Origin of the sequence: Macrococcus capreoli (assembly GCF_025628935.1) — a bacterium.
Taxonomy (GTDB): Bacteria; Bacillota; Bacilli; order Staphylococcales; family Staphylococcaceae; genus Macrococcoides; species Macrococcoides capreoli.
In genome coordinates this window covers 1-41,173 of sequence record NZ_JAOTIS010000019.1, presented here as the reverse complement: position 1 = coordinate 41,173, position 41,173 = coordinate 1, and the positions used below count along the sequence as shown (strand labels likewise).

The window sequence follows — 41,173 nt, the reverse complement described above, 5'->3', positions numbered from 1 at the left end:
CATCTCAATTCAATTGTTATTATTTAATCGAAGAACCTACTTCTTCTTGCCATTTTTGTGGTAATTCTTTTAAAGCTGCATCCCATGCTTTTGAATCTTTTACTGGTGTTACATTTTTGTACATATCATCAGGTAATAATTTCTTTTTCGCTTCATCAGAAATTTTTGCATCTTTACGGATTGGACGTGCATAACCTTTAGCTAAGTTATCTTGTCCTTCATCAGAAAGAATGAATTCACGCGCTAAAGCTGCTGCATGTGGGTTTTTCGCATTTTTATTAATTACTGTTGCATAACCACTCATAACTGATTTGTCAGATGGAATCGTTACTTCGAAACGATTTTTATCAACTTGATCACGGTAGTTTAATGCGTTGAAATCCCATAATAACATCACTTGGTGTTCACCTTTTTCGATAGAAGCAATATCAGGATCTGTTGTAATTAAACGGCCTTCCTTCGCTAATTTCTTGAAGAAATCAATACCCGGTTGTAAATTCTTTTCGTCACCACCAAATGCATATGCTGCTGCTAATACTGCAAATTGTGCCTGGTTCGCTTTTTCTACGTCACCGATTGATACTTTAAAGTCACCATTTTTAATATCTTCCCAAGTTTTAGGGGCATTCTTTACTGCTTTCTTGTCAGTCATAAATGACATCGTACCTGTATAGCCGATAACCCATTTACCATCTTTATCTTTTGCCCAGTCTGGAATTTCATCAAAGTAAGACGTCTTGTAACCTAATACTAAGTCTTTCTCTACTGCTAATGGTCCAAATGCAACACCAACGTCACCGATATCGCCCGTAGCATTTTTCTTTTCACTTTCAAACTTTGCTAATTCTTCTGCTGAAGACATATCTGTATCTTTATGTTTAATACCGTATTTCTTATTAATATCTGCCCAAGTTTCTTTCCAGTTCGCCCAAGTATCTGGCATACCTAACGAGTTAACTTGTCCTTCTTTTTTCGCTGCTTTCGTTAAATCTTCAATCTTCATACTGCTTAAATCAGAAGTTTTGCTGCTTGTTTCGTTACTGTTGCCACATGCGCCAAGAAGAACCGTTGCTGCCATTGCAGGAATTAATAATTTTTTAAACACGTTAATTGCTCCTTTAAATTGATAAGATGTTTAATACTCTTTCAATATATCAGCAAATTGTAAATTTAACGTTAAACAAAAGTAAAACAAACATTAATTTATGTAAATCAAATGTAAAACAAAAATAACAACAAAAAAATGCCGTGTAATCGGCATTTTCTTTGCTTTACAAACATTTAATTGTTTGAACAAAAATATTATTATTTCTCTGCATCCACAATGATTTGATTGAATGATTTTGTATCCGCAATTTTAAACGCACGTACTTTGCCAGCTTTCGTTTGATCCGTCAGCAAATAACTTTGCGCACTTTGTTGCATCATCATCTTGGAAACTTCTGTTTCCTCTAAATCATATTCCGTGACAACGTCGTCAGTATACCCACCGCATGAAATAAAGGCTTTATCAAAGTAGCATTCCGATAAGAACTTTAACGTGACTGCACCTTTTACTGTGTTTTGTTGATAATAAGAATTGCCGGGTGCCATAATCAGCTCCCCTTCAACTCTTCCTGTTTCTAACGCTTCGTTAAATTTAAGCGCAAACGTAAGAGACGTTGTCACTACTTTCAATCCTTTAATACCATAAAGAAATTCAGGAATATGCACTGTCGTCGTTCCACCATCAACAACAATCATATCATTAGACTCGATTAATCGCGCTGCCTGTTGCGCAACACGACGCTTCTCATCTTCATGTAACGCAAGTTTACGATGGTAATACAGTTCTTTACTATTACTTTGAAATGGAATCGCCGCCCCGTGGATACGAGAAATGCGTTTCTCTTCCTCAAGCTCTGATAAATCACGACGAATGGTTTCTTTCGTAACTTTAAGTAATGCTGATAAATCATTGACCGATATTTTACCGGACTGTTCAACTAAATGAACAATTTTATTTAATCGATGATCTTTCAATCGATAACCTCCTATTCAACGACAACTGAATTAATATGATTACCTTCAATAGTAATTAATCGTCCCCCTCTACGCAAGTGTCCATACGTATTGAAACCTGTTACGCGGCCGTAGTTAAGTTGAATACCATGGTATAGTGCCTGGAAATCATTATCATGATCATGCCCACAATAAATCGCTTTAATCGACGTATCATTTAATAATAATTGGCTGAAGAGCCCTGTGTTTAATTTCGGACAGCAAATCGATTCATCTTGATGACCTTCTGCAAGACCAAGTGCTTTCGCATCCTCATATTCTGGAATTGGAATATGAATGAACAGTTGTCCGACACCGTTAAAGTCTTTGTCTGCTGCAATTAACCAGTCAATCTGTTCATGCGTAATATAATCGTATTCACCAACTTTTAATGCATCGTAATCACCGGTATCGATAAAGTATAAACGATGTTGCACATCATCTACGGTCATATCGACATAATAACTCATTCGCTCTCCATGCATAATAGACGCTGACATGTCAGTGAAATGCGATAAACTGCGAATGACATCATATAACTTACTACGAGCAAAGTCACTCTCACTATCGTGATTACCTAACGTTACACCAAAAGGAATATTGAAATTATTAATGAAACATAAGACATCTTGAAATACAGTAAAGCTATTCGGCGTTAAACTCCATATCACATCCCCTGTTATCGCAATGAAATCAGGTTCATGCGTATCGATTAATCGTTTGATTAATGCTTTCGTAACGTTATCAATATCGTTTGACTCTGGTAATAACGCGCCGAAATGTAAATCCGTAAGCTGTAAAATTTTATACATCATAAAAACCCTCTCTTTTTGTTTTATGTCTGAATTGTATAATTCAAACATTAAGCAAAAATAAAGAAGGTGTGTAGAGTTTGTAAAATCGAAAATGCACACAACATATCATTTATCAAAATATTGTCATAAACATTAGCCATTAATACATAATAATCATGATACAATGGCTCAATCGTAAATTGTATCAATTGAAGGAGCATGTAATATGAAGAGATATTTATATGAAATAGAAAAGCAGTTCCATTTCTCAAGCAGTCATGTACTGAATGGCCTTCCTGAAGGCCATCCATGTGGTAGATTACATGGGCATAATTATATTGCAGTATTTGTGTTAGGAGCAGATGTGCTGAATGATTACGGCTTTGTCGTGGATTATCGTGCATTAGATAGCATTAAACGCTATATAGACGACACTTTAGATCACCGCCATTTAAATGACGTCTTATCCTTTCAGCCAACCGCTGAGAATTTAGCACATTATTTATATACGACTGCAAAATACGATTTAGATATTAAAGAAATCATTGAAGTGAGAGTATCTGAAACGCCGAAAACGTGGGCATCTTACAGACCCAATCATTAAAAAAGACAGGATTGCTCCTGTCTTCTCAATTATATTTATAAGCTATCCCATGTAAAGATATAATCATCGAATTTCATAGCTTTTAAATCTTCACGCTTCACCAATACATTGGCTGTACCATCATCACCCCAGGCAATCTCCACACCATCTTCTTCGTCAGAATCAATTTGAAGTAATAACTGATCATAAACGCGAAGCTCCTCTTCAAATTCTCTTGGATCTTCTTGAGCAAAGTACGGATACCCACCTAATTGATGTGCTGGCTGTTCTGCAATTAACGTTTCAAACACTGCTTCCATTAGTTCATGATAACCATCATAAATTGATTCAATCTCAAATTCTGGATTTATCTTATTCCATAATGGAACAGCTATATCTTCAAAACGATAGTCAACTGGTGATAACAATTGTTCATTCAAATCAAATGTAACATCATACGCCCCTTTGACAGGTAAGTGTTCATCTTCATATTCAAACTGTTCAACATACGTTTGAATTTCGCTTAATGTTAAATTCGTCATCACATCATCGATATAAACTAATTTCGAATTCTCAGTATCCGTTAACGATTCAATACCCATGCCGTACCCTTCATCGTGACCACTTATCCAGAATTGTAATAATCCTTTATTTGTCGGGAATACTGTTTGTGTATCAGGTAATTCACTTAAATTAATTTGCGCTAGTAATACCATTGGTTGGTGCTTCGTATCAAACGGAATATCTTCTAATGATTTTAAGAATGGCACGCCACCGATTTTACTTTGTTCAAGGCGTTCATCCTTCATCACCGATAAGTTCATGCGTAAATATTGGGCTTTTGGAATATCACTTTCTTGTAATGCATCAATAAACTTTTGATAAGCTGCTTGCTCGTCTAACGGTAAATCGCTTAAGTCTTGCATATTTAACATATATGAAATCCCCTTCCTAATTTTTACTACATGTTTATTATAAAATAAGTGTATTAAATTTACTAATTCTACCTCATTAAATATGCAAAAAAGCTGAAAATAAATTCCCAAGGGATTCATTTTCAGCACTCAAATATTAATAAATATTCTTCCAAGAATCTAATCTATTTAAACTCGATTATCCTAATCAACTTACTTCTTCAACTTCTCATACACTTCTCTTAACGTAGTTACTTCCCCAACATTTCCCGGGAAAACGACATATGGAATGCCGACATATTTGGCTTCTTGTCCTGTTAACCAAACTGGAATTCCTTTATCAATTTGGCCTAACACAAGTGCTTTCTTAATTCCTAATCCAATGGTTGCTACATCACTTGAAGTAATACCACCTTTAGCAATTATAAACCTTGGCTGAATTGAAAGATTTGAAACAATATCTACTAAACTCTCTGATATGAGTTTAGACAGTCGTAAATTCTCAAACTTATCATCAGTTCGAATAACGTCACGTGTCGTATATATTACCACATCTTTCCCATTCACTATAAGTGATTCAATCTGCTCTTTTATACTTGAAATATACGTTTTTAATGTTGTCTCATTTGTAACTTCTTTAACATCAAATTCTATTTTCTCAATACCGCTTGCAAGTAATGCTTCTAACTGTGCAGTCGTCTTCTTCACATGAGATCCCACAACAATTAACCCACCATTATCATTGAAATCATATGCTGAAGGATCAATGATTGTCCCCGGTGTCGCACAGATCGATTTCACAAAATCCGCTGCAGTTCTAAATAAGAATTTTTTATTTGTTTGTTCCAGGTATTCAAGTAGTACTGCTGTAAAGTTGTTCATATCCGCTTCACATAAAGCATCAACAATTACAGATTTAAAGTTAACAACTTCATCCAGCTTATCAAACATCGCTTGTTTATCACCACTTCGGATTAAATGCAGATCAAATAGCAATACATCTTCTTTTTTTACTTCACCGTTACTCTTTTCTTCCACATATTCCTGCATCGTATGTGCATTGTAACCAAACGTTGTATCATTCGCAAATTCCGTTTCTGCAGCCGGTACAAACGTTTCGCCTTCTTTAATATAATGAACCCCTTCAAATGTATAACGGTTGCCATCGAAGAATGCTGGTGCATAGAATAATCCATCAAAGTGTGTTACAGATGCTTCGTTTAACGTTTTCGGTTCTAAATAAGAATGTCCTCTTAAAGTAGAATCTCCACGACTAATAATTAAATAATCTTTATTTAGTGCTTTCGATACTTTATCGATTGTTTGAATCAATTGCTTATGAAGCTTAACTGTATCTTCTTCATTTAGTGCGCGTGAATTTGTCAGGATATAGAACATATTATTTTCACTTTCAAAGCCATCACGAATAGATGCTTCGTCAAAGCTTGTAATTACATATAAATCTTTGACAGTTTGTGTCCCCGTCGGATCGTCATCAAGGACTATGACTTTCTGATTTAATTTCTTTAAATCTCTTTTGAATTCAAAGTCTGGCTGTTTATTAAAGAATGTCTGAATCATCTTTATCCCTCCAAGCCATTAATTCGTTCTATATATTTGATGATACCAGAATGGTCATTCATGCCATTACCTAGTGATACTTCTGATTTATACATTTCTTTCACCATACTAACTACAGGTAATGTAATGTTATTATTATCGCAAGTCGATACTACATTCTTTAAGTCTTTAACGTTGATATTCAATGTGCCACCCGGCTGATAATCTTCAGCAATCATTTTAGGGAATTTCGCTTCCATTACTGCTGAACCCGCTAAACCATAACGAATCGCTTCAAACATCGCTTCTAAATCAATATCAAACTTCTTACCTAGTACAACCGCTTCACTAAGCGCCACAATATTTGTATTAACAATAATTTGATTTGCTAATTTCACTAAACTACCTGACCCAATATCCCCAACGCGAATCACCGATTTACTCATCGGTGCGATTGTTTCTTTAATATAGTCAAAGTCTTCCTCGTGACATCCTACCATCACCGCAAGTTCACCCGTAATTGCTAACGGCTCCCCACCACTGACGGGTGCATCCGCAAACTTAGCACCTACTGAACTTACTCGTTCTCCTATATATTTTGAATCATCTGGTGTTAGTGAACTCATGTCGATAACAAAGTGGTTGTTATTTAAATGAGCTATTAGTGATGTTTCTCCGTCTGTTAATACTGATTTGACTATCGCTCCGTTAGGTAACATTGTAATAATCACTTCTGTATTTTCTGCTATTTCTTTCGGTGTAGCTGCTTTTGCACCAAGACTTACAAGTTCATTCACTGCCTCAACATTTAAATCACTTACAAATAGTTGATGTCCTGCACTCACCATATGTTTTGCCATCGGACGCCCCATGATACCTAAACCAATAAATCCAATATTCATCTATAACATCTCCTGATTAATTAATTTTTCACGCTTATACAAATAAATCAAGTAACATAATAAAGCAAATTCCACCAACAGATACGATTGTTGATAACACAGTATAAATACCTAAACCTTCTTTCAGATTTAAACCTAAAGATTCTTTGATGATCCAGAATCCTGCATCATTAACATGACTTGCAGTAGCACTTCCCGCACCTGTAGCTAATGCGACTAGCTCCAGGTTGACGCCAGTTGCACCATGTAACGATGGCAATACTAATCCTGCTGTCGTTAACATTGCAACTGTACCTGAACCTAATGAAATACGAAGTAACGCTGCTACCATCCAGGCTAAGAATACTGGAGACATTGTTGAGCCTTCGAATAATTTAGCAATATAATCGCCAACATGACCATCAATAATAACTTGTTTTAATGCACCGCCACCACCGATAACGAGCAATAACATCCCCATTGAGTTGACTGCATTTGTAATCGTAGCACCAAGTTGTTTCGTTTGAATCCCTTGTTTATAGCCCATTGTATATAACGCAAGTAACACTGAAAGTAGCATTGCCATACCAGAGTTCGTAAATAAACGAATCACGTTAATGAATAAATTATTGTCAAAGCCAATCTGTTTCTGTGAAATATCGACAGCTGCACCAATCATCATTAACATCACTGGGAATAATGCTGTAAAGATACTTATACCAAAGCTAGGTAGTCTTTCAAACTTAGGTTCCTCTTGTGAAGCAAATGAAGATAATTTAATTTGTTCCATCGTAAATGCTGAAGGAATATATTTCATCGCTAATTTCGGGAAGATGAAAGCTGCAATTAATACCGTTGGGAATGCAACGATAATACCATAGATTAATACTAAGCCAACATTCGCACCGTACTCAGCAGATACTGCAATCGGACCAGGATGTGGTGGTAAAAATGCATGTGTTGCACAAACTGCAGTTGCCATAGGAATAGCTAGTTTCACTAACGGCATTTTAATCTCTCTTGCAATACTAATCACAATCGGAATGATTAATACAATTGCCACTTCCATAAATAAAGCAATACCAATAATAAACGAAGCAATTAAAATTGCGATTTGAATTCTCTTTTCACCGAACTTTTCAATTAAAGTATGCGCGATTTGATGTGCACCACCAGCATCGGCGATTAACTTACCTAATATTGCACCTAAACCAAAGATTAAAGCGATGTGACCTAGTGTGCCACCCATCCCTGTTTCGATTGTGGCAACAATCTTATCTAATGGAATACCGAGTAACACAGCAACAACCGCTGACGTCATAATAAGTGAAATAAAAGTATTTAACTTAAATCCCATAATTAAAATTAATAATAAAATAATTCCTAAACCAATGATTAATAACGGCATAAAAATACCCCCTTATAAAATGTAAACGCTTTATGTAACCGGTTGCAATCATTGTATACCAAAAATATATTTTTGTATACAATAAAATTAAAGTAAGTATTATATAATGTTTGTAAGAGGTGAAACGATGATCAATAAAACAGATAACTCTCTTTATAACCAAATAAGAGATGATATATTAAACGGTGAATTAAGCCAAAATGAAAAAATGACCGAAGCAAAACTAGCAGCTAAATATAATGTGAGTAGAACGCCTATTCGAGAGGTATTAAGACAACTTGAATATGAATATTTGATTAAAGAAAACTACATTCATGTGCCTGGGAAAGAAGAAATTAGAGATTTATTTGAAATGAGAATATTAATCGAAGTTCATAGTATTAAGAAGGCGATTCTGTTATTCCAGCAAAGTGATATAGATGAATTAAAAGCATTAATACACATCGCGAGAAACGGTGATTTCGAGGCGACTATGGCAGCTAATCAGCAATTTCACGAGAAAATTGTAAGTGCGACGAAGAATCCATATTTAAAGTCTACATATGATCAATTACATGCTGTTATATATTTATTTAGAAAGACAGTCGTAGAAAAAGAACGTCATTCATTGTTAGATGAACATGACGAAATAGTAGATGCCATTGAAAAAAGAGATGAGCAGCGCGCGGAAACATTAATAAAAGAACATTTGGAGAAAGACCTGGAGTTCGGGCTATATTATTTGGGGTGAGGAAAACTACATTATTAAACAACAAAGAGAAATACATCATTGAATAATTTAAAGATAATATTATTTACCCTTAACGAATTAGTATCTAATTGGAAATTATCTATAATTTATATTATTTTCAAAAACTAGTTGAAGATGCGGTTTTCTTGATGTAAAATTAAAAATGTAACTTAATACAATAAATTTTACAACTTATAATTTGTAAAATGAACAAGGAGCTTATTATGAACATTCAAGAAAGACAGTTTATTGAAACAAAAGTCATGACTCAAAAGAAATCTACTGGGGTAGCATATTTATTATGGTTTTTCTTAGGTGGATTTGGTGCGCACCGTTTTTATTTCGGTAAAACAGCATCAGCAATTGGTTTAATTCTTTTAACATTTCTTGTATCATCTTGGACGTTTGGTATTCCGTCTTTAATCTGGCTTATCGTTGATGCATTCTTAATTCCAAATATGATTAAAGAACATGAAGAAAACATACGACGACAAGCAATTGCAGAAGTACAATTATCAAAAGCGCATTCTTCAAATAATTTAGTTCAAGAAGAAACAGCTCCTATTAATGTAGAACAACAAACGAATACTAACTCACACGAAGTTTAATTGTCCTAACAGCCGATTATTTAATTAATCGGTTGTTCTTTTATTTCAAATTGAGGAGAGTATAATGAACACACAACAAAATGAAATTATTCATTACTACAAACTTTTTTGGACACGTGCATTAGACATTAACGGAAGATCTTCCCGTCAAGAATTTTGGCATCCTTACTGGATTAACTTTGTTATATCAGCATTGTTGGGTATACTCTCTGCTGGTACATTGAGTGCATTGTTTGCTTTAGCTATTATAGTACCTTCTTTTACTGTAACTGTGCGTCGTTTACATGATACGAATCGAACAATGCTACTTGCTGTTATTTCTCAAATAAGTAGCACAATTGCTGTCATCGCTTCAGTAGTATTTGTATTAAGTATTTTAGCAGCAGCATCTGCTCAAAATACAACGTTCTTAGGTGCTAGTTTAATTGCCGGTTTATTTGGTACTGCAGTCGTTGGTATCATCTATATTTATACAATTTTCGTACTAGCGCAACCAGGCAACAAATATCCGAATAACTACGGTGATGGTGGTAGTTCAATTAAAGATTAAACGACATAAATAAAGCTTCGAAAATAATTACAATCTGTAATTTTTTCGAAGCTTTTTTATATTAGATATAACATTACTCCCTACCTTCACTTCGCCAACCGGTTCTCCCCACTTATTCGGGCCGTGTTGTGAATCCAGGCAGCCTAGCACAATGATACATATTAATATTATTGGCATGCCAACTGTCGTGAAAAACATACCGAACGAAACAAAAAAGGTCAAAAATAATATTCCAATCGCAATTAACACAAAATACCCACTCGCGCCGATATCATGTAATCGTCGAACAGATAGCGCGATGAACGGATACCATATCCAAATTGAAAAAATAAATCGAAGAAATAATAAGGCGTATATTAATGGCAATGTAGATCCTACTTGGCCGTCTTCAGGACCAAATAATGCGTAAAATCCCATAGTAAAGGCAATCATAAACGCACCGTAAAACAAGTACATCAAGATTTCTAATACAATATTCATAATAAATGCTGACCAATATTCTTTTTGATTTGATCGTCCTTTTAATGTAAAGGCATTCCCATAATATTCTTTAATCATATGAAATACACCAAATCGTCGTTTCATCCCCGTATTCTCCCCACAATCCCTATGTATTTTTAAAAATTCTACACTTCCTCTTCACGTTTCTAAGTTGTAATTTTATTTTAAATGAATACACTATTTAATTCAACAAATAACAAAAAAGCCCAAAACACTAATGATTGTGTTTTGAGCCCTTAATTTTATAATTCAATGCCATGCTCCATCTTATAAGCTTTAAATATTTTAGCAGCTGTCACTACATCTAATACCGCTGAGCCGACTGTTTTGAAGATCGTAATTTCTGTATCATTTGTTCTGCCTTTAATATCTCCGTTAATCAATTGACCAAGTTCTCCATTAATAGCGTCTTCCGTAATATATCCTTCTTCAAGCGGCTGAATAAAGTCTCCCGCTTCTCCTAACACACCGTCCATCGTATCAAATATTACAACATCAGCGCGTTTAATCATTTCACGTGGTATTTCACACATTTCTTTCGTATACGCGCCGACACCATTAATATGTGCACCTTGCTTTACAAATTGAGCATCAAATGTTGCGCGTTTACTTGTCGTAACAGTCGTAATAATATCAGCATCTGTCACGCATGCTTCACTTGTTTCAACGGCTCTTGCTTTCACACTATATTTATCAGTCATTTCATTCGCGAACGCTTGCGCTCGACTGAAATCAATATCAAAGATTCTCACTTCTTCAAGATCACGTACTGTAATCATCGCTTCAAATTGACTTTCTGCTTGTCCACCTGTACCAATCAATGCACCAATCTTTGCATCATGTCGTGCTAATAAATCCGTTGCAGCACCTTGTACCGCACCTGTTCTTAATTGTGTTAAGTAAGTCCCATCAATAATGCCATCGACAATACCTGTCTCTGGATTCATGACGATCATTGTTGCCGGTACACTCGGTAACCCTTTATTAATATTATCCGGATAAACTGACACAATCTTAATCCCTAGTGCACTTTCATCACCTTGCACATAGCCTGGCATAAAGAGTGCCTGTCCGTTACTTTCAGGTACATCAATATTCGTACGTAGTGGTACATTCGCAAGTCCTTTAGAATATTGTGCTAATGCTGCTTTATCTGCTTCGATTGCATCTTGCATCGTAAATATTTGTTTCACATCTTCTTTAGATAGATTTATCATATCAATCACCCTTTATGCCATTTTTGTTTTATTTCGATTTTTAAATTGTGATTCTAACATTGTATATGCGCTATAAAGTAGTACCACAATAACAACCCATTTCAACATATACGTATCAAGCGATTTCACTAAGAATACAGCTGATAATACACCTAACACACCAAATGTAGCAGCAAATAAAGTAATCTTTCTGCTGTAATGATGTAACTTAACAAATTCAACACTTCCTACCGGAACAGAGAATGTACAAGCACCCATCATAATTGGAAATGCTGCAACGGGATCCATACCCATCAGATAAACTGTGACCATTGTTAATGCATAAGACCCGATACCGATATTATTTAATGCACCGAAGACGAATAGTAAGAAGCCAGTCAGTATTAATTTAAATCCATATAACTCTGTTGCTGTACCATTAGATGTAATCCAATTCATTTGACCTGCAAAGATAAGAAACGCTGCAACGACTAAACCAAATCCTACAAATAATTTAATTGTTTCAGCTGGCAGTTTCACTACAAATCGTGGACCAATGTATGCCCCAATGACCTGACAAATGATACATACTAATAATGTTTTAATCCCCACATTAATTGAGCTAATATAACAAACCGCCATCACTGCTACAGGAATCACACATTGTGTATTTAATGTCCCAGGTAACTTCTTAATATCGACCCATTTCAATTTGTCGTACAATACTGTTCCGATAGCAAAGTCAGAAATACCAAATGTAGATAAGAAGAACATAATAAATGAAGTGAAAGGTAATGCTTTAGCATTAGCAGGTTCTTCTTTCATTGCCTGCATATTGGCTGCTACATCTTTTGCAAAGAAAAATAAAAAATACATGTTGACTAAGACAATTGCGACGATTAATGCTGTAACCATGATAATTCCTCCTGTTTTTGTGATTTCATTCACATAATATTTTAAAAATTTTTGCACCACTTAAATTCATCTATAATTTAGCATGATTTTGATGTATTGCCTATAGGTTTTCAGACGAAATTATGGCGTTTTTGTGAATTGATTCACAAAAATGAAAAATAAAAAAAAGTAGAAGCCATGCTAACATGCCTTCTACTTATCAGGTTATGTAGTTATAATGTTTAAAAAATAATAAACACGCTCTATCCACGTTCATTCACCACTAAAAACTCAACCTTCTCATTGGTGTGATTGTACCAGTAATGCGCTTTCGTCGCTTCATACATCAATGATTCACCTGGGTTTATTTCCACAATTTCATCATCAATCGTTAAAGTTAACGTCCCTTTCAACCCGTACACAAATTCAAAGCCACTATGTCTAACATGGTCAATCTTCGTCTTCCCCGGATCAATCATTACTTTAATCGGAACAAACGGCGTTTCTAATTCATTAGACAATCGTTCATACTGGAAGCCCTTATTCAGTTCAACGACTTTCTTACTTAATGACATCTGGTTATAGAAGAACTGGCTTGGATGCACTTCTAATGCATCTGCAATTAAACGAATACTCGCCATTGTTGCATCGCTTTTATTCGTTTCAAGCAATGAAAGAAATGGGATTGAAAGCTTTGTTTTATCAGAAACTTTTTGTAACGTCATCTTTTTACGCTTTCTGATTTCTCTAATGTTATCTCCAATCGACATGATCGTTCCTCCCGCTCAATACAACTATATTAATAGTGTACAACAAATAAAGTGGATATAGTGAAAATCATTATTAAAAAATATAATTGACAGAATATTCTTTTAATTAATATAATATTTTTAAGTGGTATTTAATTTTTTAATTACAAGGGGGAAAGGACATGGAAAAGAAACTAGAAAAAAAGGTCTTAAGTGCGAGTCTAATCGGCTCATCAATTGAATGGTTTGATTTCTTTCTGTATGCATCCGTCGCAAGTATTATCTTCAGCAAACAATACTTCGTGACTGATGATCCTACCATTTCAAATTTAATTGCTTATTTCGGACTCGCATTGTCATTCTTTATTCGACCTTTTGGCGGCATTTTCTTTGCGCATATCGGGGATAAAATGGGGAGAAAGAAAACGTTAGTCATGACATTATTATTAATGGGGCTCGCAACAGTCGCAATTGGCTTTATTCCAAATTACGAAACGATCGGTATTGCTGCACCACTCTTATTGCTATTATGCCGCTTGATTCAAGGTTTAGGCATTGGCGGTGAATGGGGCGGCGCATTATTATTAGCCACTGAATATGCACCTCCAGAAAAAAGAGGTTACTTTGGTAGTGTGCCTCAAATGGGTGTAACGATTGGCATGGTACTTGGTTCGTTAGCCTTTTACATGATGACTGCCGTGACGACAGATGCACAATTTAATAATTTCGGATGGAGAATTCCATTCATTCTGAGTGGTGTATTAGTGTTCTTCGGATTATGGATACGCCAAGGATTAGATGAAACGCCTGACTTTAAAGCGATTCAGGAAAGTGGTAAAGCACCGAAAGTACCTTTAATTCATACGTTGAAATATCATTGGAAAGAAGTATTGATTACGAGTGGCGCTAAATTTGTAGAAACAGCACCTTTCTATATCTTCGGAACATTTGTCGTCGGCTATGCAACTGAAAAATTAGGCTTAAAATTTGAAAGTATTATGTTAATTGTCATGGCTTCTGCAGTATTGACTACAATATTAATACCACAATACGGGAAGCTGAGTGACAAAGTTGGTCGAAAGAAATTATACTTAATAGGTGCATTCGCGATGCTGCTATACAGCTTTCCGTACTTCTGGTTACTTGAACAAAAGTCTACAATCGCAGTGTTCATCGCAACTGTGATTGGTTTAAGCGTTATCTGGTCACCGATTACTGCAGTGTTAGGTACAATGTTCTCTGAAGTATTTAATAAAGAAGTGCGTTATACTGGCGTAACTTTAGGGTATCAAATTGGTGCAGCATTAGCAGGTGGTACAGCGCCGATGATTGCAGAATATTTAATGGGGACATTTAACGGGTCATACGTTCCGGTAGCTGTTTATATTATCATCATTGCGATAATTTCAATTATTTCAGTATTATCCATTCAACATCAACAAGCGGAAGATTTAAAGCATACGACTGTTAATTAGGAGGTTCGTCATGAAGTATTATAGTGATCAGGATATTGAAGCATACTATACAATGCAGGATGCTATCGATGATGTAAAACGCGTATTAACTGATCTAGTGCAAGGCAGCATTATTAATAAAGAACGTACGGTAATAGCAATGCCTGATACTAAGGATACGATGCTGTATATGCCATGCGTGAATACCAACAGCAACTATTCAATATTAAAAACAATCTCGATATTTCCGAATAATCAGCAGCAACCCGTTTCACAAGGGATTACAATGTTAACTGAATTAGAAACAGGTAGACATATTGCATCGCTTGAAAGTAGTTATTTAACGCGACTCAGAACGGGTGCAATGAGCGCTATCGCGACAGATTATTTATCTCGTAAAAATGCAGCAACACTTGCCGTCATTGGAACTGGCGGCATGGCGTTTGAACAAGTGTTGGGTGTTCTAGCTGTGAGAGCAATTACGAAGATTTATCTTTATAATCGCACTGAAGATAAAGCATATCACTTTAAAGAACGTCTAGAGAAACAAGGCGTGGAATGTGATATCATCGTAGTTGATAGTGAAGCCATTGCTGTAAAAGATGCTGATATTATCAACTGTGCGACGCGATCTGAAGCAGCTGTATTTCGCTATCAGGATATTCAACCACACGTACATATTAACGGTGTAGGTTCTTATTTACCTGAAATGCGTGAGATTGATATCGAAGCCATTGAACATGCGAAAGTTATCGTTATGGATGATATTGAAGGCGCGCAACATGAAGCTGGAGAATTTATTCAAGCAGCGCAGGATGGCAAATTTTCATTTGCGCAAGCAGTCGCGTTGAAAGATATCGATAAAGTAGCTGATACGCGTGGCATTACCATATTCAAATCCGTCGGTGCAGCTTACTATGACCTGGCAGTAACCGTTGGTGCGTATAAGAAATTAACTTAATTTAAATGATAAAAACACCTAACGATATTGAATCAATTGTCGTTAGGTGTTTATCATTGAGGTTAGTATTAATCTTCTTTTCTAACACCTTTAAACGGCGTACCATCACTTTTAACATCCATGAATCTACCTGTTTTCGTATCACGTTTAACATATTGCCCAGTCTTTGGATTAAATACTTGTGATCTGTCTTTTACTTGCCCTTCTCTACCTTTACCCGCTTCTCCGTTTTTAGCCATGATGTAACCTCCAGATTTTTATTTATATATCATGAGGTAATTTTATCACTTCGGTTACAATTTTCCTATTAATATGGTGGTGGCAGGGGGAAATGATTGAAATATAATAAGTTTATGACTTAAGAGATTGAGAAAGTACTAACTATTCAACTAATTTCACTATCCCTAAATGTTCCTGAACGACTTCATAATCATCATATTTCGCCAATATCTTGTCTAAATCATTATCCTTTTCATCAATATAATCCTGTAATTGAATCATCACTACAATTATTGCAATTATTCTGCGATCACTCACGCCTTCTGGAATATTCGTTAATATTGATTTCATTTCATCATATAATTGATCTGGTGATTGTATCGTGTCCATCAATGCTTTCACATGACACAATATATACGTTTCAGTAATCTCATTACATGTCTTTGCAATAGTTAAAAATCTTCTCATCAACTTTAAACGCTGTGTTGCCTCAAAATAACGTAATACCGTTTCAGTGATATACAATAAATATTCATGTATTTTCATGAGATGTTGTTCCATATTGCCAAATTCTGAACGTCCTATAAGTGACAGCGTCGCAATTAATGCATCCATCATCCACTCATAATCTTTCTCCTGATAATGAATCTCTAACTGTGCCATCAATAAATGTTCGATATCTTTGAGCATTTCCTTCTTAGCAGTCTTACTTTCCAATTCATCTTCATAACGCGTTACAAGTGATTCCAGTTCATAAATATATTGCGTTGTTGATAGAGAAACCATATGATTAAATACTTTAAACTCCTCATATACTGCTGGATGTTTCTCGCATATTTGACGTACAAACGTTCTTAATTCTTTCGCTTTCATCGTTTTTATTATTTCATGAAGTTCATCCTTAGTGATATTATCCATTGGTCACCTCTAATTAATATATTAAATAAACGATAGTAAACATGATTCATATATCATTTTATCACTGCGCTTGACCATTTTTAAATCCCTTGTAATCTTTAAAAAAGATATTATTATCCTTACCTCCCCAGCTTCCTATACCTACACTTTTACATTTTATAATTTTTCCGATAATATTCTTGAAATATTCTAGTTAAACCATTATTATTAGCAATAAGGAAATAAACTATATGTTTGTAGACCCTACATTTTCGATGTAGGGTTAAGTTTTTTATAAGCCCACAGTCAACTAGATTGCGGGCTTATTTTATTCAGTAATTTGATACTATCTCTCACCTAATCTGCTAACATATGGTAAAACAACATTCATCCTAATTTAATACGCTAATATACAGAAAAAACCCAAAACGCATCAACTTAGTGTTTTGGGCTTGTAATTAAATATGTAAGTATCCTCGACTTCAGGGCGGCTACGATTATACGTAGCTTATGTTCACTACCGATAGATAGCTTGGTCACGCGGTCTGAAGAATTATGAGTGATACGGTTTTTATTATAACACGTAAAATTACATCATTCTACATTAAACTGTCTTTCAATAGTTTGCGTAGTTCATTAACATCAGTCTCATTTAAATTCACGCCATTACGGCTAACAATCTTACTTGATACATGATTCCCGAAACGAATCGCATCTGATAAATCATAGTCGATAGTTAATGCTGCTATCACACCACCGATATGACTATCTCCTGCACCAACCGTATCAACGACTTTAGCCTTTACACCTTCAATATAGTGAAACGCACCATCATAGAAACAAGCACCTTTATCACCAAGCGTCGTTATAACGATGTTATTCGTTCTTTTATGCATCTTTATAACCGCTGTTTCTAAATCCTGTTCATTTGTTAAAGCCTTAATTTCTTCTTCGTTGCAATGAATTATCGGATTTAGACCATATACCGCTTCTAATCTCTTACTATCAATCAAAGTCCCTCGAGGTCCCGGACAAAATATAACTGTACCATTAACATTATTCAATGTATTAATAATCAATGGACCATCACGTTCTTCGATCTCCAGACCACAAATATAAATATAATCAAAATCATCAATGTTTAAATGATTTAACCAATCCGGATTGAATGTATATTCTACCCCATGATGCGATATAAACGTACGCTCGCCAGATTGTTCTACAAAGCAGTAACAACAGCCATTTGCCTCTTCAACCATTATTTCAGGCGTCATTCCCTGTTTCAATAACTCAGACTTTACAAATTCACCATAAATTCCTGTACCAACAGGTGAAATAAAAGTATGTAGTAAATCCAAACGATGCAGAACATTCGCCACATTATACGCACAACCACCGACACTCATTAACTGTTCCTTAACATGAACATCCCCTGCCGTGGTTGGTAACTTATCAACATAAATCATAATATCACAAACTGTAGAGCCGATGATTAGGGATTTTTTCAAGATAGGCACCTCACTAAACTATTTTTATGAATTATCATAATATCCTTATTTGTTTTTATTGTGGAACCATAAATATTGATAACCTACAATATTTTTATTATACCAATCATCTTTTAGTTTTGGATATTCTTCGATTTCTGTATCACCCGTTCCTAATTCTTGAATTAAAGCTTCTAATATTTTATCTGCATCAAATCTTTCATTTATTAAATTATAATGTTCTATATCCAAATCAGTTAATCTCTCTTCATAACCTACAATACGAGGTAAGTACAAAGTAATCAAATCAAAAACATAGATAGAATTATGGTTTAATATATTGTTAATAAAACTTCTAAACTCCTCTTTTTCACCATACAAAGACCAAAACCTAAAATATATTGATAAATATTTCAAATTGAAAAGTTCGTCAATCGGCAACGGGATTAAATCGTTTTTAATTCGACCAGCTAATGTTCCACCTAATTCCTTTACTTCTGAATTTGTAAACGCATTTTTTTCTGGGTATTGAGCAGTTTCTTTTCTAAACCAATAAAAACTTTCAGCAATAAATTCTAAATTTTGGCCATCAGATATAAATTCTTTTGCTAATTCATATCGTTTGTTACTATCATTAATCTTTAAAAATAAATCTGAAGATAACATTGCAAATTCAGTAAAATCATTTCTTTCTAAAAAAGCAGTATTTTTATACTCTAAATCCATTATATTCTTTTCTAAAAAATTTAATAATCTTGGCACATTAGTTTCATCTAATAAATCTATTGATTTTCGTAATTTTGTGGCAAACGATAATTTATTTCTAGGTGTTATTATTTCCTTTATATAAATACCCAATACAATATCATCATTATTTCTACTTAGTAAATCAAAAAATTGATCTATATTATTATCACTTATTTCAGTATCCAATAAAGAATAGCTAAAGTATTTTTCGAAATAATCAGGATTACTAACTCTTTTATTAATTCTATTATTACTCAATATATTATTGTTATCATTTTTTAAATTAGGAAATAAATAATAAGTTAATTTTTTTAACTTTGTTATTTCAAAATCTTTTAAATGATTCATTTTTTGAGTTACGATAGCTTCGAATTGAGAATTTTTGTTTTCCAAATCCATTGAGTTAAAGTAATTTGAGTTATAGAAGAGAATTTTATTTGATATATATATATCATAAAGTTGTGGTACAAATACTTTCACCCCTTCAATTAAAAAGAAATCTGAATAATGCACTTCACCTTTAATGAATGATGCTACAAATTTAATATTATTAATATATCTCAATACTTGACGAGGAGAATCAATAAAATGCATCAAATATCTAGAAAAATTATATGTAAATTCATGCATTTCATTATCCGTTAAACCCAAAGATTCAACCTGGATAATTTTATTTAATTCAGTGTAACAAAATTGTAAAAGTTGTTCTTCTCTAATTTCTGGTATTTCAATTGGAAGATTAACAATCTTCTCTAAAAAGTTATTTCCATATATTTCATCACTCATATAATTTTGATTTAAAACTGAAGACACAATATTTTTATCCATAGCTAATAAAAAATGAATATTTTCAAAATCAGATACTAACTTTATTAAACGAAATAACGATAATATTTCATTTTTATCTAATCTATCTATATCATCAATTACTATTAATATCTTTTTTCTACTTAGTTTAAGATATTTTTGAAGATTAATTTTTAATACTTCCAAATTAGAAGCTTTAAAAAATACTTGTAGTCCCGAAACATATTTCTCAGCATTAAACATTTTTGATAAAGGTTTTATACTATTTTCAATTAATGATCCAATTTTTTCTCTTTTATTAATTATTGAAAAATCTAGATGCTCTCCTAAATCTATAAAAAAATTTCGGATTAAGATTTCTTCATCTGGGTATCGCCATGGATTAAATTTATATATGATTATACTCTCTTCATTTTCTAAATTTTTTTCAATAAAATTTAGAATAGTAGTTTTACCATAGCCCCATCTCCCATAAAGTCCAATAATTAAACAATCTTTTTCATTTCTTTTTTTTAACATGTCGGCAATTCTATTTGAAAAAACTTTTCTATTAAATAAATCTTTCTCTATTTCATCTAAAGGTTTATCTGCTGATATCGAAAAATTCATATTATATTTCCTCTTATATTATGACTTAGTGAATATTTAGAATTTTGGGTATTTTATCTAACTGCATTTTTAAACCGCTATTGACATCTAATATTTAATGATTATTAATAGGATACTTTTCAGCATTTAATTTCATTTTCATTTTTATTATTTCTTCAATATTAAAATCCATTTCTTCTGCTAACTGAATACCGTAAATAAATATATCAGCTAATTCTTCAGCAATATTTTGTCTATTTTTTATTACAGCTTCTTCACTTGATAACCATTGGAAATTTTCAAGTAATTCTGCCGCTTCAAGGTTCAAAGATAATGAAAGATCTTTAGGATTATGAAATTGATTCCAATTTCGCTCTTCTCTAAATTCATTAACTAAATCTATTATTTCTTGATTCATTTTTACCACATCCTTTTTTTCTATTATATAATAATTAATAAGTGACTTAGGAGGAAACTATATGATTATTTATGAAGCTACAAAAAAGGAATTTATCAATGATGTATATGAAGAAACACTAGTCAATAATATCATTAATAATTACAAAGCTAAAATAGGTAATATCAATGAACGAGAAGTACGATCATGGGATAATTCCATGCAATATATGTATCGTGTCATGCAAGATGAAGATATTCCTGACGATTCTGGAGTTGCTATTGAATTTAAGATCCCTTATACATCTAGACGTGTTGACTTCTTAATTAGTGGTAAAGACGAGACACATTCTAATGTTGTCGTTATAGAGTTAAAACAATGGAACACAGTAGAAAAAGTTGAAAAAGAAGGCATTGTTAAAACAAGGTTCCAACATGGTATTGCTGAAACAACCCACCCTTCTTATCAAGCATGGTCATACGCTTCTTTAATAGAAGACTATAATCAAACTGTACAAAACGAAAACATTAATATCATTCCTTCTGCCTATTTACATAATTATATTTCAAATACCGAACTTGGAGATCCTCTTTTAGATAAAAGTTATTCATTCTATGTCGAAAAAGCACCTATATTTACTAAAGGACAATCCGCTAAGCTTCGAGAATTTATTAAAAAATATATTAAATATGGTGATAATAAAGAAGGTATTTATAAAATTGAAAACGGAAAAATTAGACCTTCAAAATCTCTTCAGGATACTCTTCTTAGTATGTTACATGGTAACGAAGAATTTATTATGATAGATGAACAAAAGGTGATATATGAGACAGCACTTCAATTAGCAGAAAAAGCTTTAAGAACAAATACGCGTCAAACTCTTATTGTAAAAGGTGGCCCTGGGACTGGGAAATCTGTCCTTGCCATTAATTTATTAGTAGAATTAACCAGACGATCTATGGTTGCTCAATACGTTACTAAGAATTCAGCACCACGTAATGTATACTCTATTAAGTTAAAAAAAGATTTTAGAAAAAACCACATAGATAATTTATTTAAGAGTAGTGGAAGTTATATTAACACACCTGAAAAAGAATTCGATGCATTAATAGTAGATGAATCTCATCGTTTAAATGCAAAATCCGGTTTATATTCTAACCAAGGGGAAAATCAAATCAAAGAGATAATTCATTCTTCTAAATTTTCATTGTTCTTTATCGATGAACATCAAAAAGTAACTTTAAAAGATGTAGGATCTATAGAAGAAATAAAAAAATATACAGATTCACTCGAAAGTAAAGTAACTGAAATGGAACTACAATCGCAATTTAGGTGTAATGGTTCTGACGGTTATTTAGCGTGGCTTGATGACTTGTTAGGCATAAGAGAAACGGCTAATAAAGATGGCTTTGAAGGTTTTGACTACAAAATAAAGGTTTTTGATAACCCTCAAAAATTATATGAATCCATTCAACTTTTAAACAAACGTAACAATAAAGCAAGATTGATGGCGGGTTATTGCTGGGAATGGAAAAAAGATGGGAAAGATAAAACCGATGTTAAAGATATAGAAATCCCAGAGTTTAATTTCGCTATGAGTTGGAACTTAAATAGTAAAGAACCTTGGGCGATAGGAACAAATTCAGTTCATGAAGTTGGGTGTGTTCATACTTCACAAGGTTTAGAATTCGATTATGTAGGTGTTATTATTGGTAACGATTTAAGAATGCAAAACGGCAAAATTATTACTGATTATACGAAACGCGCAAAAACCGATCAATCTTTAAAGGGTATTAGAAAAGGCATTAAAGAAAACAAAAAACATTATGAAAAAATCGCTGATGAAATAATCAGAAATACTTATAGAACACTTATGACTCGCGGACAAAAAGGCTGTTATATTTATTGTGTGGATAAGGAACTTAACAACTTTATCGCTAATAAAGTAAATAATTTAGTTCAAAACTACGAATCTAAATCTGTGTCTAGTTATATTGCTGAAGATTTAGAAGTGTACTAGTTTTTTTTAACCCAATCAAATAAACTAAGAAATTAAGTATATATATCTTAATTTCTTAGTTTATTTTTATCATTTAATCATATAAAGCTAAGGCTTTATAAATTTCATTCTTTAGTTCTTCTTTTTCAAGAAATGGAGACATGATAACAGGGTAATTTTTATTTAATTCATATATTACTCTTCGCCCATACCTTTCATCATCTCCTAAATCATCTCTATTCTTGATTTTAGCTTTTAATCTTGTAGATAAATTCTCTTCATCAATTACAGTTAATAACTTTATAATAAATTCAGAATTTCGAAATATAGTATATTTAATAATATAATTGTATAGATCTAGATTATCATAGATTAATCTAATGTAGTGTTTATCTGTTTCAACATCATTAAAATTAGCATCATTTATATATTCAGCTGCAAGCACACATTTATAAATGTAATTTTCCCAATCAAAATTTTTTATTACTATTTTATTAAACTCTTTTATCGAATTATTGATACTAGGATATTTATCAATAATATATTTACGTTTTTTAGAAATTAATAAAGAATGCCAAAATGTTTCATTCCAATGGACATCTCTTTCCGTTTCGTTAACAAATTTTTTTAATACAAGTATTGCTTCATTAAAATCAGCTAATTTGTCTTTATCAGTTCCTTTAGCTATGTATATTGGAAAATCTTCTATATCGTTAATATAAATACTTTCTTCTGAAAAATACTCTTTATTATAGTCTATATTCCCACTAATAAAGTCATTATATAACTCCGAATTATTCTTGTAGCCCTTATTAAGTAGCCTAATCTCCATGATAAGCCATCCCTTCAATACTATTCACAAATTTTTCTATTAGCTTATTAGATATTTTTGATATTAAGCCATCAATATCATCAGGATTTATTTCTTGAATCCCTTTATTTAAAATCAAATTTAATATTTTTTGATTAAGTACATTATTTTGATTAGTATTTATTGAATAAACATCTATGTACTCTTCGTCTGAGTTATTTGCTTCTATAAATTTTTCTATAGCGCGATAAAGTCCGTAATATAGATACATATTCATAATGTTTTTATTTTGAATAGCAGATCTCATTAACAATTTTTCATCGTTAAACTTCAAAATTACAGTTTCTGAACTTAACTCTACTTTAAATGCTGATTCTTGATTTTTATCAATCAATGTTTCAAAGATTGTTAATGGTTTATTTTCTGAACCTTGATATCTAACTATATTAGAATATCCTAGTAACATATGTTTATTTATTTTTAGCCTATCCTTATAATAATCATAAAATGGTTCAAGTTCATAACAATTAAAAAATTCAATCGGTGCTAGCGACTGAATATGTAATTGTATTATTGTAGAGTTTGACATCGATATTCTATTCTTAGGTATAATGATTGTTTTTTGATCCTTATTTAATTTTGTGAAGTAATTATCTTTCGATTGAACTATAAAAATTAATGCAGCTTTATCTTTATTAATCAGTTTTTTAATAAATTCATTGTGAATATCATAATTTATATTAAAAATGAAATTTTTATTGTCATCTAGTAAATCAACATCTAATATAAAAGAACTTTCTTTATAACTGTTCGAATGATTATTTAATATCGGATATGAAAAAGCCGCGTCTTTATCATAAATCATTTCTTGACCTCCACTTCATATGTAAACTTAAGTCTACTTAAAGTAGTATTTTTTAATGTAAGTCTAATTTTTATTTGGTGATCCAACATTTTAATATTTTTAACTTTATTTTTGTCATAATTGTATGTATTATTTGTTACTAAATCACTTATTCTAACAACATATTTTAAAAAGTCTAATTGATCTTTAACCACATCTCCGTTTCCATCAACTATTTTAAAAATAAGGTTACACGTATTCCACCTTTTTATTTCTGATTCCTGTAATCCAATTTTTTTTAAATCTATAGAAATTATTTCATCTTGTTCTATATTTATTCTAGAAACTGCATCTGTAGGTGTAATATACTGTTCCGTAGCTAAATTATTATCATTTTTTACTTTACGTGGCTTTCTTTCTTTTTTATTTTCTCCCGTAGATTTATTAGAGGATCCACCTTTTTTATCTCTTTTTTCTTTCACATTACTTTTTAATACAGTTTTCCCACCTCTGATAGTAACTTTTTCAGTGTTGTTTTCAAGAATATTTTTAAAACTCACCTCAGTTTCATATATTAAATCATCAGTATCTAATTTACCGTCAGTAGGATTATTTTTATTAAAATTTTCTTCTATTATTTTTGATAATTCCTTGTGCAAATTTATCATGAATTTTTTCGCATTCTTCTTTTCATATTCATCTCGTATGTCTTCATAAGATAATTGTGTATGTGATTCATTTTCTAATGATTTCAAATATTGATCTTCTTTAATACCACCAACTAAAACTGCATTAAAAGGTTTTCTTTTATTGTTTTGAACACCAAAGTCTTCAATTTTCATTCCAATTGTTCTAAAAATTGCTACTCTTCCTACTATTATTTCAGGATTATATACAAAATATAATTTAAATTTGTATGTATCAGTATTATTAGAAACTTCAAAGTTGATTGGTAAACTATTTCTAAGTGTATCAACATATAATGGTGTAAAAATCTTTTTCATATCACTATATTCAGTTTTATAAAATCTCTTATCATTTACCAAATCATATATTGATTCAGAACTAATTATGGTCTTTTCATCATCTATATCATATACTTCTACAATTAAATTATTCTCTATAATAGCTAAAAAGAAATTATCACATACAGAAGTAATTATTTCATTAAATTTGAAAAACTCCTTTCTCACATAAGGTATTATTATTTTTAATCCTCTAGATTTTTTTTCGAAAGCTGTATGATTCACTTTATTTTCAAAAGGTATTAGTTTTCCTGTTTTACTGCTTACATCTGAATAGTATCCTGTAGACCTATAATTTTTATTATTTAGCTTATGCTCAATTAGCTGTATTGTCCCACCTAAATGTTGATTGTTCTCATTATCACAATTTGCAAAATACATTAAATGAATATCGGAAGCTGCATTATTTGCAATTTTACCTATTCCATGAGATCCTCCTCGTTTAACTTCTTTTGACGAATCATCCTCAACAAAATGAACGCCCTTATTATATGCATAAATTCCATATGTATCTTGTTTACTATTTGATTGTCCATTTTTTGCACCAGTTAATCCCTTCGAATTACTGTCTTCAAATGATAATATTGGTACCGTCTTATTATCTATTTTTGATTTCATATAATTTATTGTTTCTATCGTATAATTATTGTGTCCCTCTAATGAATTAATATGTTCAAATATTTCATCAATCCCTGGCAAAATTGATTTATCTACTTCGTGCATCCTAATAATTACTTTAACTGGTTCATTCTCCTTTAATCTTGCATCCAATGCATTTTGTAAATTTTCTTTAATTGTTCCTTTAATTCCATTTCTATGAAAATGTTCTAATGAATTATCGAACGTAGCTACCTCTAAATAATCTAATGATGCGAATTGAAAATGATTCCCCATATAATCACCCTTATTTTGAAATAAATTATTCTATACGTATATAAATAATTTACTTTTAAATTTCTAAAAGATCAATATTATTACATATATTTATACTTATGAATTAATAAGGATTTATGATTACACAACTTTTTGTTAAATTGATCTAAATAACTTACTATGGTAATTTTGTAATATACATATAATAAGGAGTGGTTTAGGTATGGGGATAAAGAATGCTACATTTAGAAAAGTAGAATCATATCTACAAGAAGATATTTTTTATATTCCAGAATATCAAAGAGGTTATTCTTGGGAAGAAAGTCAACTAGATGATTTTTGGGAAGATTTAACACAAATGCATAATGATCATGAATTAGATTCGCATTTCTTAGGACAAATAGTCATTCATTCTAATAGAGAAGATAAAAGAAAATATATCATCGATGGTCAACAACGTACATCAACTGTAATTATCTTATTAGATGCATTTAGGACCACATTTAAATCCTTTAACAATCAAGATGCACAATATGCAGTCGAAGATATCACATCGAAATATATCGGTAGATATTCAAATAATACAAATGAGTTAAGATTACATTTAGGTAAAAATGACTTTGAAGTATTTAGAAATTACATACAATCAAGTGAGAAGAAAATACTTAATCAAAAACACCTATCAAAATCAGAACAACGAATAATTTTTGCAAGTGACTACTTTAAACGTAAAATCTTTGAATATATTGATGGTATTTCTGATGTTAATACTAAATTCATATCTCTAAAAAGATTATATGAATCATTAATTAGAAAAATGCTTGTAATGTATGTCGAAACTGATGATATTAATGAAGCATTTATTATATTTGAAACTCTAAATGCACGAGGTAAGGATTTAGAAACTTCTGACTTACTTAAAAATCATGTATTCAGAATAGCTGGGAATAAAATAGATGAAATTCAATCTGAATGGAATAATATGATAGAAACAATTGGTAAAATTGAACCTACAAAATTTATACGTCATTACTGGAATTCTCAAAATAAATTTATTAGAGAAAAAGACTTATATAAGTCTTTACGTAAAAAGGTAACATCTCCTGAAATAGCAAATGCTCTTGTTAAAGAACTATCTATATTATCAGAGGTTTATGTAGCTTTAAATAATCCAAAAGAAAATATATATTTCACCAATAATCAATTAAACGAGAAAATTCAAGAAATGAATGTATTAAATGCTAAATCATATTTTCCTATAATATTATCGTTAGTTGCTTCAGACTATGATGAGGAGGATATATTAAAAGTATTAAAAGCAATAGAATGTTTAGTTGTAAGAAACTTTGTTGTTGCCGGAAAAGTAGCAAACAAATATGAAAAATCTTTCTCTAAAATTGCCTATGAAATCAATGATGACGAACATAAAGAGAGATTAAAATCTGTTGATGAAATTATACTTGAAATAAAAAAAGAAACTATTTCAGATGAAGAATTTCAATATTCTTTTAGCCAGTTTTCAGTTAAGAAAACTGCTGTGATTCGATATATCCTTAGAGCTGTAAATAACTACTATAATAGTGAAACTAGAATTATTAATGATAATAGTAAGGTTCATATTGAACATATTATGCCAAAAAGTTTATCCAAAGGTTGGGAGATATCTACTGATGAACACGAAGAATATCTTCAAAAATTAGGAAACTTAACATTACTTGGTGATGAATACAATAGAAATGCTACAAATAAAACATTCGAGTTCAAAAAAGAAATATATGCGAACTCACAAATTAAAATAACAAATGATTTAATCAATCATCAAACATGGTCAATTAACGACATAAAAAAACGACAAGAAAACCTTGCAAAAATTGCTCTAGAAATTTGGAATAAATGATTATTGCATATGGTACACACGTTACTTCTTACTTATTAATGAACAAATACAGTTCATTCCCTAATATATATAGTTATTCTAACGCCAAAGCGATGAAGTCTACTACGTACAAATATTATACCTTAAAGTTAACTCAACTTATCCAACGATGATTAAAACATGGGCTAATCTTATATGTTCATCTGTAATGCGTAGTTATGGTTACACGAATGGTAGTTACTTCTATGGTAAAGATTATAGCCTTCTCGTTACTACGATGGCGAAGGGTGAAAGGGTGTCTTCTAGAAAGTTACCGATTGAAAGCTTTACTATCACTAAGCTCAATAGCAAAAAGAATGAGTTATCTAAAGTGAAGAAATACTTCGGTTCACCGACTTCTACTTTCACAAGTGGCAAGTACAAATCGAATGATTATGGTAACCATGTGAGTATTACTTTTAATAAAATCGGCTCTAAATGGTACGTTGAGACGTTAAATCTTCACAAATACAGTTTACAATAAGCTTTAAAGCCCTCAAGGTTTTTCCTTGAGGGCTTTGTTTTACTTCCCTTTCAATACTGTACTTAATGCCCCAATTTCTTCAGGGCCAACCTGACAGCATCCGCCGATCATTTTCACGCCAAGTTGTTTCCATTTAACAGCCGCTTCAATCAATGAAATATCTTCTTGATCAATCCATACTTTCTCAACTGCGTCGTATTTGCGTCCACCATTGGGATATAAGATTATCGCCTTCTCACTTAACGCAAGCAGTCGTTCTACTGCGCCATCAATCACTTTGACGCTTGTACAGTTGACTCCGAATGCGTGTACATTGTCTATACCATTAACGACTTCAATGACTTCTTCAATGGGTGTGCCGTCTGATAGGTGTGCACTGTCTTTTAACGTTACGGATAGCCAGGCTTCAATGTCTGGATAATCTTCAAGCAATGCTTTTACGGCTTTCACTTCTTCTATGTTTGGTATTGTTTCAAAGGCAAAGACGCGTATGCCTGCTTCTATCAGTATGTTGAGGCGTTGTATGTGATACTTGATATAATCACTTTGTCGCACTTGATACGCACCTGTATATTCTGATCCGTTGCCGAGCATTGCGCCGTATGGTCCGAGTGATGCTGCAACGAGTACATTGGAATTTACACTTTGATGTGCGAGTTCAACTGCTTCCTTCAGGTAGTCTTCTGCTTCTCGTTCTGTGTATCCGGTATTTAGAAATGATTGTACGGCACCCTGATAAGTGTTGGTCAGTATGATTTCAGCTCCGTTATCTACAAATGCCTGATGGACTTTAAGGATAGCTTCCGGGTGTTCTTTAATGAGATGCGTGGACCATAGTTCATGTTTCACGTCATAGCCAAATGCTTCAACGGTCGTTCCAAATCCACCGTCTAGTATGGTAATGTCTTGCTCGAGTTTATCGCGTAGCAGCATGAAGGCTTTCTCCTTTCTTCGCATAGTAATGTATGAGTCCGACGATAATACAGAATGGTAAGCCAATCAGTGTAGCGAAGCGCTGGTTCGGGTCAAAGAGCACGCCGATTGTTGATATTAAGCATAATGTAAAGCCTAATACGGGTAATATGTAAGCTTGTTTACGCGTCACGTGACTTTGCTTTAATTGGTTAAATCGCGCTAAACATATGCTCATCCACACGACAACAACTGCAAATCCTGCAATGGATACAAGCACTAAATAGACGGTCTCTGGTGCGATCACGCTTGATAATAGACTCAGTAATGCGCCGACTAAGCTAATGAGCGTTGCATTGACTGGCATGCCGTGATGATTCAATTTTCTCGCAGTTCGTATGATGTTATCGCGTTCTGATATGCTCCAGAGCATGCGGCTGCTGGCATATAGTCCTGAATTGGCTGCGGATAAGAGTGCTGTTAATATCACAAAGTTCATAATGTCGCCTGCATAGGGTATGCCTACACTGTCTAATACAGAGACAAATGGGCTTTCAAGTAAACTTGCTTTGTCGGTCGGAATGAGTAATACCATGACAACAATCGTCCCGATAAAGAGTAATGCTAGACGCCATACTGTTGCGCGTATTGTCTTCGGTATTACAGTTTCCGGGTCCTTTGTTTCACCGGCTGCAATCGCGATAAGTTCTGTTCCACTAAATGCATAATTCACAGCAAGCATGGTCACAAATACACCGAACATGCCATTTGGTACATCTAACAGCTTGTCTAACTGTGTTACTGGTTTTAAGTCAGACGGTAATACATTAAATAATACAAGTATGCCAATCACAATAAATGCAATAATCGCGAGTACTTTAACAAGTGATAACCAGAATTCTGTTTCTCCGTAAATTTTACTATTCGTAAAATTAATCGCGACAATAATTACAATAAAGATTAAACTAAACAACCAGACTGGAAAGTCCGGGAACCACTTCTGAAATAGAATCCCGCCCGCTGTAATCTCAGATCCAAGCGCAATCGTCCAGCATAACCAGTAACTCCACGCCACAACGTGTCCAATAGACGGATGGATATAAATATTAGCATACGTGTGAAACCCACCTACGTCAGGATGACTGACCGCAAGTGCACCCATACATTTCATGACGATATAAACAAGCAGTGCGCCCACGATATAACTCACAATCGTTCCAATCGGACCTGCCTGCTGCAATGTGTAACCGGTACTTAAGAATAATCCTGTGCCAATCACACCTCCAAAGCTTAGCATCATGACATGACGTTCTTCTAATCCTCTTCTGAAATTGCTCATCTTCATTCCTCCATAAAAAAATACCCCTCCTAAAATAGGAAGGGTAACTTCGATTTACACTCATATTTCAGGCATCACCTGTTGGAATTAGCACCGTGCTTACGCCGGTTGCTGAGACTTCATAGGGCCAATTCCCTCCATCTCTCTTTATAAGCTATTTAATTGTTATCAATATTATCACTAAGGAGACGGCCTGGTCAATAGAATTCTGAAATTTCTAATTATAACATCGAATGATTTTTATTATGATAGATTCAGTCGTTCTTTTGTTATCCTTTAGAACTTCTTTTATTAATCAATACATAATAAAAACGGCCTTTATGGCTTTATTTTATATTACACACCTACTCTCCTCCCACCAATCCTACCTCCCACGCTTTTTCTTAAAATCTGTTAAAATAAATATGATAACTTTTAGAAACGGTGATAACATGCAATATTTTAAATCTTTATTTTATATTGATCGTAATAAGATTGATATTCCAAAAGGGATAGCACAATCTATCATGATGGCTATCCCTCTATTTCTCTTCTACTACCTCGGGAATGTGTCCTATGGTCTGATGGTTTCAACCGGCACACTAGCGCATATTTACGTCTTCGGTGGCCCATTACATTCGCGTATAAAAACGGTGATTATTTCAAGCTTTACCCTTTCGTTTGCAATGTTTTTAGGAACGCTCACAGCAAATCATATGTTACTCTTCGGATTACTTTTATTTTTATTTGCTGTCATCCCTTATTTTGTCTGTCAAACACTGGACATTAAAGGCCCAAGCTCTACATTCTTCATCGTTGCTTTCGGTTTAGCAAGTATCATGCCACATGAACCGGATCAGTCTTTACTTCGTGCAAGTCTCGTGTTGCTTGGTGGTTTAATTACTTTATTCATTGTCATCATCGCAACACTTCTGCGTAAAGAAGATGTATTAAACAATATTATTTTGAAAGAATTTCATGCGTTACATATGTTGATGCATAAGTTCGATTCTCCGCAATATAATCAACATTCGAAACAAGTCATTGCTTTATTAATGCAGTCGGGTGATTTGTTACATAAATATCGTCCTCAATGGAAATCACAATCTCATGCGTACGAGCGTGCACAGATGTTGCATTATTATGCTGAGGGGATATATTCTGAATTGAACGATTTACAAATCCATAAGACAGGAAAAATCCCGGATGAAATAGACGGATTGATGTCACAATTAATAGCGATGATTCAATACAAGTCCCGTCCTAGTGCACTGAAGTCTTTTGAGATTGATACTAAGTTTGAATATTTAGCTTCACTATGCTTTGATGTTGAGGAGAATTTATTTTCTGATGATGCAGTTGTTATGAAGAAATATAGTGCCTCTAGACCATTAATTTCGCATCGTTTACTTGCGCATTTAACGTTGTCTTCTAATATTTTTCAAATGACTTTGAAGTATAGCCTACTGATGAGTATTGCAATCGCGATTGCTTTGTTATGCAAAATTGATCGCCCTTACTGGGTTGCTTTAACGGTCCATGTCATACTCATGGGGAATACTTCTTTAAATAGTTTAAAACGCGCGATTCAACGTTTACTTGGTACATTGGTCGGGATAGGGCTTGTCATTGTCATCCTCAAATTAAATCCTGATTTGTGGGTGGTTTTATTACTTATTGCGTTATGTGGTGGGATAAATGAAGTATTTGTCGGTAGTAATTATATGTACACGATGTTCTCTGTCACATTACAAGTCATCTTAATGTCTGGTATTGCAGTTGGTCACTTATCATTCTCATATGCATATTTAAGAGTTTTTGACGTGGGGATTGGTTTAACGATTGCTGTACTTGGGATATTATTATTTAGCTATTTTTCAAATACTACGAGTCGATCGAAGTTATTATCTGATATAGATGTACTGCTTAACAATCAAGCGAATGTATTTTATGGATTGCTTGCGCATCACCATGTGTCTCCACAAGAAATATACAAGATGCAACTTAATTTAATGAATGTAAGATTGTTATTTAATTTAATTGAAGGTGAATTTGAGAATATTCGGGACGAACTGATGCGCTTATATCCGTTGTTACATTATCTTGAACAACTTACTTTTACATTAAACCGTATGCATTCAACAGGTGGATATGTTCAACTAACGCCATCAGACATCAGTCACTATTTGATGGTCTTCCAGAATATCCGTTATTCACTCATCCATGAAATTGAAATACCATCTGAACATTTAGCACATTTTAAGCGATATCATAATGTGGATAATGCACTCAATCATTTGCAGAAAATCTGTAATGATTTAATGCTGGATGATAAGTATATTTTGAACAATAATGAAACCCTCAAGATCAGTTAATTTGATCTCGAGGGCTTTTTTAAAGTGCGTATTTACACTTATATTTCAAGTATCACCTGGTGGCATTAGTACTGTGCCTACGCTCCAAAGACCAAGCTATCTGCATCTTTTTCAAGCTGTCCACCGACACGCGCAGAAAATGAGATGCGAATTAAGCGATTCTTCTTGTTCAAGGCACCTTCGAAATAATCAAAAAAAAGCTAGCAATGAACATTTCAATTCATTGCTAACCCTACAAATTTATATTACTGAACGCCTACTGCATCCCATGCACTCCACACTTGATCAGCTGTTTCCTGGTCATATAAGTCTAATGCAGATTGGTATAATGCTTGCTTTGCATCTGTAAACTGAGCATTTGATGTTAAATATTGCGTTAAAGCACGATAATAAATTTGTTGCGCTTTCTCTTGTCCGATGGCTGTTATTGTATTATATCCCGCTTTGTTAGGAATACCAGAGTTCGTATGCACGCCACCATTATCTCTTGAAGTATTAACATAGTTATTCATATGATCCGGTTGTCCAAATTGCTTCGGATTTGACATACTACGTAATGCATCACCTTGTCGACCTGGTGTATAAACATCTTCACCCATTAACCAGTCGTCATTATCTACAAAATATCCAAAAATATCTGAAAAACTTTCATTCAAAGCACCTGATTGAGCACGATATTCTAAATTCGCTGTATTTTGAGTAACACCATGAGTAATTTCATGTGCAACCACATCATTTGCGCCAGATAACCCTGTAAACGTGTTCCCATCTCCGTCATTATAAATCATTTTATCGCCAACCCAGGCAGCGTTATTCGTATTGTCACTTCCACCGTAAGTATCTACGTGTGCTAACGAAATAATAGGGCTACCATTGTCATCATAAGACTCTCTGTTAAACGTATTTTTATAGTAGTCATACACTTGTGCAGCATAATAATTTGCATCTACACCCGCGCGTTGATAATCATCTGTAAAGTTCTTATCTCTATCCGTCACTAAAGATGCACTACCATTTTGATTGTTATAGTTGTATGCCGCAATTTTACCTTGATGCGTTAAATCTTCAAGTGAGAATCCACCTGTAATGCTATTGATATTAATCGTTTTAGTATCTCCTAATACACCTTTACCTGTACCTTGAGTTGCTGCTTCATGAACAAGACTTTGTTTTTCAACAATGTCTCCGTTTTCAGCATCAACTTTTACTAACCAGTGCCCAATTTCAGGTTGAACTGTCACGAGTTCTACACTATAAACCAATTTATTTTTTTCACCGTCGATTTCAGTAGTCGCTTTTTTCACGACATCCTGCCCCATGTTATCCGCTTTTTCTGGATCAATCTTCAAAGCTTGATATGCATGATTAATCGCTTCTTCTTTTGAAATTTTAACTTCATTTGTAGGTGCAACTTCATTTGCATTTGTTGCCCCATTAACCAGTACAACTTCACCATTTTTATTCGTGTGTACTTTAATTTCTTTATCTGTCGCATATTTACCTTTTACTTTTGGTGCTAACGTGTAATGTGTATATCCTAGGTCATCTGTTTTTACTTCTTTTACAGCATAATTTTTATAGTGTTTTTTTACTTTTGCTGTTCCAGGAAGCTCTTTCAAAATATTCTTTACATCAGATTTCTGCTTTACCACTTGGTTGAATTTAGGTAATTTGTCTTCCTTGTGTTTCGCATCTGCAGTAGCCGTTCCCACAAAAGATGTTGCAACAATTGTAGCAGATAGTGCTAATGGCCCGATTGATTTTTTTGAAATTTTAGACATAATATCACACTCCGTTTTATATTTATATAGAATATTCTTTTTCTATATATTTATATAATATTAGAATATTGATATAATACAATAGATTATCCTTTGAATTGTATAAAACTTCAAAAATATTGCGTGATTTACTAATTTAAATTTCGTTACGAATATATATATAATGAGTTTTGAATATAGTTCTAAAGTGATTAACATACACAATAGATGAGGTGATTACATATGAAAAAGATATTCATTCTAGATGATCATGAATTGTTTGGGGAAGGTTTAAAAAGCATACTAGAAAAAGAAGACGATATGTGTGTATATAAAGTGGTTACGAATCCAGACTTAATGAATGATTATATACTTGAATTTCATCCGGATATTATTATATGTGATATTAAGATAAAAGAGGTCAATGGTCTGGATGTTATAAAAAAGTATAAAACGATTTATCCAAACATAAAATTCATTGTATTAAGTGGTTATAACATCGATAATTACAAGACGCGTGCTTTCCAAAATGGTGCATCTGCGTATGTACTCAAAGAAGATAGTCCGGCACATTTAGTCAACATTGTTCGTGAAGTTTATGCGCGTAATATAAAAGTTGCATCATCTCAATCCTTCATTATTTCTGATTTGACACCTAAAGAGATAGAGATATTAAGCCTTATGTCTCAAGACCTTACAAACACACAGATCAGCGAAATTGCATATATGAGTAAACGAACGATTGAATATCATGTTTCCAGTATTATAAAAAAGCTTAATGTCAATTCTAGACTTGGTGCCGTAATAAAAGGCATCCGTTTAGGATTAATCGAAGAAACGGAGCTTTACCATAACGAAAAACTTAAATAATCGTGAGGTTATTATGATAAAACGCAAAAAGAAAGTAGCACATGAACGCTTATGTACTACTTTCTTTTATCTCAAGTTCTATTGCATCAAATAAATTCAGGAGTTCAATTTTCTTTTGTTTTTTTGCGAGGTACTTTGCGAAACAGAGTTCACCTTCATCGATTAAATTCGTACTGTTCAATTTCAATAATGCTGTATTTTTAGAATATATGAATTCTGAAATACATATCATGTTCATTTCTTTATGAGATAAATCAATTGCTTCACATGCAAGATCATACATTTCTTTATATTCATGTTCTTCATATAGTAATCTCAGGAAATTGTATATTACTTTAAAACATAGCGTGGACGTTAAATGATGACTATAAATCAATGACAATGCTTCTTTAAAGTAGGTTCTAGCTTGAAGGTAGTTATGCTTTTTCAAATATAAATTGGCCATACTGTTCAATATATTAACCTTTAATTCAAGATCAATGGTATGTCTATTATCAGCGTATAGTATTTCCATTGCTTCAACTGTATCTTCATTTTGAATCATATTACGCAGTACTAATTTAATATATTGCAGATAAATCGTATCATCATGACTTAATTTCCCGTAATCCAAAAGCGCTATATAGACAGAAATCTCTTCATAATTTCTGAGTAATAATAAATGATTTATTTTTTCTTTATCGATGCCATGCAGACGTGCGTCTGAATGTTTTATGCCTGCTATTTCATCTAACGAAAGGTTTAACCTTTTAGCAATATCCATGAGTAACGTTGACAATGGCACCATTTCATTTTTTTCAATTTTACTGATCTGACTTTGTGTGCAAATGCCTTCAGATAATTCTTTTTGTGTCATACCAATTTCTTGACGCCGTTCTTTTATATAATACCCAATATTCATACGCTGCCTCCTCTACTCATTATCTTAAAAATAATTATATAAAAAAATACTTATAACCTAAATAAGGTTGTAAGTATTTTTAATCTTACCTTTAATTGTAATGTATTTTACCATAAATGCCATTCTGAAGGCATGTTTGCTGCGAAAATCGTCAATGTCAAACTAGCTGCTAACGTAAAAGATTTCAATCTTAGTTTCATAACGTTCACCTCCTAGTTATTATTCTTTAAAGAATATTTATATATAATATTGTATAACAAAAAGATGAAATTGTATATTAATATCCACATTTTTGTATTTTGAACATACAGATTTCCTATTAGTGTGAGTGAGTAAGTAATTTTAAAAATACGACTATAGTTACTTTACTTCAATTCTTTTACTATTTATTACATGCTATAATAAAAAGGAAAGAACGAAAGAAAGGTTGTGCATGATGAACAAACAAATGTTTTTCTATATTTATATACTGATTGTCGTATTTTTATCTGTTAATATCTTCAAACACATTGCAAAGGGTGCTCCACCAGCAGATTATATTATTTACGCGATAATTTCATTAACTTTGTTGAGTATTATTTCCGACCAGTTAATCGAGTTGGTTTACGGCCGTAAATCGCCAATGTTCTTACTTATCTTTAACTTGGTGCTATATGTATCAGTATTAGGATTAAGTATTTATGCCATTACGCTAAGCAGTGCGTTATTCGATATCATTTTATATAGTTTATTTATTCCAACAAGTATAATGCTTATGTATGTTCAGACGATTATTTATAAGAAAGAAATAAGAGGATAAGACGATTTCGTCTTACCCTCTTTTTGTAACCCTTGACTGAGCGATACACCACACATACTGCTCACTCGCAAATCTACAATATACCTATCTCTCCTATCCTTCAAACACAATGGTCGTCAGTTTCGTCTGTGCAACAATAACCGGCCAGTAAAATGGTGCACCACGCCATCCCTGTGCGATGTCGCCGTTCTGTCTTAACAGCATCACGGTCGGATGTGTCGTACCATATTGATAACTTTGCTTTAACTCGTCTTGCCCATTGTCCGGTCGATCGGCAAATCGGATACCGTCTTGTCGATAACGTGATATATTTCGATTGTCTCGTGTTATCACCCATACGTATCCTGTATGATTCGCACTGAGACGTGATAAATAATTTAATAACGAAGTATATGTTTCTATTTGCCATTCATATCCTTCTTCCATTACAAGTGTAGCCATAATTTCTTCTAAGATGGGAATGACACGCACAACTGGAACAAGTATATGGCGATTGTCATTTGCATTTTGCTGAATTGCATAACGACGTAATGATTCGATTTGTTGATCAATCTGTTTCATGCGACTTGTCATCTCAGTCTTACGCTTCGTCTGAAAGCCAACCGGTAAGAATCGTTTCTTACCTTTCACGGTCATTACTTTCGATAGCAATAATTTGTTCGGATTACATGGCACGATATCTTTATGCGCATCGTGCATCATAAAGATGACTTCTCCTTCATTTCTACCCGTTTCAAATGCATATCTCAAATCTTCATCAAAGGCATGCATGCGCTCCATAACGTCATAAATACGTGGCGTCGTATAAAATCGCGTTACATATAAATCTTCTTGTGGTCTAGCGCCATACATGCGTGAGTGTTGCAGTACGGTATCTTGCTGAAATTTCTTCGGGTCTCTGCCGTAGTAGAATCCGATTAAGTTACCAATCGTAATGCCACGGTCTAATATTTGTCCACCGATAAAGAAATTCAGTGGTGCACGCAAATTCAATTCTCCTGCATGATTCAGTAATTGGTTAACATCCTGCTCCGAATTAACGATGGTAATGAGCAATGTTTCTTCTTCAAATGTTGCTTTCACCGCTTCATATACATCATCAATTCCCGGGAAATAGTGTGCTTTTGTTGATTGTTTAAATTGTGTATACGACGATTTAATAAGTTGTTGAAAAGCTGATTCATCTGTTTGTAGTAATATCTTTAGTCGTTGTTCAATCATTTGTACGAGTTCATACTGCCACATATGTGCTTTCTTCGTCGTAATGGTGTGCATGATAAATGCATATTTCTTTAATCGTTCCCCTGCATGCTGTTGCTGCAAGTTACGAATATTGCCGCCAACAATAAAGTTAATCAGCGCTGCGCGTAATCCGATAAAGTTCTTAGACGTCAGTAAATAATCCGGCTTTGCACGACGTTTATCTTCTTTGCGTAGTATTTCAAGTTCAGTATCTGTAATCGGTTGATACACATAACTTGCCGGATGGTTCAGTTTCGATTGTTCGAAATAGAACTTGCCGCCAACATACGCATCAAATGTCGGCACGAGTACAGTAAATGCTGGTCGTTTCGGTTGATAACCACGTGCGTGTAATGTCTCACTATCCGGTTGTAAATACAGTGAATACGGTGTTGCAGTAACTTGTAAGTACGCAGCTGTCGGAACACGACGCTTAATATCATCTAATTGTGTGGCGATGACTTTCAATTCTGTTAAGTTCTTATCACGGTCTTTCTCATACACAACCGATGCATAATCCGCTTCATCATCAATAATCATCATTTGTTTATTAGCAAGCGATGGATATTGATTGAATAGCGCATGTGTTAAACGTTCAACGTTCTTCTTCTCTTTCTTAGCAACGATGACGATTCTTTTCTTTAACTCAAATTGTCGTAAATCCTGTGGCAGCTGCATAATGTCATAAGCAATCACTTGATCATCAGCCATCAACACTTCAAATTCCTGTCTCAATCGTTCATAAGTTTGACGTGCCAATGCATTGGAGTTCTTCGTTAAGATGATCACCACTTCAAAGCCATTATCAAATCCGAGCGCAATCGATCCCATGAAACTACGTGTCTTCCCAGATTGTATACGGCCAAGTAATATACCCGGTTTATGTTCAGTCGTCGATATCGTCATTAAATTCGAAACTGTGTCGTGCATTGCTTGTATTTCTTGTTGATTGTATTGATTTCTATTATTAAGGGCGTTAAAGTAATCGCCATTCATCTTTAATGTCATAAACGTTCTCCTTGTGAAATGCGCTGTACGTGTTTAATTCTCGAAAATTTATTATAGCATGATTTATATCGTTCGCCGCAGCGACTTTGTCGGGAAATCGAAATGATATGCCATACATTGTTTCAATATTATGGCATTAATATGGTATACTTTGACTAATCTAAAGTGGAGGTTATATGCATGAAATTTAACGAAAGTATCGCCTTATCGACTAAATCCCCGCGTAATATTCCGTGGTATGGAACTGTCCTGATTGCAATTGCGATATTCTTTATCGTTCAAATGGTTGCGGGATTCTTTATCATTCCAATACTACTTATCTTTAATCCGACTGCAACGATTGACGATTTATTACGCGAACCGCTCGGCACGCTTATCGGATTGCTCTTATTTCCGTTCTTACTTGCCGCGTGTTTCATTGTTAATAAATTTGTTTATCGTCATCCGGTACAGGCATTAGGTTTCTTTAAAGCGCAATTCATACCGAAATATTTGTTTGGTGTCTTATTAGGGACAGGAATGATTCTCATCATTTATTGCATCAATGTGTTATTCGGTGCGATGCATAGTACATTGAACCCAGATATTCAGTGGTTTACAATCAGCTGGCTTATCGCACTCTTTATGATTCAAGGGTTAACTGAAGAAGTATTGGCTCGTGGTTTCTTAATGAATAAAGTCAGCCATCAGTTAGGCGTTCCTGCCGGAATATTCATCAATGCTGCATTCTTCTCGTTTCTTCATTTCTTGAATCCGAATACGAGTGTATTAAGTTTTGTGAATTTATTTTTAGCGGGGATTGTCTTCTCACTGTTATTCTACTGGTCAGATAACATTTGGTTAACCGGTGCAGCACATAGTTTCTGGAATCTTGCGCTAGGCGTGTTGCTCGGTAACGAAGTGAGTGGTCAGCCATTACCTGGTACGATCTTTAATTCAACGGCAAATATGGAGTCAGCACTCGTTAATGGTGGTAAGTTCGGCTTAGAAGGTGGGCTTGTTGTAACAGTGGTTTCACTTATTGTGATCGTTGTACTGCTTAAACTAAGTCTAAATAAATACGCACAAAAAA

The 41,173-nt window shown here is 33.4% G+C and carries 37 protein-coding genes and 1 riboswitch; of the genes, 13 read left to right on the top strand and 24 right to left on the bottom strand.

The features are described from left to right. Positions 1-19: 19 nt before the first annotated feature. The 3 genes from OCL94_RS11995 to OCL94_RS11985 form a co-directional block, all read right to left on the bottom strand. Positions 20-1,078, bottom strand: coding sequence for an ABC transporter substrate-binding protein (locus OCL94_RS11995; RefSeq protein WP_262997159.1), 1,059 nt, complete (start codon positions 1,076-1,078; stop codon positions 20-22). A 227-nt stretch (positions 1,079-1,305) separates the two neighbouring features. Continuing rightward, entirely contained in the window at positions 1,306-2,022 is a 717-nt protein-coding gene (locus OCL94_RS11990; protein WP_262997158.1) for a DeoR/GlpR family DNA-binding transcription regulator, read from the bottom strand. 11 nt (positions 2,023-2,033) lie between these two features. Beyond that, complete coding sequence (locus tag OCL94_RS11985) at positions 2,034-2,855, bottom strand: metallophosphoesterase family protein (protein WP_262997157.1); 822 nt, start codon at positions 2,853-2,855, stop codon at positions 2,034-2,036. Between the two features lie 205 nt (positions 2,856-3,060). Between OCL94_RS11985 and OCL94_RS11980 the strand changes: the two genes are divergently transcribed. Then, positions 3,061-3,438, top strand: a complete 378-nt coding sequence (locus OCL94_RS11980) for a 6-pyruvoyl trahydropterin synthase family protein (RefSeq protein WP_262997156.1) — start codon at positions 3,061-3,063, stop codon at positions 3,436-3,438. Between the two features lie 35 nt (positions 3,439-3,473). Here the strand turns inward: OCL94_RS11980 and OCL94_RS11975 are convergent, their stop codons facing one another. The 4 genes from OCL94_RS11975 to OCL94_RS11960 all read right to left on the bottom strand — a co-directional run bounded on the left by OCL94_RS11975 (position 3,474) and on the right by OCL94_RS11960 (position 8,180). Continuing rightward, on the bottom strand, positions 3,474-4,352 hold the full coding sequence (locus OCL94_RS11975; protein WP_262997155.1) for a YwqG family protein: 879 nt from the start codon (positions 4,350-4,352) through the stop codon (positions 3,474-3,476). Between the two features lie 192 nt (positions 4,353-4,544). Continuing rightward, positions 4,545-5,912, bottom strand: a complete 1,368-nt coding sequence (locus OCL94_RS11970) for a four-carbon acid sugar kinase family protein (RefSeq protein WP_262997154.1) — start codon at positions 5,910-5,912, stop codon at positions 4,545-4,547. A gap of 2 nt (positions 5,913-5,914) precedes the next feature. Continuing rightward, positions 5,915-6,793, bottom strand: coding sequence for an NAD(P)-binding domain-containing protein (locus OCL94_RS11965; protein ID WP_262997153.1), 879 nt, complete (start codon positions 6,791-6,793; stop codon positions 5,915-5,917). A gap of 34 nt (positions 6,794-6,827) precedes the next feature. Next, entirely contained in the window at positions 6,828-8,180 is a 1,353-nt protein-coding gene (locus OCL94_RS11960) for a gluconate:H+ symporter (RefSeq protein WP_262997152.1), read from the bottom strand. A gap of 127 nt (positions 8,181-8,307) precedes the next feature. On the opposite strand from OCL94_RS11960, the gene OCL94_RS11955 reads away from it, so the two are divergent. From OCL94_RS11955 to OCL94_RS11945, 3 genes are all read left to right on the top strand, one after another. Continuing rightward, complete coding sequence (locus OCL94_RS11955; RefSeq protein ID WP_262997151.1) at positions 8,308-8,910, top strand: GntR family transcriptional regulator; 603 nt, start codon at positions 8,308-8,310, stop codon at positions 8,908-8,910. Between the two features lie 224 nt (positions 8,911-9,134). Next, positions 9,135-9,518, top strand: a complete 384-nt coding sequence (locus OCL94_RS11950) for a TM2 domain-containing protein (RefSeq protein WP_262997150.1) — start codon at positions 9,135-9,137, stop codon at positions 9,516-9,518. Positions 9,519-9,582: 64 nt separating this feature from the next. Next, the gene (locus OCL94_RS11945; RefSeq protein ID WP_262997149.1) at positions 9,583-10,068 is read left to right on the top strand and encodes a DUF805 domain-containing protein; all 486 of its coding nucleotides are present in this window, start codon (positions 9,583-9,585) and stop codon (positions 10,066-10,068) included. A gap of 27 nt (positions 10,069-10,095) precedes the next feature. Here the strand turns inward: OCL94_RS11945 and OCL94_RS11940 are convergent, their stop codons facing one another. From OCL94_RS11940 to OCL94_RS11925, 4 genes are all read right to left on the bottom strand, one after another. Next, entirely contained in the window at positions 10,096-10,653 is a 558-nt protein-coding gene (locus OCL94_RS11940) for a DUF805 domain-containing protein (protein WP_262997148.1), read from the bottom strand. Between the two features lie 158 nt (positions 10,654-10,811). Beyond that, positions 10,812-11,786, bottom strand: a complete 975-nt coding sequence (locus tag OCL94_RS11935) for an ornithine cyclodeaminase family protein (protein ID WP_262997147.1) — start codon at positions 11,784-11,786, stop codon at positions 10,812-10,814. 12 nt (positions 11,787-11,798) lie between these two features. Next, a complete protein-coding gene (locus OCL94_RS11930; RefSeq protein ID WP_262997146.1) occupies positions 11,799-12,680 on the bottom strand; it encodes a sulfite exporter TauE/SafE family protein in 882 nt (293 codons plus the stop codon). 242 nt (positions 12,681-12,922) lie between these two features. Next, positions 12,923-13,429 (bottom strand): helix-turn-helix domain-containing protein, encoded by a 507-nt coding sequence (locus tag OCL94_RS11925; RefSeq protein WP_262997145.1) that lies wholly within the window; start codon positions 13,427-13,429, stop codon positions 12,923-12,925. A 161-nt stretch (positions 13,430-13,590) separates the two neighbouring features. On the opposite strand from OCL94_RS11925, the gene OCL94_RS11920 reads away from it, so the two are divergent. Together OCL94_RS11920 and OCL94_RS11915 are read left to right on the top strand one after the other, a co-directional pair. Continuing rightward, positions 13,591-14,883: an MFS transporter gene (locus OCL94_RS11920; RefSeq protein WP_262997144.1), complete on the top strand. Its 1,293-nt coding sequence runs from the start codon at positions 13,591-13,593 to the stop codon at positions 14,881-14,883. A 10-nt stretch (positions 14,884-14,893) separates the two neighbouring features. After that, positions 14,894-15,823, top strand: a complete 930-nt coding sequence (locus OCL94_RS11915) for an ornithine cyclodeaminase family protein (RefSeq protein ID WP_262997143.1) — start codon at positions 14,894-14,896, stop codon at positions 15,821-15,823. 68 nt (positions 15,824-15,891) lie between these two features. Here OCL94_RS11915 and OCL94_RS11910 read toward each other — a convergent pair whose 3' ends face one another. The 5 genes from OCL94_RS11910 to OCL94_RS11890 form a co-directional block, all read right to left on the bottom strand. Beyond that, positions 15,892-16,062: a hypothetical protein gene (locus tag OCL94_RS11910; protein WP_262997142.1), complete on the bottom strand. Its 171-nt coding sequence runs from the start codon at positions 16,060-16,062 to the stop codon at positions 15,892-15,894. 142 nt (positions 16,063-16,204) lie between these two features. Continuing rightward, entirely contained in the window at positions 16,205-16,960 is a 756-nt protein-coding gene (locus OCL94_RS11905) for a hypothetical protein (RefSeq protein WP_262997141.1), read from the bottom strand. A gap of 578 nt (positions 16,961-17,538) precedes the next feature. After that, on the bottom strand, positions 17,539-18,447 hold the full coding sequence (locus OCL94_RS11900) for a carbohydrate kinase family protein (RefSeq protein WP_262997140.1): 909 nt from the start codon (positions 18,445-18,447) through the stop codon (positions 17,539-17,541). Between the two features lie 45 nt (positions 18,448-18,492). Next, on the bottom strand, positions 18,493-20,589 hold the full coding sequence (locus OCL94_RS11895; protein ID WP_262997139.1) for a KAP family P-loop NTPase fold protein: 2,097 nt from the start codon (positions 20,587-20,589) through the stop codon (positions 18,493-18,495). Positions 20,590-20,683: 94 nt separating this feature from the next. Next, entirely contained in the window at positions 20,684-20,986 is a 303-nt protein-coding gene (locus OCL94_RS11890) for a nucleotide pyrophosphohydrolase (protein ID WP_262997138.1), read from the bottom strand. A gap of 61 nt (positions 20,987-21,047) precedes the next feature. On the opposite strand from OCL94_RS11890, the gene OCL94_RS11885 reads away from it, so the two are divergent. Beyond that, positions 21,048-22,985 (top strand): DUF2075 domain-containing protein, encoded by a 1,938-nt coding sequence (locus OCL94_RS11885; RefSeq protein WP_262997137.1) that lies wholly within the window; start codon positions 21,048-21,050, stop codon positions 22,983-22,985. A gap of 73 nt (positions 22,986-23,058) precedes the next feature. On the opposite strand, the gene OCL94_RS11880 is transcribed toward OCL94_RS11885, so the two are convergent. From OCL94_RS11880 to OCL94_RS11870, 3 genes are read right to left on the bottom strand one after another with little or no spacing between them, the layout of a single operon-like run. Then, positions 23,059-23,796, bottom strand: a complete 738-nt coding sequence (locus OCL94_RS11880; RefSeq protein WP_262997136.1) for a hypothetical protein — start codon at positions 23,794-23,796, stop codon at positions 23,059-23,061. Continuing rightward, positions 23,786-24,640, bottom strand: a complete 855-nt coding sequence (locus tag OCL94_RS11875; protein ID WP_262997135.1) for a hypothetical protein — start codon at positions 24,638-24,640, stop codon at positions 23,786-23,788. Before OCL94_RS11875 ends, OCL94_RS11880 begins: the two co-directional genes overlap by 11 nt. Next, complete coding sequence (locus OCL94_RS11870; RefSeq protein ID WP_262997134.1) at positions 24,637-26,538, bottom strand: hypothetical protein; 1,902 nt, start codon at positions 26,536-26,538, stop codon at positions 24,637-24,639. Before OCL94_RS11870 ends, OCL94_RS11875 begins: the two co-directional genes overlap by 4 nt. A 202-nt stretch (positions 26,539-26,740) precedes the next feature. Between OCL94_RS11870 and OCL94_RS11865 the strand changes: the two genes are divergently transcribed. Together OCL94_RS11865 and OCL94_RS11860 are read left to right on the top strand one after the other, a co-directional pair. After that, positions 26,741-28,414, top strand: coding sequence for a DUF262 domain-containing protein (locus tag OCL94_RS11865; RefSeq protein WP_262997133.1), 1,674 nt, complete (start codon positions 26,741-26,743; stop codon positions 28,412-28,414). A 148-nt stretch (positions 28,415-28,562) separates the two neighbouring features. Then, positions 28,563-28,916: a hypothetical protein gene (locus tag OCL94_RS11860; RefSeq protein WP_262997132.1), complete on the top strand. Its 354-nt coding sequence runs from the start codon at positions 28,563-28,565 to the stop codon at positions 28,914-28,916. Positions 28,917-28,955: 39 nt separating this feature from the next. Here OCL94_RS11860 and mmuM read toward each other — a convergent pair whose 3' ends face one another. Beyond that, positions 28,956-29,849: a homocysteine S-methyltransferase gene (mmuM, locus tag OCL94_RS11855; RefSeq protein ID WP_262997131.1), complete on the bottom strand. Its 894-nt coding sequence runs from the start codon at positions 29,847-29,849 to the stop codon at positions 28,956-28,958. Continuing rightward, entirely contained in the window at positions 29,833-31,173 is a 1,341-nt protein-coding gene (locus tag OCL94_RS11850; protein WP_262997130.1) for an amino acid permease, read from the bottom strand. Before OCL94_RS11850 ends, mmuM begins: the two co-directional genes overlap by 17 nt. A 51-nt stretch (positions 31,174-31,224) precedes the next feature. Next, positions 31,225-31,323, bottom strand: a riboswitch (SAM riboswitch). A gap of 275 nt (positions 31,324-31,598) precedes the next feature. Between OCL94_RS11850 and OCL94_RS11845 the strand changes: the two genes are divergently transcribed. Continuing rightward, positions 31,599-33,521: an FUSC family protein gene (locus tag OCL94_RS11845; RefSeq protein WP_262997129.1), complete on the top strand. Its 1,923-nt coding sequence runs from the start codon at positions 31,599-31,601 to the stop codon at positions 33,519-33,521. Between the two features lie 245 nt (positions 33,522-33,766). On the opposite strand, the gene OCL94_RS11840 is transcribed toward OCL94_RS11845, so the two are convergent. Continuing rightward, positions 33,767-35,302, bottom strand: coding sequence for a M4 family metallopeptidase (locus tag OCL94_RS11840; RefSeq protein WP_262997128.1), 1,536 nt, complete (start codon positions 35,300-35,302; stop codon positions 33,767-33,769). A 222-nt stretch (positions 35,303-35,524) separates the two neighbouring features. On the opposite strand from OCL94_RS11840, the gene OCL94_RS11835 reads away from it, so the two are divergent. Continuing rightward, positions 35,525-36,151 carry a response regulator transcription factor gene (locus tag OCL94_RS11835; protein ID WP_262997127.1) on the top strand — a complete coding sequence of 209 codons (627 nt, stop codon included), beginning with the start codon at positions 35,525-35,527 and terminating at the stop codon, positions 36,149-36,151. 49 nt (positions 36,152-36,200) lie between these two features. On the opposite strand, the gene OCL94_RS11830 is transcribed toward OCL94_RS11835, so the two are convergent. Then, the gene (locus tag OCL94_RS11830; protein ID WP_262997126.1) at positions 36,201-37,052 is read right to left on the bottom strand and encodes a helix-turn-helix domain-containing protein; all 852 of its coding nucleotides are present in this window, start codon (positions 37,050-37,052) and stop codon (positions 36,201-36,203) included. 433 nt (positions 37,053-37,485) lie between these two features. Here OCL94_RS11830 and OCL94_RS11825 point away from each other — a divergent pair, with 433 nt between their 5' ends. Further along, entirely contained in the window at positions 37,486-37,851 is a 366-nt protein-coding gene (locus OCL94_RS11825) for a hypothetical protein (protein WP_262997125.1), read from the top strand. 93 nt (positions 37,852-37,944) lie between these two features. Here OCL94_RS11825 and OCL94_RS11820 read toward each other — a convergent pair whose 3' ends face one another. After that, a complete protein-coding gene (locus OCL94_RS11820; RefSeq protein WP_262997124.1) occupies positions 37,945-40,101 on the bottom strand; it encodes a Z1 domain-containing protein in 2,157 nt (718 codons plus the stop codon). Positions 40,102-40,281: 180 nt separating this feature from the next. On the opposite strand from OCL94_RS11820, the gene OCL94_RS11815 reads away from it, so the two are divergent. After that, on the top strand, positions 40,282-41,173 hold an 892-nt coding region (locus OCL94_RS11815; protein WP_262997123.1), incomplete at its 3' end, for a CPBP family intramembrane glutamic endopeptidase.

Excerpts from the sequence above, each read along its gene's own strand:
- OCL94_RS11850 (WP_262997130.1), bottom strand. The coding sequence starts at position 31,173 with ATGAAGATGAGCAATTTCAGAAGAGGATTAGAAGAACGTCATGTCATG.
- OCL94_RS11935 (WP_262997147.1), bottom strand. The coding sequence starts at position 11,786 with ATGATAAATCTATCTAAAGAAGATGTGAAACAAATATTTACGATGCAA.
- OCL94_RS11835 (WP_262997127.1), top strand. The coding sequence starts at position 35,525 with ATGAAAAAGATATTCATTCTAGATGATCATGAATTGTTTGGGGAAGGT.
- OCL94_RS11875 (WP_262997135.1), bottom strand. The coding sequence starts at position 24,640 with ATGATTTATGATAAAGACGCGGCTTTTTCATATCCGATATTAAATAAT.
- OCL94_RS11975 (WP_262997155.1), bottom strand. The coding sequence starts at position 4,352 with ATGTTAAATATGCAAGACTTAAGCGATTTACCGTTAGACGAGCAAGCA.
- OCL94_RS11915 (WP_262997143.1), top strand. The coding sequence starts at position 14,894 with ATGAAGTATTATAGTGATCAGGATATTGAAGCATACTATACAATGCAG.
- OCL94_RS11845 (WP_262997129.1), top strand. The coding sequence starts at position 31,599 with ATGCAATATTTTAAATCTTTATTTTATATTGATCGTAATAAGATTGAT.
- OCL94_RS11930 (WP_262997146.1), bottom strand. The coding sequence starts at position 12,680 with ATGGTTACAGCATTAATCGTCGCAATTGTCTTAGTCAACATGTATTTT.
- OCL94_RS11950 (WP_262997150.1), top strand. The coding sequence starts at position 9,135 with ATGAACATTCAAGAAAGACAGTTTATTGAAACAAAAGTCATGACTCAA.
- OCL94_RS11980 (WP_262997156.1), top strand. The coding sequence starts at position 3,061 with ATGAAGAGATATTTATATGAAATAGAAAAGCAGTTCCATTTCTCAAGC.
- OCL94_RS11960 (WP_262997152.1), bottom strand. The coding sequence starts at position 8,180 with ATGCCGTTATTAATCATTGGTTTAGGAATTATTTTATTATTAATTTTA.
- OCL94_RS11895 (WP_262997139.1), bottom strand. The coding sequence starts at position 20,589 with ATGAATTTTTCGATATCAGCAGATAAACCTTTAGATGAAATAGAGAAA.
- OCL94_RS11955 (WP_262997151.1), top strand. The coding sequence starts at position 8,308 with ATGATCAATAAAACAGATAACTCTCTTTATAACCAAATAAGAGATGAT.
- OCL94_RS11985 (WP_262997157.1), bottom strand. The coding sequence starts at position 2,855 with ATGATGTATAAAATTTTACAGCTTACGGATTTACATTTCGGCGCGTTA.
- OCL94_RS11970 (WP_262997154.1), bottom strand. The coding sequence starts at position 5,912 with ATGATTCAGACATTCTTTAATAAACAGCCAGACTTTGAATTCAAAAGA.
- OCL94_RS11925 (WP_262997145.1), bottom strand. The coding sequence starts at position 13,429 with ATGTCGATTGGAGATAACATTAGAGAAATCAGAAAGCGTAAAAAGATG.
- OCL94_RS11880 (WP_262997136.1), bottom strand. The coding sequence starts at position 23,796 with ATGGAGATTAGGCTACTTAATAAGGGCTACAAGAATAATTCGGAGTTA.
- OCL94_RS11940 (WP_262997148.1), bottom strand. The coding sequence starts at position 10,653 with ATGAAACGACGATTTGGTGTATTTCATATGATTAAAGAATATTATGGG.
- OCL94_RS11860 (WP_262997132.1), top strand. The coding sequence starts at position 28,563 with ATGATTAAAACATGGGCTAATCTTATATGTTCATCTGTAATGCGTAGT.
- OCL94_RS11965 (WP_262997153.1), bottom strand. The coding sequence starts at position 6,793 with ATGAATATTGGATTTATTGGTTTAGGTATCATGGGGCGTCCGATGGCA.
- OCL94_RS11910 (WP_262997142.1), bottom strand. The coding sequence starts at position 16,062 with ATGGCTAAAAACGGAGAAGCGGGTAAAGGTAGAGAAGGGCAAGTAAAA.
- OCL94_RS11820 (WP_262997124.1), bottom strand. The coding sequence starts at position 40,101 with ATGACATTAAAGATGAATGGCGATTACTTTAACGCCCTTAATAATAGA.
- OCL94_RS11995 (WP_262997159.1), bottom strand. The coding sequence starts at position 1,078 with ATGGCAGCAACGGTTCTTCTTGGCGCATGTGGCAACAGTAACGAAACA.
- mmuM (WP_262997131.1), bottom strand. The coding sequence starts at position 29,849 with ATGCTGCTACGCGATAAACTCGAGCAAGACATTACCATACTAGACGGT.
- OCL94_RS11865 (WP_262997133.1), top strand. The coding sequence starts at position 26,741 with ATGGGGATAAAGAATGCTACATTTAGAAAAGTAGAATCATATCTACAA.
- OCL94_RS11840 (WP_262997128.1), bottom strand. The coding sequence starts at position 35,302 with ATGTCTAAAATTTCAAAAAAATCAATCGGGCCATTAGCACTATCTGCT.
- OCL94_RS11830 (WP_262997126.1), bottom strand. The coding sequence starts at position 37,052 with ATGAATATTGGGTATTATATAAAAGAACGGCGTCAAGAAATTGGTATG.
- OCL94_RS11825 (WP_262997125.1), top strand. The coding sequence starts at position 37,486 with ATGATGAACAAACAAATGTTTTTCTATATTTATATACTGATTGTCGTA.
- OCL94_RS11885 (WP_262997137.1), top strand. The coding sequence starts at position 21,048 with ATGATTATTTATGAAGCTACAAAAAAGGAATTTATCAATGATGTATAT.
- OCL94_RS11945 (WP_262997149.1), top strand. The coding sequence starts at position 9,583 with ATGAACACACAACAAAATGAAATTATTCATTACTACAAACTTTTTTGG.
- OCL94_RS11870 (WP_262997134.1), bottom strand. The coding sequence starts at position 26,538 with ATGGGGAATCATTTTCAATTCGCATCATTAGATTATTTAGAGGTAGCT.
- OCL94_RS11920 (WP_262997144.1), top strand. The coding sequence starts at position 13,591 with ATGGAAAAGAAACTAGAAAAAAAGGTCTTAAGTGCGAGTCTAATCGGC.
- OCL94_RS11890 (WP_262997138.1), bottom strand. The coding sequence starts at position 20,986 with ATGAATCAAGAAATAATAGATTTAGTTAATGAATTTAGAGAAGAGCGA.
- OCL94_RS11905 (WP_262997141.1), bottom strand. The coding sequence starts at position 16,960 with ATGGATAATATCACTAAGGATGAACTTCATGAAATAATAAAAACGATG.